The following is a 57,671-nucleotide window of genomic DNA, read 5'->3' on the forward strand; positions in this document are numbered from 1 at the left end:
CTTCCTAAAGCCTTTGGAAAATCAGGTATTTCAGTATCTCGTGCTAATCCTGATCGTGTGTATGCTGTTATTGAAGCCGAAGGTAAAAAAGGAGGCGTCTATCGTTCTGATGATGCAGGAAAAAAATGGATACAAGTTAATTCAGATCGCATCAATATTACGAGGTCTTGGTATTATATGGAAATTTTTGCAGACCCTCAGGATGAAAACCGTGTATATGTCCTTAATGCTCCAATGACTAAATCCATTGACGGAGGAAAGACGTTTACTCCACTATCAACACCTCACGGCGATAATCATCATTTATGGATTCACCCGTTTGATAATACTAAAATGATTAATTCTAATGATGGTGGTGCTAATATTTCTAATAATGGAGGTAAAAGTTGGAGCACACAGCAAAATCAGTTAACTGCTCAATTCTATCGCGTTATTACAGATAACTTAGTTCCATATAACATTTATGCTGGGCAACAAGATAATTCTACGATTAAAATTAAAAGTCGTACCAATGATGGTGGTATCGATTGGAAAGATTGGGAGCCTGTTGCAGGAGGTGAAAGCGCATTTTTAGCTTTTAATCCTAATAATCCAGAGATTGTATATGGTGGAACTTATCAAGGGAATATTAGTAAATGGAATCGTATTTCAAAAGAAGTAAAAGCGATTAAACAATACCCTGAATTAGCCTTAGGTAATGTGCCTAAGGATTTTAAATACAGATACAATTGGAATGCGCCAATTATCACATCTCCGCAAAACAGGAAAGTAATATATCACGCCGGTAATGTAGTGTTTAAAACTGAAGATGAAGGTATCACTTGGAAAGTCATTAGTCCAGATTTAACGAAAAACGAAAAAGATAAGCAAGGGCTTGGTGGCGGTCCTTATACCAATGAAGCTGCTGGTGGTGAAAATTATAATACACTTATGGCATTAGTAGCATCACCTCACGAACAAGGGGTTTTATATGCGGGAAGTGATGACGGATTAGTACATATTACCAAAGATGATGGTGCCAATTGGACCAATATTACACCTTCGGGAATTCCAGATGGTATTATTAATAGCATTGAAATCTCACCTCACGATGCAGCTACAGCTTATATTACGGTAATGCGTTATAAAATGATGGATTTGTCACCTTATATTTTTAAAACAACAGATTATGGGGCAACGTGGGCAAAAATCGTCAAAGGTATTGAAGGCGAGCATACCTTTGCTCGTGTGGTTCGTGAAGATCCTAAGCGTAAAGGCTTGCTCTATGCAGGTACTGAAACTGGGTTATTTATTTCTTTTAATGATGGTAAAAATTGGCAATCGTTTCAACTCAACTTACCTGTAGTTCCAATCAATGACTTGACGATTCAAGATAATGATTTGGTCGTTGCTACAGCAGGACGTTCCTTTTGGATATTAGATGATTTAGGTGCTATCCAGAATATTAAAGACAATCAAACTAAATTTGAGATTTTTCAACCTAAAAATACCTATCGTATTTTTGGAGGTAGTAGTGATAGAGCTGCTAATGGCAATGGTCAAAATCCAAAATTAGGTGTGACGTTTGATTATTACTTACCGCAAACCGCAGATACTTTAGATCTCAAATTGGAAGTTTTAGAAAACAATAAAGTAATTAGGACATATACCAATAAATCTGATAAAAGCTTCAAAACTTGGGGAGGTGGTCCACCAAGACCTCAAGTATTGCCATCCAAACAAGGTTATAATCGCTTTACCTGGAATTTTAATCGTGAAACCTTACCAGCAGTAGATAATGTATTTGTTTTTGGAAATTATAACGGGTCGCGTGTACCGCCAGGAGAATATACGTTGCGATTAACTCTGGAAGAAGGCGTATCGGAAACTAAGGTCATGATTTTACCAAATCCTAAAGTAAAAGCATCAACTTCAGATTTTGCTGAACAACAACGTATGTTGAATACAATTGAAGATGCTATTCGCGATATCCATGAATCCGTAAATAGTATACGTTCGGCTAAATCACAATTACAAGGTTATGCAAAATTATTAAAAGATAATACTGATGCTGAAATGCTTTTAGAAATGGGAGAAGCACTCATTGAACGTATTGAAACTTGGGAGGAAAATCTCATCCAGCCAGACCAAAAAACATTTCAAGATGTAATTAACTTTCATAATCAACTTAATGCAGAATTGATGAATTTAAAAGGATATATTGATACAGCTGACCCTAAAATCACACAAGGTGCTAGAGAACGTTTAAATGATTTAATGGCGAATTGGAAAACCTTTAAAGACGAGCGTGATGATATCATAAATTCTAAAATGTTGGATTACAATAGCCTATATAAAGATTTAGATTTACCAGCTATTATTTTAGAGGATAAGAATTAAATGTCATTTCATGTGACGAGGAATCTTATTTTTTAGTTCAAAATGATCAATTAAACAAATAATAAAATTCTTTACTTTTAATTCCAGAAAATCATTCAAAAAACAAATAAATCCTTATGAAACGTCATTCAACACTTTTAGTTTTTTTATTATCCATTAGCAATGTATTAATTGCTCAAGACGCTTATTTTCAAATTGACCCAACTTTATCTCCTAACGGGCAAACTATTGTATTTAGTTATGATGGCGATTTATGGAAAATACCATCTACTGGTGGTGAAGCCTCACGTTTAACAGCAATGCGAGGTGAAGAAACACTACCTCGTATTTCACCAGATGGAAAATGGCTTGCTTTTAGCGCCACGCAATATGGTAATAGAGATATTTATATCATGCCTATTAATGGTGGAGAAATCAAACAACTCACCTACCACGATGCTGCAGATGATGTGGATAGTTGGTCTTGGGATTCTAAAACCATCTATTTTACTTCATCACGTTATAACCGTTATAGCGGTTATGAAGTATCAGTTACAGGCAGCACACCAAAACGTTTGTTTGAACACTATTTCAATAACGTTCATAATGTAGTTGAACATCCATCGTCAGGTGAAATATTCTTCAACGAAAGTTGGGAAAGCAAAAACTTCACGCATCGTAAGCGATACAAAGGTGATTATAATCCAGATATCAAATCGTATAACCTAAAAACAAAGCAGTATAAAGAATATACTACATACAAGGGAAAAGATATGTGGGCTACTTTTGATAGTAATGGAGCTATATTCTTTGCTTCCGACGAAGCTAATGACGAGTACAATCTATATACTTTAGCAAACAATGAAAAAACAGCGTTAACGTCATTTAAAACTTCAATTGGCAGACCACAGGTCAGCGCCAATGGACAAAAAATAGTATTCACTAAAGATTATCAAATTTTCCTATACGATGTCGCTAGTAAACGTTCGAAAAAATTAGATATTACTATTTTAAAGAATAACACCTTATCTAAATCGCAAGATTTTCAGGCTAAAGACAATATTAGTTATTTTGATGTTTCACCAGATAACAAAAAGATTGCATTTGTATCTCGTGGTGAACTATTTGTTTCAGACATTAAAGGAAAGTTCGTTAAAAAAATAAATACAACTACTAATGAACGTGTTTTAGAAGTAAAATGGTTAAAAGACAATCGTACGCTTCTATATAATCAAACTGCAAACGGTTATCCTAATTTATATACCATTTCAGCAGATGGAACGGGTTCTGAAAAACGCCACACTAACGAGCCTAAAAACAATATCAATTTAAAATTAGATTCCAAGTTGGAAAATGCGGTTTACGTAAGTGGTCGTGATGAATTGCGTTTATTAGATCTTGAAACTTTTAAAAGTACTACTGTGGTTACGGATGAATTTTGGGCACTACGACCTACAACAGCGCAATTTTCACCAGATGGCAATTATCTATTATACAATGCTTTCCGAAATTTTGAACGCGATGTATTTGTGTATCATATTCCTTCAAAAAAGATTACTAATCTTACCAATACTGGTGTTAATGAACAAGATCCTGTTTGGTCGGCAGATGGTAAATATGTGTATTTTGCTTCTAATCTAACTGAACCAAGTTTCCCTAGAGGAACATCTACTGTTCAGATTTATCGTATGGCTTTAGATAAATATGAAGCACCTTTTACTTCTGATAAATTTAATGCACTTTTTAAAGAAGAAGACAAAAAAGAAAAGGGTAAAAAGAAAGATGATAAAAAAGAAATTTCTGAACCTACGCCGGTTATCATTAACGAAAATGGGTTAATGGATCGTTTACAACGTATCAGTCCTGCATTTGGAAGGCAAGCTGGTGTTTACACCATTACTAAAGACGAAACCACATATGTGTATTATGGGTCTAATCATGATGAAGGGAATTTCAACCTTTGGCGTACAATTATTAAACCTTTTGAGCGTAATAAAACTGAAAAAGTAGGTATACAACGTGTAGGTGGAGGACAATTTAAAAGTGTAAAAGACAAGCATTTTATTCTAATGAATGGTGCTATTCATTCTATAAATCTTGGTTCTAATAAATTGAATAAACTTAATATAGATGTGAAATTTCGTAAAAACTTAACTAATGAATTCAGTCAGATGTTTTATGAGGCGTGGGCTGGATTTGAATCTAACTTTTATGATGATAATTTCCATGGACAAAACTGGCAAAAATTAAGAGATAAATATGCTGCATTCTTGCCTTATATTACTAAACGTTCGCAACTAAGTTTATTGTTTAATGATATGCTTGGAGAGCTCAATACTTCGCATTTTGGATTCAATACATTTGGGAGAGAAGATGCTCAATTTTATGGTAGTCGTACTTTAGAAACTGGTATTTTATTTTCTAAAGATAATCCTTATATAGTTTCCAACATAGTAGCTAAAAGCCCTGCTGATGTTACTGGTAAAAATATAAAAATTGGCGATCAGTTAATTGCTGTAAATGGAAAAACCATAAACACTAAAGTAAATCGTGAATTTTATTTCTCTGAACCTTCTATTGATAGTGAAATGCAACTGACCTTTAAACGTAGTGGAGAAACGATCGTTGTAAATATTCACCCAATATCTTCTGGCAGATTACGAACATTACTATATGACGAATGGGTAGCAAATAATCAAGCTTACACAGATGCTAACAGTAACAACAAAATTGCTTATGTACACATGAAAAACATGGGAGCTGGTGAGTTAAATAATTTTATGAAAGAAATGGTTTCTGAAACCTATAGTAAAGAGGCTTTAATTTTAGATTTACGAAACAATACTGGTGGCAATGTGCATGATGATGTCTTACAATTTTTATCTCAAAAACCATATTCAAAATGGAAATATAGAGGTGGTAAATTAGCTCCTCAACCTAATTTTGGTCCTGGTGCAAAACCTATAATTATTCTGGTAAATGAACAAACACTTAGTGATGCAGAAGTAACTTCTGCTGGATTTAAAGAACTAGGTCTAGGCAAGGTAATTGGTACAGAAACCTATCGTTGGATTATTTTTACTTCAGGAGCTGGTTTGGTAGATGGCTCATTTTATCGTTTACCATCTTGGGGTTGCTATACTTTAAGTGGAGATAATTTAGAGAAAACTGGTGTTACTCCAGATATTTATATAAAAGAAACTTTTAAAGATCGTTTAATGGGTAAGCAACCACAACTCGATAAGGCAATTGAAGAGATTATGAAAAACTTGAAAAATTAATTAACTCTTAAAAATCCCTCTCTTGAATAAGAGAGAGGGTAAAATCTACTAAAGGCTAATGGCAGAGGGGTTCGATAGATTAAATAACCCTTAAATAAAATCCAAACTAGACTATATAATCTAAGGTTTCATTTATCTTTACATACCACAAAAAATAACTTATGAGAATTCATTTTTATCTCCTATCAATTACTTTATTAGCTTGTTTTCAAACTCAATCGCAAAACTTTGAAAACTCAGTCAAACGCTTTATTTCAGTAGATTCAGAAATTACAGCTATTACAAATGTAACAGTGATTGACGGTACAGGTGTTGCCTCAAAACCCAACCAAACAGTTATTATAGATAAAGGAATTATACGTTATGCTGGAAATGCCGTCAATGCTCCAATTCCATCAGGAGCAAGAAAAATTGATGGTACAGGTAAAACCATTATTCCTGGTTTAGTGATGCTTCATGAGCATTTATTTTATACTAAACCTTTTGAAAACTGGTTTAGTGTTGGTCAAATGACCTTTACATTTCCACGTTTGTACTTAGCTGGCGGGGTAACTACAATGCGAACAGGAGGAAGTATTCAACCACAAACAGATCTCAACGTCAAAAAATGGATTTCTGAAGGTAAAATGACAGGTCCAAAAATGGATGTTACTGGACCATTTATTGAACGTGAAGGGCCTCGTGTGCCAGAACTTGGTTTTATTGGTAATGCTGATGAAGTTGCTAAAATTGTTAATTTTTGGGCAGATAAAGGTGTGACCTCATTTAAGGTATATAATAACATTACTAAAGAAGATTTAAAAATTGCCGTAACAGAAGCACATAAAAGAGGGTTAAAAGTTACCGGACATTTATGCTCATTAACCTATGAAGAAGCATCTAACATCGGTATCGATAATTTAGAACATGGTTTTATGGCATCAAGTGATTTTTCTACTAATAAAGAAGAAAATATCTGTGATCCGTTTGAAGCTAGAAAAGGCTTAGCTAATGAACCCGTGGACGGAGAGCGCATCAATGCACTTATTGATTTATTAATAAAAAACGAAACAGCCATTACCACAACACCTAATGTATTTGAACCTTATACCGATCGTGAAATTGTTCCTGGTGGCGGTTTTGATGCTGTTGCCCCACAATTACAAGAGCGCCTAAAAGCGGCACATACAAGAAATCAAGGAAGAGATAGTGCTAGTTTGGCTTTGTTTAACAAAAACTTAGCTTGGATCAAACGTTTTCATGATAAAGGTGGTATTTTAGTAGCTGGTACAGATCCAACTGGTGCAGGGCGAACTGTAGCAGGATATTCTAACCAACGTACAGTAGAAATTTTAGTAGAAGCTGGATTTAGTGTTGTTGATGCTATTAAAATAAGTACTTATAATGGCGCTATATTCTTAAAGAAAGAAAATGAAATTGGAACCATACAATCTGGAAAAAGAGCTGATTTAATTTTAATTAATGGTGATTTGGACAAAGACATTAAAAATATCAGAAATATGGAAACTGTATTTAAAGATGGTATTGGTTTTGATTCTAAAAAATTATTTGAATCAGTTAAAGGGCAAGTAGGTTTAAATTAATTACTTTCAGCACAACAAACATCCTCTTAAAATATCTCGCAAATAAAATTATTAACGAGATTAAAAACAAAGATGAATTTAAAATAGCACGATATGAATACACTTAATGTTATAATGGTAATGGCTATTATTCTCTTTGCAAGGCTGGCAATTCGATTGATAATCAATTATAAAAAAATGAAAAGTGAAATTGAAGATGATGAAAACAATGATATTGATGAATTACCAAAGTAATGTTAAGCATCCTATATTAATTTACATAAAAGATTTATCTTTATCGTTCCACAAAAAATATACAAGATTAAACATATGAAACATATTACATTCTTATCTCTTTTATTATTAAGTGTTATTTCAATTAACGCACAATCTAATAAAAAGAAAGTTCTTAAAACTGTAGATCAAAACACCATTAAAGGACATATTTATTTTTTAGCTGACGATGCTCTTAAAGGTCGAGAGACTGGCACTCCAGAAGGAAAAATTGCAGCAGCTTATTTGGCAAACACTTTACGTAGTTATGGTGTTAAACCAAATCCTAAAACAGGAAATTATTATCAGGAAGCTACGTTAAAAACCAGAGCAAGAGGTAACAGACCGTCAGTTACTATACAATCACAAAATGTAATTGGAATTGTAGAAGGAACAGATCCAGAACTTAAAGATGAATATATTATTTATTCTGCACATTATGATCATGTAGGTACTCACCCGTCTAATGTACCTGGAGATTCTATTTTTAATGGTGCTCGTGATAATGCTGTAGGGAGTACTACCGTTTTAAGTATGGCTGAAAATTTAGCAAAATACCCAACAAAACGTTCTGCCCTATTTATTTTCTTTACTGGTGAAGAAAAAGGCCTTTTAGGAAGTCGTTATTATGTTGAAAATCCTGTACTTCCATTAAATCAAATGGTATATTGCTTTAACAGTGATAATGCAGGATACAATGATACATCTATTGCCACTATTATTGGATTGCCGCGAACTACTGCCGAGCAGCACATTAAAGATGCAGCAACAGCATTTGGACTTACAGCAGTTGATGACCCTGCCCCAGAACAAGGCCTTTTTGATAGAAGTGATAACGTGAGTTTTGCAAGAAAAGGAATTCCATCACCAACATTTTCATTAGGGTTTAGGTCTTTTTCTGGAGATGTAACAAAATATTACCATCAACCTGGAGATGAAGCCGATACTTTAGATTATGATTATCTATTAAAGTTTTTTCAAGCTTATGTTTTAGCCGGGAGATCTATTGCTGATGACAAAGAAACTCCTACCTGGGTTAAAGGTGATAAATACGAAGCTGCTGGAAAAGCTTTATACGGTAATTAAAATATAAATTATTCATATTTTAAACTGCTATATCAAATAATTTGATATAGCAGTTTTTATTTTTACAAGTCTCAAAATTTGTATATTAGGCATTTACAAAAAACCATCTTTCATGAAAAAATTGATATCTCTAAATTTTGTTTTATTAAGTTTTATTCCTTTTTTATTTGCTCAAGAGAATAAAGATCAAAATAAATGGACTCCAGAAAATATTATAAATATGGAATCTATGGGATCTGTTTCGATTTCTCCTGATAATTCTATGGTAGTTTGGACCAAACGCAAAGGTGTAAAATCTAAAGATCGTTTTGTATCTGATATTTATTTAACACGTTTAAATCGCAAAAAAGATGGTGTTTTTAGAACAGTTCAGCTTACAAACGGTGAGGATAATGATTATAGTCCTCTTTTTTCAAAAGATGGAGAATTTATTTATTTTTTATCTTCTAGAGACAAAGGCAATAAGCTATGGAAATTAAGTATTTATGGAGGAGAAGCGCAAAAAGTTAATGAATTTAAAAATGGAATTTCAAACTTAAAGTGGAAAAATACTAATACGCTCTTATTTCAATCTAACAACGGAAAAACACTTTATGAAAAAGAAGCTGAGGACAAAAAAGACAATGTAATTGTAGTTGAAGACTCTCTACATTGGAAACCAAATTATGTTTATGCTTATAGCTTAAAAGATAAATCTATTAAAAGACTAACAGATAACAAAAAACCCTTGTGGAGCTATGCAGTTTCCAATAATGGGAAATGGTTGTTTTATGGTATGCAACGTAGTAGAAGTTATGCATCTGATGCTCAACAAGACCCCTATTATTATATTAAAAATCTAGAGTCTGGAGAAGTAAAACTAATTATTACTGATAGAGATTTTCCTATTAGTGGTATTGAGTTTAGTAAAGATGGTAAGGGGTTTTATTTTGCTTCTGATTATGCTTCAGATCCTAAATGGAATGGAGCTGGAATAAGTGAGTTATATTATTATACTATCGCCAGTAACACTTACAAAAAAGTTAACCTAAAGTGGGAATTAGGCCTTGGAGGTGGTTTTACTGTTGTAGGTAATGATGTGATTGCTTCTTTAGCGAATAGGGCGACTCGTCGATTAGTTTACTATAAAAAAACCAGTAATAGTTGGTCAAAGTCTAAAATTGATTTAAATATAAAAAATGATCATACTTTTTTATATACTGTTTCTGACAATGATTCAAAGGTAATTTACAATTATTCAACTGCATCTAAATTACCTAAATTTTATATTGCCGATTTAAATGAAAATAAGTTTTCCAATGAGCAAGAATTAGTTAAATTAAATAAAAATCTAAGTAAAAAGCCACTTGCTAAAAGTGAGATAATGATATGGAAAGGGTATAACAATGAAGATGTGACTGGTATTTTATATTACCCAGAAAACTATGAAGAAGGAAAACGTTATCCATTGATGCTCTCAATACATGGTGGTCCAGCTTCTGCAGATCGAGATGTCTTTAGAGAAAGTTGGAGTTCATACCCTAATTTATTATCTCAAAAAGGAATGTTTGTATTAAAACCTAATTATCATGGATCTTCAAATCACGGACTGTCTTATGTGGAAATAATTAAAGGTAATTATTACGAACCCGAATTAGAAGATATTACTAAAGGAATAGAAGTGCTTCATCAAGAAGGAAAAATTGACAAATCACAAATGGGAACAATGGGCTGGTCTAATGGTGCTATTATAACCACAATGCTAACGGTTCGTTATCCAGAAATGTTTAAAGTAGCTGCTCCTGGGGCTGGTGACGTAAATTGGACTTCAGATTTCGGAACTTGTCGTTTTGGAGTAAGTTTTGATCAATCTTATTTTGGAGGAGCTCCTTGGGATGATTTGAATGGCAAAATTTATAATGAGAAATATCTTTTAAAATCACCACTATTTGAAATTGAAAAAATAAAAACCCCTACCATAATTTTTCACGGTAGTGAAGATCGGGCAGTACCGCGCGATCAAGGCTGGGAATATTATAGGGGCTTACAACAAGTTGGGAAAACGCCTGTGCGCTTTTTATGGTTTCCTGGGCAGCCACATGGTTTAAGAAAAATAACACATCAGCTTCGAAAAATAAAAGAGGAAATTGCCTGGATAGACACCTATCTATTTAATAAGCCATCTACTAAAAATGAGGCTTTTAAAAAAGGAAGCCCTTTAGATAAAGCTTTAAAAATAGAATCTGTAAAAAGTTCTAAAGGTTTTTTTGGAGAATTAAAAAATGGTGTTTTAATTCCAGAAACAGTACTCATAAAAAAAGATTCGACTTCTATTGGTCGTTTTGAAGTAACTAATGCTCAGTTTAAAGCTTTTAAAGCTGATTTTAATTATGATGCAGGATTAGATAATTACCCTGTTGAAGTTAGTCGTTCTGATGCTAATGCATATATTACTTGGTTATCAAAAGTTACAGGAAATAACTATCGTTTACCCAATTCCAAAGAAGGTAAAGTGTTGCACAAAAAAGCACGATCTGTTGCTTCAAAAGAAAACACATTAAACTATTGGGCGGGTTATGATATTATAAAAGAAGATGTTCCAGATTTACTTAAAAAAATAAATGGATTAAATACTGTACTCTTTAAAAAGGTAGGTAAAAACAAGCCTATTAAAATAGGTAATGCTGAAATTTATGATCTCGGTGGCAACATTGCCGAGTATTTTGACAATGGAATTTATGGCTATAGTGCTTATGATTTTTTCGATTCTTATGATGACTCTATGATTAGTAGTAAACACATTGGTATACGAGTGATTAAAGAATAACTTATGATAACTATCTTTAGAAAAATACGACAGCAATTTCTTTCTAAAAATAAATTTAGAAATTACTTACTATATGCTATTGGCGAAATAGCTCTGGTAACCATAGGTATTTTACTAGCATTGCAAGCGAACAATTGGAATGAAAAACGAGCTCAAAAAATTGAACTCAATAATGCGCTAAAAGATATTTCCAATGATATGATTATTGATACTACATCTGCATCTCGTATTATTGCTTTTTATGAGGATAATCAAAAATACAGTCAAAAAATTATAAATAAAGAACTTTCTTTAGACAATTATAAAGAATGTTTACAATGCATGGGCTTAATTACTGTATACCAACCTTTCACTATCCAAACTCGAGGATTTGAGCGTTTAAAAACCATATCTCAAAAACAATCTACACAAAACGATAGTTTAATAGCAGATATTACTGAGATTTATTCACAATTAATTCCTCTTATAAATAAAAGTAATGAGCGTATGGAAAATGAGATTCTTTCTAACTTTAATGATTTTAAGCAATTTCCTTGGTTTGTAGATTTATTTCAGGGTAAATTTAACCAAGAGATGATTGAATATTTTGTTTTAAGTGAAGATTATAGAAAGCGTGTGGCTGCTCATAGTGTTTTGGCTGCTGGAAATCATTTAAATCTTACTAAAACTTATAATATTAATGCTAAACAAATACTTATACGTATAGATGAGCATTTAAAAAAAGTTGAAAAATGACAACAAATTTTTCGTTCAGACATATTACACCAGTTTTACCTTCCCTAGATATAGAAAAAGATATTGCCTGGCATAAACAATATACAGGTTTTGAATCTATATCCCATGATAGTATGTATGCCGTTTTAAAACGAGACCATCTATTTATTCATTTACAATGGCATGCCGATACCAAAGATGATCCTTTACTTGGAGGGTCTGTGATTAAAATTTTTGTTAAAGATATCCAGTTTATTTTTGAAGAGTTTGTAAATAGAGGGACTGTAAGTAAAGACAAGCTTCGCTTAAACACACCATGGAATACTAACGAATTTGGATTTTATGATTTAAATAATAATGCGATATTTATTGTAGAATAAATTATTGTTAACCAACTCAACCAACAAATGAAAACTTTTCTTTACACTACTATTTTATTTTTTGTATCAATCACATCATATCCGCAACAATATGATTTTCCTGAAGATTACAAATTAGAAACTCCAAAAGATTATTCTACTTACGAAAAAGAGGTTGTTAAAAGTTTAAACTGGCTCGTAGCTGCTCCGACAAATAAGCATAAAGAGAAAAGAAAAAAAATAAATATTTTTTTATTAGAATGGATTTTAGGAGCTCCTAATATTTCTATTTCTATAAATAGCGAGTTTTCCGATGTTACTAATAATGATGATTTTTATATGATTTTTATAGGAGGTTGGGCAAAATATGCCATAGAAACTGGAGACACTTCTAATGAAGTTGAAGGTAATATTGCTGGTATTAAAAGCTTGATTACTTATTATAAAAAAAACAGAAAAGCTTTAGGTAAAATTAAATATCTCGAAAAGTATATTAAACTTGATGATAAAGGTAAATTAGAAAGCTATATTAATTCTAGGCTTTAAAGTTATTATTCTTTTCCGTCCACATAATCTTGTAGATAAGAAAATCGTTTTGTGAGTTTTCCATTTTCTGTAATTTTTGCACGTTGTAAAATGCCATCCTTATCATTATTAAAAAATGCTGGAATAACATGTTCTAAAAACATATCTCCAAAACCTTCACTTGCATCTTTTGGAAGTTCGCAAGGTAAATTATCAACCGCCATAACGGTAATAGCATCTTTAGTATCATACGCAACTTCAGTTTCAGTTTGCGAATTATAACCGTAAAAAGGTTCTGCAATTGTTGATGGTCTAATTGTACTGGCTATTGGTCCATCAATATCACAAGAAATATCTGCAATAAGGTTAATTTTAAAATCAGGGTGTTTAGCATCATCTTTAGTAAATAAGTATGGTGCCCCATCTCCATAAAAATGACCTGCTATAAAAAAGTTGGTTTCTTTAGCATAAGGCATAAAGTTACTTTCGTAACCACTTGGATCTTTATAAAACTCTGATGTATTACCTACTTTACCATCCACACGCTTACTATATTCCATAACATCTATTAAACAATATATAGGTTCAGTAAATCTAGATGTTAAATACAAGGCATCACTTACTTGTTTAATTTTTAAATGATCTAAAATCTCTTTTGCACCTCGGGCTACTTTTCCTGTACCTGATAATAGAATTTTAATATGAGGCAATGTTATTTTATCTAATTCTGCTTTTACTGCATCTAAATCAGGTAAGTTTTCTACTTTAGGTAAATTAAACAATCCATCTCTCAATCCTAAAGCTCTAAAACCATTATAAGCACCAACAAGTCCAGCGTAACGTCCAAAACCGATTAATCGTAATCCATTTTCTCTAACAATAGTTTCATGATCATACATCTCAATATTTTTATCAAGTACTGCTTGTAACAATTTTCTATTATAAGGTTGTTTTTTAATCGTATGTGAAAAGAAAAAATATTTCTTATTCGAAATCAAAGCTTCAATTGGCACTTCTTTCACCCCAATCATAACATCGCAATCATTAATATCTGAAGTTACTTCAAAACCTTGTGCTTTATATGCATTGTTCGAAAACACTCTAATATCACTAGGTTCAACTTTAAAAATAGCATTTGGAAACTGTGAAGCAGCTTCTTTTAATTTTTCTGGAGAAAATACCACACGGCGATCAGGTGGGTTTTTACGTTCTTTGATTATCGCAAATTTAATACTCATCTAATTATTTATAAATATTGGTATAAGATTTACACGAAAATAGTTGGATTTATAGGCTTATACAAACTTTTTAATAACTTTGCATCTGCGTTAAAAATTTAAATGATATTCTTTAGTTTATCTAAGTTACTAGAGCCTAATCTCAAATATCTTTAAAAAACGCTACGATACATACAAGGGGTCGACTGGTTTTGACAGCAGGTTGTATTAAACGGTAAGCACGTCGTGTAATGACTTTGAAACACGTAAAAGGCTAAGTCAAAATTTAAACGGCGAGAATAACTACGCTTTAGCTGCATAATCTGAATTATAGTAAGATTAGCCTCGTCCTACAAGGTAGGAATGCTAAATGTCTCTTGAAAGCCTTGGTTAACGGCGTTCTAATTAGAGACATCGTAAAAGTAAACCTAGAATAGTATATGCTTTGGATATTATTTGAAACTAAAAAAGCTAAGTTATAAATAGGCTGTTTTTTGTCAGTTTATAATCAAAAATAAATAAAAAACTAAACGTGTAGAAAGCTCTTTGGTAGCTTGTTTGGACCCGAGTTCGATTCTCGGCGACTCCACATTAATAAACCTCAACTATTTAATTATTAACATGTTGAGGTTTATTTTATTACACTTTAGACAACCAATAGTCAACAATTTAAAAATTTATAACTTTTACTAACATTTAAAGCTTAATCTAAAAACTCTGTACCTTTGATATGTCTTGCTAAAATACTCAAACATTTGAATAAAATAAAAGAAAGTGTTATGTTCTCTTTTTTTGTAATATTAAATCCAGATCGTTTAGTATATTTCTAGTTTCATCATTATCTGCATATTTAATAGCCTCTTTTACTTGATTGTGAATTTTGACCTGATACTCTATATCAAGTAACTCCCATATAAACTGTATACTATTAGAAGTCGTTTCAGCTAATATAATTTTATCTTCTAAGCTATACCTATGATGAGACTGATTTACCCTTAAAGAAGCTTCAATGATTGTAAAATAGCCATTCTGCATTTTTTCATAAGAATCTTTATAGAGATCTGATTCTTTTGAGATACTAGGGTATCTAATTGCTAAACTAACACCCTTTGTTCCTTGATCTACTATTAGTCTCTCTAGTTGAATAGCCTCATAACTGTAATATATTTGCTCTTTTGCTTTTGCCCCATAAAGAAATATCAGTTCTATAATAACGTTTCTGAATTGCCTAAATTGGTTAGTTTGAAAAGATACATTTAATGAATCTAGTACATCTATTTTAGGTATTTCTTCGATTATTTTATTATAAAGCCCTGATGATTTTTTACTATTAAATTTTGGTAATGGGAACGAATCTATCTGTTTCATTTTTTTTAGAACTTCTATAGTTTCAATTAAATCACTCGATTGCCATTCACTTTCTATATTAGGGATTCCATTGTCATAGTATTCTTCCAATGTTTTTGAATGATCTGAGTATCTTAAACATGAAACAATGACAAGGCTAGTGATTATTAAATAGAAATTCTTTCTCATAATTTAAATTTAGAGTACTTATCTAACAAACATACTATTTTAAAGCTTCTAATATCGACTATTTTATTTACACTCTCCCTTTTAAGATAATCTACCTTTAGTATAATCTTAGAATTTCGTTTATTACATTTTCTTTTCATAGAGTCAGTAATCCCTTTTCAATCTATTTATTTTATGTTCATAGTAAATCGTGAGTTTTGTGACCGTAATGTGACCGTTTTAGACTGAAGTTTTTTGAAGTAATTATTTTTGAATACTATTTAATTATAGGTTGTTTGCCTTTGGTATAACCTTGTGATTATTGCTTTAATATGTTAGATATTCTTAGGGTTAGTTTTTCTGAATGTTAAGTTTTGTTAAGTTCTAATATTCGATTTTTGGATTAATGGTTTTATAAGGTTTTAGTGTTAGCGTATAGTTTTATAAAATTTTTAGATGAAGGAGAACAATGGACTACATCTTTTAATTAAGAAAATTCTCTATTTTAGAGCATAAAATTTAGTTTTGGTATGGAAATAGAATATAAAACTATTACAGATGAAGAATTAATTAAAGTAATAGACGATCATCAGCTCTGGAGAGAACGTTATAGTAATGGAGGTAAGCGAGCAAATTTATCTTTTCACGATTTATCAAAAAACAATTTTCCTAAACGAGTTAAACTTGAAAAGGCAATCCTTGTAGGAGCAGACTTTAAGGGTATTGATCTTATAAAAGCAGATCTTTCAATGTCAAAACTTAAAGGATCAAACTTTACTAGAGCAAACCTTGAAGGAGTAGATTTTAAAGGTGCTGATCTTACAAATTCGAACCTTTCATTTTCAAATCTTACAAATGCAATATTTAGAGATGCATTTATTAAAAGTACAATTCTTAAAAATGCAGTTTTTAAAAATGCATTTCTTCCAAAATTAGATCTTGAAGATTTAGATCTAAATGGAACTAATCTTTCAAACGCAAACCTTTCAAAAGTAAACTTAACAGGAGCAAATCTTATAGGAGCAGATCTTACAAATGCAGATATTAGAGAAGCGTACTTTGGAGGCGCAAATCTTAGAGACGCGAAACTTACGGGTATTTTATATTTAAACAATGAATTGCAATTTGCATTAAACGTACCTAAGATATATTTACAAACTAAATCTAAGAACATTGAAAATGAAGCTGAAATAAAAATTAAAAGATTAGAAGAAGAACTTACTAAAAAAAATCAGCAATTAGAGGAAGCATCAATAACAGATGAAGAAATTAATAAGATTGAAATTGAAAAAGCAAAACTAAACTTAGATAAACAGAAATTTCAAAAAGAAAAGGATGACGAGGCAGAAAGAAAAACAAAGACCTCTAAAAATATTGAAGAAACAATTGAAAGCTTAAAAAAACCTAACACCTATTTGAACAGTCAAATTAAAATACAATATAGTTTATGTATTGTTTATTTGTTACTTGTAATATTCTGTATCATATTTTTTATTTACTATGTATATGATAATTATTCTGTTTTTCGATTAGAGTTAACCAAAGATACGAGCACCATACAATGGATTTTTTATGTGTCACCTATTTTAATATCTTTTACCTTGGTGATTACATTTATAAATCAAATAAATAATCGATTGAAAAATATATTTATATTTCACGAGCGTAAAAGATATGTAGATTCTATTGATGGTAGTTTAAATGCAGTTCTTAAAATAAATAATGATGATGACGCAAGAGGTAAAATTTTAAATGCAATGGATAAAATACTGGAGCATACTATTAAAAGTTCTGAAAAAATGTATGACCTTGTTAATCTAGACGAAAAAGAGATTAAGGATCCTATAGATATAGCAAAAGAGATAAAATCTAAAATATAACAAGTAAAATATTAAGTTTCAATATAAAACTTAAACAGCAACGTGCTAATAAATCGAAATATAGATTTATCAGAATAAGCTTAGAGATTGTATTATTTTTGTTAAATGGTTAATGTCACTTCGATGAACTGTTCATTTTTTTAACACTTAACACATAAACTTTTGTTAAAACCCTAAACCAAAACATACTAAATAACTGAATAGTAAGGTTTTACTGCAATCATTTAGAGGCTTTCCCGTAATATAAATTCTATTTTTATAAGTAATTTTAAATATAAATTAGTTATTGATATTACTGTAATTTAATCATTAATTTATGGATATTATTGAGATTAAGGAATTGACAATTTTGTATTAATTGGTTATTTCTATATTAACTAGTCACTCCTTAATCTCTTCTATAAATAATAACAAGCCTCCCTACTTTTGTTTTCTTTTTTAAATTACATAAATCTTTTTAAAAAATAAGCAAGCATTTTATATGTTTTGTTTAACAATATTCTCTCGCGAAGAATTGGCATATACTGTGAATGCCATTAAATGTTCACAGTTTTAAATAAATATTAAAACTTTTAATTATGAAAAATTTAAAAAAATTAGGAAAGATCTTAAACAAAAATCAACAAAAAATGGTTAATGGAGGATTCTTTGGATGTGGTGAATCAGACGAATGTTTATTAACTGGTTGTCTCGCTAATATTGAGCCTCATCGTTGGATTGGTTTTGAAGGTGGACCTTGTGGATTTGAAAGACCAGCTAATCAATCTTGTACTGGCATAGTACAGAATGGATTATGTTGTGTGATTTAATTATTTGACAAGGTTCGATTATAATAAAAGTAGTGGGCTTACTCTTCCTTCTTTTATATTTTAATTCTCTTCTATAGAGATTATATCTATCAAACAAGAAACTTATAGATGTTATATCTATAGGTTTCACAAAGATAAGGACAGCTTTAATATATTAAAGCTGTCCTCTTTTTATTATATTTTATCAAGTTAATTACTCGCTTATATCTATTATATAGACAATATATTGTCTGTATAATCTTCATCAGATCGTGAACCAAACGGATCGATAGCAATGTGTGTAGGCTGCTCATCTACAATAATCTTAAATTCCATTTGATTTTTATTTATTCTATGTGATTTTAAATACAAAACATTTTCTTTTTTCACATTACCAGGATGTGCTGCAAAAACACCTATTTGAATAGGTTCATCCATAGTAACCTCTTTAATATCTCCATTATTTTGTTGTTGAAAACGTTTGGCATCCACCTTAATACTTACTTCATATGTGCCATTATTTAGTTGTTTATATGATGATGATTCAACCGATAAATCATAGGTTATTACACGTTTAAACCAATCATCAATTAATGTATGATATGCTTGCGGAGCGACTTTGTATAATTCTTCTAAAAACTCTATAGATGTAGCATGTAACCCTATTTCTTTTTTATGTTTGTTTACCATGTTTTTAATGGCTATGTTTATTTTGTCTTCTCCTATTAAATCTCTTAAAGCTAATAACACGGTATGAGTTTTTCCATATGACAAATAACTTTGCCCGCTTACCTGATATAATGGAGGTTCATACTCAGTCTCAAAAGATCTTCCCCTAAAATATAATTCATTAGCTGTTTTGCTCAATTGCCAAATTGCTGACTTTCCATACATTTGATCCATTACAACAGCTTCTGCATATTTTGCTAAACCTTCTACAAGAATAGAGCCTCCATCAACATTTTTTGGAGATAAGATATGCCCAAACCATTGGTGTGCTACTTCATGAATGGTTCGTTTAGCTACTAAATCAAAATCAGTTACATTTCTTAAGTCTACAAGGTGTAAACGATCTTCAACCATACTTATGGTGCCTGGATGCGCAAATCCTCCAAAACCCCAATGACTTGGAATCTCTGCAATACGGATATGATCAAAAGGATAATCTCCAAAATTGGTAATACAATAATCCAATGTTTGCTTCGTACTTTCCGTAATACGCTCAAGATTAAAATTATGATCAGGATGATAGTATTGTTCTATAGTAATACCATTATGCATTGCCTTACTTTGATCGTATTTTGCTGAAAAGTATCCTATTGTAGGAATAACAGGTTCATTTGATTTATAATGAAAATAATTTCTATTTTCTGAGTTCCATTGTTTCACCAATATTCCAAGAGCAATTGCCGTCTGGTCATTTTCTGTTGAGATAAGAGCTTCGTAATTAACACGCCCTATATAACTATCTGTATTTTGGATATGAGTATCTGAAACCTCTATTTCTTTTCGAACTGGTAATCCTCTCTTTTCACGTTCTTTAGAGTTTGTAATTTCAAACCCATTCCTATATTCTAAAACAGGTTCAAACTCTGAGTACATAAGATACGTTCCGTTTTCAACTAATTCTTGTCCAGATTCATAACCTTTATATTCTTTCTCAATCACATATTCAAATTGTATACTATCTTGAGGTTGGAGCGTTTCATTAAACTGAAATAAATAAGTACCAAAAACAGTATCATGCTCTATGAGTGTCGTATTTTCAATTCGTATTGATTTTAATGGTTCCCGTTCTGTAATAAATAGTTGATTTAACCCCACTGTATTCTTATTAGTAAGTATATAATCTGCAGCTATTCTATAACTTTGGTTTTCTGGATATAAATCTATTTTAGTAGAAATATCCACAGGAAATAAGCCTTCTAAATGTTCATACTTTTTAAATTTACGCTCATAAGCTTCTCTGTAATCTAAAACATCTTGAGATGATCTGTATGTTGTTACAATATTAGTATTGTAGAAGGTCATTGTTCCGAAACTTAAAAACATAATTAATAAGCAAACACCTATTATCGTATCTCTTTTACTCCAATTCGAAATTACTTGTCTTACTTTAAAAGTAGTACTGGAAATAGTACCTCGTTTCCATAACTTAAATGATAAGAATAATAATATTGTTCCAAATGCCAGCCAATACATACTAAGATGATTGTATTGTTTTGTAATACCATTGAAACCATTCATATTGGTATAATTCAAACCAGGAAGTTTTCCAATAAGTAATAACGGATGTTCTATGCCTATTAAAGACGAAAACTGAGTTCCGAACAGAATGATAATTAATCCCGTAATTCCCATTCCTATATATTTATTACGAACAATACTTTGTACAAATAAAGCTAACAGGCTGTAAAATACAAATGTTATTCCAGGGTTGTAAAATAAAGACAAGTATTGAATCAATTCAAAATTGTAATAGTTTCTTGAAATTTGAAACCCTATAGAAACTAAAATTCCAGACAGTATTAAAAAAGCAGGCAGCAATAGTAAGGTTACAAATTTTGATAAATAGAAAGCGCTATTAGACGTTGGTGTAACATCAACTAAACCATTAAAATTAAGATTACGTTCTCTCCAAACAACTTCTCCGCTGTAAAAAATGACTAAAATGATTCCTAATACAAATAATGGTTCAGTGAGACGTTCCATTAACAGATTGGTAAATGGATATAGACTGTCGTTGTATTCTCCACCTTCAACGATTCTAGAGTAAATTTCAGTAATTACAATAACAACCCATAATATCATAACCCCTATAAAAGGCAGGCTTCTAAAGACATTTTTTAATTCTATATTTAATAAGGTTATAAAAGCTTTGATATTAGATTTTCTATTAATTGAAACCTTGACAGATTGATAAATACGTTTCTTTATGCTCTTATTTTGGATGGTTTTTACTTTTTTTACTTTCTGACGTGCTATTCTGAAAGAAAACAATTTATAAGTAGTAAATAATATTAATAAAGAAATAGATAGCCAAAGAATTCTGTTCCACATAAAATAACCCGAAAAAACTAATGATTGCGTATTTTTTTGAAAGAGTGTCCAAAATTGTGTTTGCTCAAACATAGCTGAAATCCCAAAAGGATCAAATAATGCTGCTAATGCCAAACCTTCAGCAGAGGCAGGTACAGATTGTGCCATTATTGGAGAGTTTAAGAAAATAGAACAAATAAAATACAATACATATATTACAATAGCGCTCACATAAGTAGCTACATTATTTTTAGTTAGAATACTAACCGAAAAAATAATAGAAGAGCTAATAAATATATTCGGAAGAACTATAATTAGTAATGTCCATAAATAATGGGCTATATTAAGCGGATTCACTAATTCAGGATCTAAATTTGGCAGAAGCGTTGTTATTGCAAATCCTATTAGAAAAAAACTAAAAGTCATGGTGCTTATTGCAAAGACACCCAAAAATCGACTTAAAAAATAATATCTTTTTTTGATTGATGTACTAAAAATAATAGGGTGCATATTAAATTGCTTATCTCGTAACACACCACTTATCACAAAAAACATAATAATAAATACACTTCCTAAGGTGAATATTCCTGTGATTTCACTAATAGCTTGTGAAGTATTATATATAGTAGTTCCCCTTCCATAACCTTGCCTTCCTAATTGAAAACCTAAGAATAAGAACAATGCAGAAAATAATAAAAAAGCACGTTGTTTTAATTGATATTGTGCTTCAAAACGTAATAATTGATTAAACATAATTTGTGTTTTTTGATGGTGATTAATTAGCAGCTACAGTAGCAAAATAATGATCTTCTAAATTGGAAGTGATTTGTTGAAACCCTTCTTCGGGTCTTGAATCTGCTAATACGCGTATCTGTGTTTCTCCTGAAACTAATTTTGCAGAAATCACATTAAAACTTTTTCTATAAGCATCGATATGTTCTTTTTGGATGATTTTACTCCATACTTTATTTTCGATAGTATGTACTAATTCTGAAGGGTTTCCTTTAGCTATAATTTTTCCTTTGGAAAGGATTGCCATATTCTTGCATAAATCACGTACATCTTCTACTATATGTGTAGACAGGATCACAATAACATTTTCTCCTATCTCACTTAATAAATTTAAAAATCGGTTACGTTCTTCAGGATCTAATCCGGCAGTTGGCTCGTCAACTATAATAAGCTGTGGGTTTGCCAATAACGCTTGTGCAATACCAAATCGTTGGCGCATTCCTCCGGAAAATGTATGCACTGCTTTTTTACGATGCTCAAATAAATTCGTTTGTTGCAATAGTGCTTCAACTTGATCTTTACGTGTCTTCTTATTTGTAATACCTTTTAAAACTGCCATATGGTTAAGAAGTTTTTCTGCAGAAACTTTTGGATATACTCCAAATTCTTGTGGTAAATAGCCTAGGTTTTCACGAACATATTGTGGTTTAGAGACAATGTCTTCATTATTAAATGAAATTGATCCAGAACTGGGTTCTTGCAGTGAAGCGATAGTACGCATTAAAGATGATTTGCCTGCACCGTTTGCACCTAACAAACCAAACATACCGTTAGTAATAGTCAGAGAGATATCGTTTATAGCTTTTACACCATTAGGGTATGTTTTGGTTAGATTGGTAATTTGTAGAGTATTCATATTTGCTTTCTTTTAATAATTAAACTTTGAAGCAAACCTAAATTCAAACTCAAAAACATTTTAATAAAGATGATGTATCCGGAGATTATAAAATCATACAGTTCTACAATCAATATGAAATAGTGTTCATATCAAAAAGAGGTAGATTTATGTTGATAATAATAGTGTCTGTCAAATTACTTGGTAAGCCAACATAACCTAATTACTTTTGAATCATGTTAGCATTTATAAAAAAATATAAGGCATTTATTATAGGGTTCATAATCACTTGGGTTTTGATTTTGATTTTATCGGCTAAGGGCGTTATCCTTATTGACAAAGATGACATACTTACTAACATTCTAGGTTTTCTGTTTTACTGGATATTGATCTCTATGACGATTTATAAGCTGCCTTATTTTAAAGAGAATATAAAGATTGTTTATAGGATTATAGCATTAATTGTTTTTTTAATTATTGTATTAATATTAGATGCTAATAGTGGCACCCCAGATAACCCGTTAGTCATACTCTTCTTAATAGTTTTTTATTTAAGCAGTGTTTATATTCTAACTCCAAAATTCTTTAAAAAATATCGATGGATTATATTAGGAGTTTATGCTTTCGCATTTGGTGTGTTTTTATATTATCGATTATTTTCAGGAAGTTTTGAAAATTATACAAGTCGTAAAGAAGATATCTTATTACTATTTATTATTCCTGCCCCTATATTTTTCTTTCTCTGGGTTTATGAGCAATGGAAATGGGTTAAAGGACTACAAGCAGAAAAAATTACAGCTGAATTATCGTTATTAAAAACACAGGTAAATCCGCATTTCTTTTTCAATACCTTAAATAATTTATACGCATTAACAATTAAAAACTCTAAACAAGCACCGGAAGTCATTTTAAAACTATCTGAAATGATGCGTTATACCATATATGAAGGCAAAAAAGATACAGTTCCTCTTAAAGAAGAAATCATCTATCTAGAGAACTATATTGAACTGCATAAAATAAGATATCATAAAAGCGTGATGATTCAATTTGAACATACAATTGTTGAGAATGATACTATTGCACCTTTATTATTTATTATTTTATTAGAAAATGCATTAAAACATGGTGTTGAATCTTTAACTGAAAATGCCTATGTTAAAATGAATTTAAGAAGTGATGATAAAGAAATACATTTTTCCATTGAAAATAACTTTGACCCAAAAGAAGTTAACCCAGAAAAAGGTATAGGTTTAGAAAATTTAAAACATCGATTATCTTTAATTTACCCTAAAAATCATAAATTATTAATTATAGAAAAAGAGAATACTTTTACTGTAGATTTAAAAATCACAAAGAATGATTAAATATATTATTGTAGACGATGAACCATTAGCACACGAGCTTATTGAAGAGTTTTGCGGAATGCTCCCACACTTACAATTAGAAAAGCATTGCTACAATGCACTTGAAGCTATGCAATTTTTAAATAGTAACACTATAGATTTTATGTTTCTGGATTTGAACATGCCAAAACTAAAAGGGTTTGATTTTTTAAGAACATTAACTAATCCACCAAAAGTAATTGTAACTACAGCTTATAAAGAGTTTGCTTTAGAAGGTTTTGAATTAAATGTTTCAGATTATCTACTAAAGCCTTTTAGTTTTGAACGTCTTGTAAAAGCTGTAAATACAGTTATTGGTACCCAAACACAATCAAACACAAAAGAAATTATTACCACAAAAGCAGAGAAATATCGCTTTTTCATTAAAGGTGATAAAAAATACCATCAAATTATTTCAGATGAAATCTTATTTATTGAAGCTTATGGTAATTACACTAAATTGTTTTTAAAAGATGAAATGATCGTAAGTCACGAAAAGATATCAGCTTTTGAGGAATTGTTACCTAAAGATGATTTTTTACGAGTTCACAAATCATTTATTATTGCTTTAGATAAAGTTAAGCAAATAGAAGGGAATCGTATGATAATTGAAAACCATAAAATCCCTATCGGACAAACTTATAAAAGTAGTATTAGTAAACTTTATAATTCTTGAATCATTACATTTAACAATATAAAATTTAAATTACATATTTAACGACTACAATCTATTTTAAATAATTTTCTGAAAATTTGTAATAAATAGTATACTTCTTATTTTTATTGTTTTCTTTGACTTAATTTAATAATCAAATTTACACAGACAAAAATTAAATATATGACTTTATTACTTATGGCTGCTGGAAGCGGGAGTCGTTACGGAAAATTAAAGCAGTTCGATGAACTTGGCCCTAAAGATGAGTTTTTAATGGAGTTTAGCATTTTTGATGCTATAGAAAATGGTTTCGATCATATTGTAATTATAACTAAAGCTGCCAATCAAGAATTTTTACAGAACTATTTATCTGAACGTTTACCCAAACATATAAAGTTAGATGTATTAATACAGGATGTTAACGATTTACCTAAAGGTGTAACTCTTAATACTGAGCGCATTAAACCTTGGGGAACAGCACATGCTGTTTGGACAGCAAGAAATATAATTAATACAGATTTTGTAATTATTAATGCAGATGATTATTATGGAAAACCTGCTTTTGTAGGAGCTTCTAATTTTGTGAAAAATAATAATTCTAATACTACTTATGCAATTGTAGGTTATAATTTAAAAGATACTTTATCAGAACATGGTTCTGTATCCAGAGGTGTTTGTCTTGAAAATGATGGCACTTTAGTTTCCATTGAAGAGCATACCAAAATACAAGAGGTTTCAGGAAATATATTTGATGAAGATTCTAATAAAAATCTAGATCCAGATACTATAGTATCTATGAATTTTTGGATTTGTAACCCTATGATCTTTGATTATATAGAAACTTATTTTTCTGATTTCTTAAATGTTCCTGAAAACTTGGAGAAAAGTGAAATTTATTTGCCTTTTGTTGCCCAAGAAATGATGGCAAATGGGTTAATTGACATTAATGTTATCCCCTCTAATAGTAATTGGTTTGGAGTAACTTATTATGATGATAAAAATGAAGCTGTAAAGACCTTAGCTGAACTTACTACTAATAATAAGTACCCTTCACCTCTATGGAACTCATAATTTAGTAAAAATAAAAAAACGCATAATTTTAAAATTATGCGTTTTTTTATTTTTGTTTTATTTTTTTAATTATGGTGTAGTTTCTTCTACTTCATAGCCTTTAAATTTCCATTTAGCTATACCTCCATCTAATTCATAAATTTTTATAAAACCTGCATCTTTCATTTTCTCAACACATTTAGCACTTCTCCCTCCTTTTTCGCAATATACTACTACAGGTTTAGATTTATCTAATTTCTCGATTTCTTCATCAAAAGTAGGAGATAAATAATCTATATTCTGTGCGTTTGCAATAAACCCAGATTCATATTTATTTGCAGATCTCACATCTACTAATTGTACATCTTCTAATTGAGTAATTTCTTGCATCTCTTCTGCAGAAACAACTTCTACCACACTGTTATTTGATGTGGATTGAAAACAACTAAAATTCATACTTAATAGTACAATAAAAAATAATAAAAAAAAGAAACGTTTCATGACTTATTTTTTAATTATTGGTCACTTCTCCTTCCCATTCATTAAATCCACCAATAAGGTTATATGTATTTTCAAACCCTAATTCTTCCATTATATTGCATGCTTGACCACTTCTATTTCCTGATCTGCAATATATATAGTAATTTTTAGCCTTGTCTAATTCTTCAATTTCATCTATAAACCCTTGTCCAAGGTAAATATCTATATGCTTTGCATCAGGAATAATTCCTTCCTCAACTTCTACATCTGTTCTTACATCTAAAATGATCGCATTAGTATCATTTTCTAGTTGAGTTGTCCACTCATTTTGACTTAAATCTGCCATATTTATTATATGTCTACTTTAATTATATATCACAAAATTAACATTATTTTGTGATATATACTATAGACGTAAAAAAAGTCGAAATGTTACATTTCGACTTTTGTTTTTTAAACTTTTATTGAACAACCAATAGCACGTGTTGTTTTTTCTTTTATTTCTTTTCCTATAAGCAATGACTCTACTGCTTCTTCAACATATTTTACATTAACAGCTTTAGCATCTTGATAATTATCATCTATAGTTCCTATGTATTTTACTTGATTCCCTTTTTCTGTTTTCTTTAATACATATACATGTGGTGTTTTAGTAGCCCCATATTGCGGATATATTTTTTGTCCTTCATCTATTAAATATGGAAATGTAAACCCTTTACTTTTTGCTCTAGTTTTCATAGCATTAAAGTTATCTCCTGGTTTTATATTAGGATTATTTGGCATTATTGCTATTACAGGATAACCCTTAGATTTAAACTTTTTATCAAGCGCAATAATACGATCTTCATAAGCTACAGCATAAGGACATGTATTACAAGTGAAGATTACAATAAACCCTTTTGAATCATCATAATCTGATAATGACACCATGTTTCCATCAATATTTTTTAATTTAAAATCTGTAGCTATATCTCCTATATTATAACCTTTAACTTTTGTTATTTTATCATTAATTGTAAAAGCACTTACTAATAATAGTAAAGCTACTATCGGAATAATTTTAAGTATTTTCATTTTTTTAGTTATTTATAAATTGTTTTAATTCTTCTTCTAATTGTTCATATGTAAAAGATTGTTCATAAAATTTACGCTCTTTATTATTATATATAATTGTCATAGGGATTGCTCCTGTCCATTCTTCATCTATTTTTGGAATCCACGAATTCATATCCGTATCATTTAAGGCTACAACTTTAGATTTTAGATTATGCTCTAGAATATAAGGCTTTAGTTTTTTCTCATATTGATTAGGGAAATCCAAGCTTACTAACAGTACTTCAACATTTTCAGAAAGGTATTTTTTATTTATTGCTTCAAAATAAGGTAATTCTTTAATGCATGGTAAGCACCAAGTTGCCCAAAAATTCACTATATGTGTTTTATTATCATTTTTATTTATTAATGGGCTTAAACCATCAAAATCATAAACTTCAAGTTCTAAACTTTGATTTAAAGGTGCTAACGTAGACGTAACTGTTTTTACTTCAGAAGTCTTTCCACAAGACACAAGCACAAAAAATATTATTAATTTAAATAACCTCATTATATAAAAATAAGAAATATAAATTTCCTTTTTTATTAGATTTTACATTATATCGATATTATACTTCATTTTAACAAAAAACTATAAAAAAATTAACATTACTTATATTAATTATCATAAAATATCATACGTTTGTACCTACAACAGTTGTATGCTTTATGAGCATTGAAGATGATTTAAAAACCAACAAAACACTACCACTTACTACAAAAACAGTAGTTAATTTAATGTATACTAGCGGTTTCGTTTTTAATAGCTTAACAAAAGCATTAAAACCTCACGATGTTACAACACAACAATTTAATGTGTTACGTATTTTAAGAGGTCAGAAAGGAAAAGGTGTCACTCTAGCTACCATACAAGAACGAATGGTTAATAAAATGAGTAATACAACTCGGTTAATTGATAAGTTGAAACAGAAACAGTATGTTACAAGAGTTTTAGATAAAGATAACCGACGTAAAGTTTCAATCTCAATAACTAAAGAAGGATTAAGTTTTTTATCTAGTATTGAGGAATTAATTGACAACACCGAAAAAGAAGTAACCAAAAACTTAACTTCTCAAGAGCTCATTATTTTAAATGATTTTTTAGAGAAGATAAGACAAAATAGCAATTAGTACTTTCTTATTACTCGATTAATAGCCACTCAAGTAATGAGCTAGACTTCCGTTTCGACTTGAAACGGAAGTTTTTTTTTATATAATTTGAAAATTAAAAATAGCTTCTTATCTTTGTGACCTATTTATAGGAAATAAATGAATACAATTTTAAATTATACTTGGTGGTGGAGCTCTCGAAACGTAATTTTCGTGAACTAATCCTATTGTATATTTAAAACTAAAAATATTAAGGCTTGTCATTCACGACAAGCTTTTTTTTATTCTAAACTTATTTTTTAGAATATAATTAAAAATGATACTGAAATAAATTCAGCATAAATGAAGACATTTAATTTATATACACATCACAAAAAAATACTTGCAGATACAATTACACCAGTAAGTATTTATTTAAAAATAAGAGATAAATATCCGAATAGCATTTTATTAGAAAGTAGTGATTATCATGCTAACGATAATACTTTTTCATATATCTGCTTTAATCCTATTGCTTCAATAAAAATTGATAAAGAGATAATTACGCAAACATTCCCTGATGGAAGTATCACTTCAAGCGATATAGAAACCAGTGTTGAAGTCACTGATAAAATCCATGAATTTACAAAACGTTTTGAGGCTGATTCAAATGATGATTTTAAATTTATAAACAATGGTATTTTTGGATATATGGCTTACGATGCGGTACGCTATTTTGAAGATGTTCAAATTTCTAAAAAAAGCAACTCTATAGAGATTCCAGATATTTACTATGCCGTGTACCAGAATATAATTGCTATAAACCATTTTAAAAATGAAGCTTATATTTTTGCACATTGTTATAATTCTGAAAGTAATATTGAAGATATTCATCAGCTTATAAAAGCGAAGCAATTTGCATCTTATCAATTTTCAACTAATGGAAAAATTACCTCTAATTTAACTGATGATGAATATAAAAATCATGTTGAACTAGCTAAAAAGCATTGTGCTCGTGGAGATGTTTTTCAATTAGTATTATCTAAAAAGTTCTCACAAGAGTTTAAAGGCGACGAATTTAATGTATATCGTGCGTTAAGAAGTGTTAATCCATCTCCTTACCTATTTTATTTTGACTATGGTGATTTTAAAATATTTGGAAGTTCTCCAGAAGCACAATTAATAGTTAGTGATGGACAAGCCGAAATACACCCTATTGCTGGAACATTTAAGCGTACAGGTAACGATTTAAAGGATGCCGAATTAGCAAAACAACTTGCTGTTGACGAAAAGGAAAATGCAGAACATGTTATGTTAGTAGATTTGGCTAGAAACGATTTAAGCCGTAATGGAAGTGAAGTTACAGTAGATACTTATAGAGAGGTACAGTTTTTCTCTCACGTAATACATTTAGTAAGTAAAGTTACTGGTAAAAAACACGACAACGTATCTACCATACAAGTAGTTGCAGATACGTTTCCTGCTGGTACACTAAGTGGTGCACCTAAGCACAGAGCAATGCAGCTTATAGAACAATATGAAAAAACAAGTCGTGCTTTTTATGGTGGAGCTATTGGGTTTATGGATTTTAAAGGCAACTTTAATCACGCCATTATGATCAGAACTTTTTTAAGTAAAAATCATCAATTACATTGGCAAGCTGGTGCCGGTTTAGTTTCTAAATCAAATCCAGAAAATGAATTACAAGAAGTATATAACAAGTTAGGCGCATTAACAAAGGCAATAGAACTAGCTAAAGACATTTAAAACATATGGACGTATTAGTTATAGATAATTATGATAGTTTTACTTATAATCTTGTACATTATTTAGAAGATTTAGAGTGCAATGTTATTGTAAAACGAAATGATAAATTAACATTAAAGGATGTTGAAGTATTTGATAAAATAATACTTTCTCCTGGGCCTGGAATTCCTGATGAAGCAGGTTTATTAAAAGAAATTATAAAAACTTATGCTCCAACAAAAAGCATTTTAGGAGTGTGTTTGGGTCAACAAGCCATAGGAGAAGTTTTTGGTGGTACTTTAATAAATCTAGATACTGTATATCATGGTGTATCCACTACAGTAAATATTACTGTTGATGACGAAAATCTATTTGATGGTCTTGATAAAACAATAGAAGTCGGACGCTATCACTCATGGGTAATAGATGTTGATCTACCTGAGCAATTAGAAGCAACTTCGTTTGACGAAAATGGACAAGTAATGTCTTTAAGGCATAGAACTTATGATGTTAAAGGTGTACAATATCACCCTGAATCTGTGTTAACACCAAGCGGTAAACAAATATTAAAAAATTGGATTGAGAACTAAAAAAGATATGCCTTAGCGGAAAACAAATATGAAACAGATACTAAACAGACTCATAAACCACGAAAGCATCTCTAGCGAAGAAGCAAAACAAGTTTTGGTAAACATCTCTAAAGGAGATTATAATCAAAGTCAGATCGCATCGTTTTTAACCGTGTATATGATGAGAAGTGTAACATTAGAAGAGCTTAGAGGATTTAGAGATGCTCTATTGGAGCTTTGTATTCCTGTAGATTTAAAAGAGTTTAATGCTATCGATTTATGTGGTACTGGTGGTGATGGCAAGGATACTTTTAACATTTCCACTCTATCTTCATTCGTAACAGCCGGTGCAGGAGTTAATGTTGCTAAACATGGTAATTATGGAGTATCCTCTGCATGTGGATCTTCTAATGTAATGGAGCATTTAGGTATTAAGTTTTCTAATGATAATAGTTTCCTTAAAAAAACTATAGAAGAAACAGGAATTTGTGTATTACATGCACCTTTATTTCATCCAGCAATGAAAAATGTTGCTCCAATTCGTCGTGAATTAGGTGTAAAAACATTTTTTAATATGTTAGGACCAATGGTAAATCCTTCATTTCCAAAAAACCAAATGGTAGGCGTTTTTAATTTAGAACTTTTACGTCTTTACGGTTATTTGTATCAAGACACAGATAAGAATTATACAATTGTTCACGCCTTAGATGGATATGATGAAATTTCTTTAACAGGAGGCACTAAGGTCATTACTAATAATTCTGAAACTATTCTAGATCCTGAAGATCTGGGAGTCAAACAAATAAACCAAGAATCTATTTTTGGAGGTTCTACTGTTAAAGAAGCTGCCAATATATTTTTAAATGTTATAGAAGGTAAAGGCACTCAAGCGCAAAACAATGTAGTTTGTGCTAATGCAGGGTTAGCAATTGCAACTTCTAAACAGGTTAACCATTATGAAGGTTTTGAAATGGCAAAAGAATCTCTTCTATCTGGTAAAGCTAAAAACAGTTTAAATAAGTTAATTGAATTAAGTAAATGAATATTTTAGATAAAATAGTAGCCGATAAACATAGGGAAGTTGCGTTAAAAAAAGCATTAATTCCTGTTTTACAATTAGAGCAATCTGTATTATTTGAACGCACTACTAATTCTTTAGCAAAGAAATTAAGAAATAGTAATACAGGTATTATTGCCGAACATAAGCGTAGATCTCCATCTAAATCTGTAATTAATCAAGATCTGAATGTAAACGATGTTGCAAAAGGCTATGAAGATGCTGGAGTTTGTGGAATGTCTGTATTAACTGACGGTAAATATTTTGGTGGTTCTTTGGACGATTTAACTATAGCTAGAGCTAGTTGTAATTTACCTTTACTCCGTAAAGAATTTATTATAGATGAATATCAAATTTTAGAAGCTAAAGCTTATGGTGCCGATGTTATTTTACTTATAGCTTCTATCTTAAAAAGAGAAGAAATCAAGCAGTTTTCAGAATTGGCTAAACAGTTAAATTTAGAAGTGCTTTTAGAAGTACATAATGAAGCAGAGTTATTAAAAGCAATGATGCCAAGTTTAGATATGTTAGGAGTTAATAATAGAGATTTAAAAACCTTTAATGTAAGCACAGATACAAGTAAAAAATTAAGTAAACTCATTCCTGATGATTTTGTAAAAGTATCTGAAAGTGGAATTTCTAATATTGAAACCATTAAAGATTTGAAGCCTTATGGATTTCAAGGGTTTTTAATAGGTGAAAATTTCATGAAAACAAATAATGCTGGTAATAGTGCTAAATTATTTATTAAAGATTTAGAATGATGAAATTAAAAGTTTGTGGAATGAAGTATCAGGATAACATTAGTCAAGTTGCAGAATTGCAACCAGATTATCTTGGCTTTATATTTTATGACAAATCACCAAGATTCATAGATCAGGATATTTCTAAGTTTCCTTCAAATATAAAAAAAACAGGGGTTTTTGTCAATACTTCTATTTCAGAAATCTTAGAAAAAACTAACATATATCATTTACAAGCTATACAATTACATGGAGAAGAATCGCCAGAATTCTGTTTAGAATTAAAACGTTGCTATAAAGAAGTAACCAAAAAATCTATTGAAATAATTAAAGTATTTTCAATAAAAGATAATTTTGATTTTTCGATTTTAGAGCCTTATGAAAACGTTTGTAATTATTATTTGTTTGATACTAAAGGAAAACATCCTGGTGGAAACGGATATGTATTTGATTGGAGTGTTTTAAAAGAGTATCCATCCACAAAGCCTTATTTTTTAAGTGGTGGAATAGGAGTTAATGAAATTGAACAACTTAAGGTATTTTTAAACAGCTTAGAATCAAAATATTGCTACGCTATTGATGTAAACAGTAAATTTGAAATTGAAGCAGGATTAAAAGATATAGAAAAATTAAAAGAATTTAAGCAAAATTTGTCATTCCGCACCAAACACTGAGCTTGTGAAATATGGATGCGGAATCCATTATAAATTAATTAAAATTAAACAGGTTCCTGTCTTCGCAGGAATGACAATATTATGAGTTATAACATTAATGATAAAGGGTATTATGGAGAATTTGGGGGTGCTTACATTCCTGAAATGCTCTATCCCAATGTAGAAGAGTTACGGCAAAATTATTTAAAAATAATGGCAGAGCCTTCTTTTCAAGAAGAGTTCAATCAATTATTAAAAGATTATGTAGGACGCCCTTCCCCACTCTATTATGCAAAGGGTTTATCAGAAAGATACAATACCAAGATTTATTTAAAGCGTGAAGATTTAAATCATACCGGGGCACATAAAGTAAATAATACTATTGGACAAATATTAATGGCTAAACGTCTAGGTAAGACACGCATTATTGCCGAAACTGGTGCTGGGCAGCATGGGGTAGCTACTGCTACAGTATGTGCATTAATGGGTTTAGAGTGTATTGTATATATGGGTGAAATTGATATTGCTCGACAAGCTCCAAATGTAGCCCGTATGAAAATGTTAGGAGCAACAGTAATTCCCGCAATCTCAGGAAGTAAAACATTAAAAGATGCTACTAACGAAGCTATTCGTGATTGGATTAACAATCCTGTAAATACACATTATATTATCGGTAGTGTTGTAGGTCCTCATCCTTATCCTGATATGGTAGCACGTTTTCAATCAATAGTTTCTGAAGAGATAAAATGGCAACTACAAGAAAAAGAAGGTAAAAACACACCCGATTATGTTATTGCTTGTGTAGGCGGTGGAAGTAATGCTGCTGGTGCATTTTATCATTTTTTAGATAATGACAATGTTAATCTTCTCGCTGTTGAAGCAGCTGGTAAAGGGGTTAGTTCTGGTGAAAGTGCTGCGACTTCTGTTTTAGGAAAAGAAGGAATTATTCATGGGAGTAAAACATTATTAATGCAAACTAGTGATGGTCAAATCACAGAGCCTTACTCAATATCAGCTGGGTTAGATTATCCTGGCGTTGGACCAATGCACGCACATTTATACAAATCAAAAAGAGCAGAATTTATAGCTATTACTGATGATGAAGCTATGACTGCTGGCTTAGAGTTATGTAAACTAGAAGGTATTATTCCTGCCATAGAAAGTTCACATGCACTAGCTATTTTCAACCAAAAGTCATTTCAACCAGATGATATAATCGTTATGAATTTATCTGGTCGTGGTGATAAAGATTTAGATACTTATATAAAACATTTTAAATTATAATGTCATTCCAAACGAAGTGAAGGAATCTTATCCAACTTTTTCTAAAATTCAAACAGATTCCCCACAAATTTCAATAAAAGTCTCGCAATGACAGATCAAAAATATTATGAATAGAATTAATCAAAAACTGCAAGAAGATAAAAAGTTATTATCTATATATTTTACAGCAGGTTATCCAAACCTTGATGATACTGTTTCCATTATTCAAAATTTGGAAAAAAGTGGTATTGATATGATTGAAATAGGGTTACCATTTAGTGATCCACTTGCAGACGGACCAACAATACAAGCTAGTTCTACTCAAGCACTTCATAACGGAATGACTTCTGAAATACTTTTTGAGCAACTTAAAAACATTAGAGAAACAGTTAATATTCCACTAATCATTATGGGATACTTTAATCCAATATTACAATTTGGAGTTGAAGCATTTTGTAAAAAATGCCAAGAAGTAGGCATTGATGGATTAATCATCCCTGATCTTCCAGTAGATGTTTATAATGATAATTATAAAGCTACATTTGAAAAATATGGATTGATTAATGTATTTTTAATTACTCCACAAACTTCTGTTGAACGTATTAACTTTATCGACTCTATATCAAATGGATTTATTTATATGGTAAGTAGTGCTAGTGTAACTGGAAGTCAAAGTGGTTTTGGCGCTGAACAAACTAGTTATTTTAAGCGTATTGCAGGTATGAAGCTTAAGAATCCTCAAATAATAGGGTTTGGGATCTCTAATAATGAAACATTTATACAAGCTACACGATATGCTAAAGGTGCTATTATAGGAAGCGCCTTTATTAAACATTTAACTAGTGAGGGGCTAACAACAATTGATACATTTGTAAAACAGATTTTATCTAAATTGTAAGCTTTGAATCAATAGTTTGTCTATTATATTAAGACTATGCAACGATTTCTTTTTTTACTTTTAATTATTACAACATCTTGTTCTTCTCAAGTTGAGATTGATAATATTACAGATGCTCCCAAAGTGCAAAAAAATGACGAAGTTTTTGCAAATGTTTACAAACCTTTAGATGGCACTTGGAAAGGAGTATTTTTAGTAAAAGAAGACATAAACCTAAAAGCATTAAATAATATTAATTTACAAGATGAAGAAACAATGCTTCGTTTTATTAATGCTTCAAAAACAGTAAATACTATTAACGTCAGTCAAGTTTACACTTCTGAAAGTCCATATTTTCAACACGTAACTATTACCGATTTTTATCCTGACTCTGGAAAAACAGAGCAAAGTAAGGGTGTTAACAAAATACAGGATGGTAAAATGTGGTGCGTAGTTAGAAAACCTAATGACACTGTTATTCATGAAGGAAGTACACCTAATAAAGAAACTATTATTTGGCAGAGTAATAAAACATCACCTCAGCGTATAGAATATTTTCATGAAACTGTAACCAAAGATTACTATGAAATTATTGGTTATGGATATTATGATAATGACGATACTACGCTCACACCAAAGCTTTGGTTTTATGGGAAGTATGAGCGACAAAATTAAAATCTCTATTTATAATTTTTAGAAAGGTTTTCCAATACTTCTATAGCTTTATTTTTGTCTTTTACATTTACAAAAATATGATCATGATAATACCCAGCAATTACATTACAACTTATTTGATGTTTTGTTAACTCTCTAGAAAACTCAGCGGTTAACCCAATAGCGTTTAATGATGAGTGTACAGTTAATGTAATCCATGAAGCCACAAACTCATATTTCAAATTTAACTCGTCTGCCTTTTCCTTTTGTATTATTAATGTAATACCCTCCTCTTCTTTAAATTCACAAATAATGTCAGATCTATCAATATGATCAATAGTCTTTAAAGTGGTAAAAATATATGTCCCTCTATTAAGCTTTGGTTTCATACTTTTTATCATCATTTTTAAATTAAGCTCTCTCTTCATATTCTTTTTTGTAAAATAGTTTATAAAAACTGTAATTATAAAGCTTGTATATTAACTTACAAAATAAAGCTAAGCTAAAAATAACTTGAAAATAAACAATCAAGAACAAGAGTTTACCAAAAAAGTCACAGAATCTCAAGGCATTATACATAAAGTTTGTAGAATGTATTGTAATGATGAAGAACACCGCAAAGATTTGTTTCAGGAAATATTGATACAACTGTGGAAATCCTATACTTCATTTCGAGGAGATTCTAAATTCTCTACATGGATGTATCGTGTCGCAATTAACGTAGCTATCCAAGATTTTAGAAAAACAAAAAAGAAGCAATCTTTATTTTCTTCTTCTGAAACATTCAAAGACATTTCAGAAGAAAAAACAGATACAATTTATGATGATCATTTAAAACAAATGCACATGGCAATTACTCGTCTTAATAAAATTGAGAAAGCCATTATGATGCTTCATTTAGATGAAAAATCAAATGAAGAGATTGCTGAAATTATTGGAATTACTCAAAATTACGTACGAGTAAAAATTAATCGTATTAAAGTAAAGTTAAAAAAAACATTAACGAGTTAACGATATGGAATTACAAGATTTAAAATCTATATGGACCAAGGTCGTTGATGCAGAAAGCATAAAATATGAAATCGATCGCAATGGAGTTCAAGCATTAATAAAAAAACAATCAAATATTACCATTTCCAAAATAAAAAGAGAATTACAATTTAAAAGGTGGTTCTTCGGTTTTATTGGAATCCTTACTCCTTTTCTTGCTTTGGTATTTTATTATGACAATGATTCAACTTATTTTTTAGATGATTATCTCACAAAATTTGAGGTAAGTTTATTACTATTTTTAATGGGTATAATTATATTGATTGCATTTATCAATATTATAGTAAGTTACCGTACGATTGGAAAATTTCAAAAATCATCAGATAATCTAAAAACAACATTACAAGAAGTCATTAAAATTTTAGGCCGTGTTATAAAATTTGGTATCTACTCTGATGCCATAGGGGTTCCTGTATTTGCAACTTGGATTCTATATCGTATCTTATTTAAGAGTGAAATCTTTATTTTCGATATAAGAGTATTCTATCTAGCAATAACAGCAATTATATTATTTATTATAAAATATAATATTGGTAAATTCCTTCAAAACAGAAAGTATAATCCTTATATCAAATCTCTTCAAAGATCTTTAAACGATATTGATTTAATTGAAAAAGAAGCTAAATAATTAAAAACAATATTTTCTGTCATATTTTCTTAACTTCTGTCACTAAACCAGTAGAGTTAAAAAAATAGTACGTGCAAGAGCAAAATTTTCAACAAGTACTTGAAAATAATAAAGAAAAAATCTATCGTATTTGTAGGATATATGCTATATCTCCCATCGAACCACAAGATTTATTCCAGGAAGTGGTATATCAAATCTGGAAATCACTAAAAAGTTTCCAAGGGAAATCCAATATCAATACTTGGGTGTATCGCATTGCTTTAAATGTAGGTATGCGCTCAAAATTAAAGTTAGAGAAACAAAATGGTAAAACGATTCAGTTTGAATCCATACAATTTATGGCAATCGAACATCCAATTGATGAAACACAAATTGAAAAATATAAGTTTTTAAAGGAATGTATTTCTTCTTTAAATGAAAGTGACACTTCAATTGTTATCTTGTATTTAGAAGATCTGTCTTATAAACAAATAGCAGAAGTCACTGGTTTGACCGAAAATCATATTGCTGTAAAAATGAAACGAATACGCCAACGCTTATTTGATTGTATCAATCCAAAATTGAATTAATATGGAAGAACAAGATTTAAAAGACATATGGAAACGTTCTTCTAAAAATGAAGAAATCACAATTAATAATGCTCTTCTTATAACAGATTTTAAAAATAAGATGGAACATCGCGAACGTATTGTACGTAGAAGAGATATGAAAGAGTATATTGCTGGCGCAATTGGAGTAGTTTTTTACATTTATATTTTAATAGAACTTCCATTTTCCATGTCAAAATTAGGAGCTTTTTTAATGATCCTTTCTATGATTTATTTTGTAGTTAGATTATATAATAACCGTAAAAGTAAGTTTACTCGCAACTTATTTTTACCCATTAAAGCGCAATTATTACAACAAAGAGTGTTTATGTTGCGTCAGTCAAAATTACTCAGAACCGTACATTGGATGTTCATTCCAATATTTATTAGCTTTACCATCTTTGTTTGGGGAGATGCCATTATTAAAGAGTTGAACGACCCTATTACTGAGTTTATTTTAGTTAGAAAACCGCTAGCAAAAATTATTGGCACAGTATTTCTACTGGCCTATGGCATTTATATTATAAGAATGAATAAACGTGCTGCAAAAGTAAATTGGGAACCACTCATTAAAGATATTGATGCTATTATTGAAACTTTGGATAAAGAAAAGTAAAGTATACTGTCATATTTCAAAAACTCTTGTCACTAAAATAATAGAACTACAAACAAGAGTAGCTATGATAAAGAAACCAAAAACAAGGAGTATTATTTTTAAAATTACAGGAACATTAATAATGCTAAGTGCATTTTTAACTTTTCCAAATTCAGAGCCTTGGTATTATGAAGTTTTAATATTCGATTTAGGGTTATTGCTAATTTTAATTTCCAAAATACCTAAGTTAAAAATAAAAATTAAAGAAAAAGTGTAATTCTGTCCATATAAATTTAACTCACTATTTAGTGGATTAAATCAAATTCTATTAAAAATGAAAATAATAAAACAACTTAAATTTAGTCAAAAATTAGCAGTATTATTCATTGTTATCGCAAGTATAATTACCATAGGTCGCATATTAAACCTTATAAATAATGAGAATAAGTTAGTAGAAGATATTGCTGCATTTATATCATTAATTGGGTTTACATTTTATTTATATCCAACTTTTTTCAAAAAATTCAAGAATCATAAATTAAACAAAAACTTATTAATAGCTTTAATATTTTTTTCAACATTACAATTAAACGCTCAAGATTATTCCAAACAAATTGAAGCATTTACAAAGAGTTTTGCTGATAAAAACACTAAAGCTTTAGAGCCTTATATGAGTACTGAATTAAAATTTGGTCAAATTCCAGCAGCAAATACACCTGCAATCATGAGCAATATAGTAACAAACTTACCAAAACTTAATAGCATGTCTATTATTGAAAGTGTACAAGGCAAGGCTAAAGTAAAATATGATTTTGTGGGGCTAGGTATTCGTGAATCTTACCTCTTTTTTGATACCATAGGTAAAATCACTAAAATAGAGTTGGTTGAAAATTTAATTAAACAAGAAGCAGAAGCTCGACGCCAACAACAACAGAGTGTACAACTACCAAATCCAGGAGAGTTAGGAAATAAATATACTCCTGAAGAGGTAGAGTTTAATGCTACAGATGGATTAACTATTAATGGGAATTTATATGAGGTTGACAAAAAAAAACCCATTATATTATTGACTCATCAGGCTGGGTATAATAGAATTGAATATGCAGATATTGCTCCCAAACTAAACAAATTAGGGTACAATTGTCTTGCTATAGATTTACGTTCTGGCGGAAACTTTGGAGGTAAGTCAAATAATACAAATCAGCGTGCTATTGAAAAAGAATTAAAACCTGAAATGATTGATGCGCAGCAAGATATTGCTTCAGCTATTGATTATCTTAATAAAAAGTACAAACAAAAGATAATTTTATGGGGAAGTTCGTTTTCATCTAGTTTAGCGCTCCTTGAAGGCACAAACAACCATAAAGTAAAAGCTATTATTGGTTTTAGTCCAGGTGATTATTTTGGAAATGTTGCACCATCATTAATGTCTGTGTTTTCTAAAATTGAAAAACCATTTTTGGTAACTTCTTCAAAACAAGAAGCAGCAACCTTAGGCGCCTTGATTGGTAAATCTGAATTAAAAACTAATCAACAGCAATTCATTCCAACATCTACTGGTTTTCATGGTTCTCGTGCGCTTTGGACTGGGCAAAAAGGAGCTGAAGAATATTGGGAAGCTGTAACGCAATTCTTAAGTCAACTTAAATAAATTTATGAAGAAAGAAAATACAAAAAATAAATGGTTACTATTTGGGGTCATTTGTATCATTTTAGGAATTTGCTCTTTTAGTAATCATCCTAATTGGGGGAATTGGGTTACTGGATTTGGTGTTGCTATAGTAATCATTTCGTTTTTAAAAAAGTCAAAAAAAGCTGTTGATTAATTCTTAAATAAAGTTTCAAAAATTAAGCATTAAGATTTATTTCTTTTTCTGAGCATTTCTAAATACATTTTTTCTACTTTAGTTCTTGCCCAAGGTGTTCGGCGTAAAAATTTTAAGCTAGATTTTACTGAAGGATCATGAGTAAAACAACGAATATTTATCGTATATCCCATAAATTCCCAACCATAATATGATACTAAGTCTGTAATAATCTGCTCTAGTTTTATTCCGTGTAATGGATTATTAGGTTGTTGATTCAAAATATCTGTTTTTAATTCCTTCTCTTGTTAGAGTCTCTATTGTTACGTTTAGACCGTCGTCTATTCCTATTTTTATTAGAGTTTGTATTTGACCTTAGACTTGAATTACGAGATTGCCTTCTTCCTCCCTGTTTTACAGGTTCTGTAGATGCATTTGGATCGGGTTCAAATCCTTCAATAATCTCTTTTGATAGCTTCAACCCTACTAACTTTTCAATATCTCTCAGGTACTGTGTTTCATCTGCACTCACTAAAGACAGAGCTTCACCACTAGCTCCTGCTCTTCCTGTTCTACCTATTCTATGTACATAATCTTCAGGAATATTTGGCAATTCAAAATTTACTACGTGTGGTAATAAAGGGATATCTATGCCACGTGCTGCTATGTCTGTTGCTACCAAGACACATACAGATCCACTTTTAAAACCAGATAAAGCTTTTGTTCGAGCTCCTTGGCTTTTATTTCCGTGTATTGCTGCTGCTGTAATATTATTTTTAATCATCTTTTTGCAAAGATTATTAGCTCCGTGTTTTGTTCTAGTAAACACCAATACTTGTTTCCAATTACCTTCAGAAATCAATTTAATTATTAAGCCTGCTTTTTTTGCTTTAGCTACACGATACACTTTTTGATTAATTGTATCTACTGTTGAATTTTCTGGTGTAACTTCTACCTGAATGGGGTGATGTAAAATACCATTTGCTAACTTTTTAATCTCTTTTGAAAATGTTGCCGAAAACATTAAGTTTTGTCGCTTAACTGGCATCATTTTTATAATACGTTCAATATCTCTTAAAAAACCCATATCCAGCATTCTATCAGCTTCATCTAAGATTAATATCTCAACTTTTGAAAGTGACACTAATTTTTGGTTGTGCAAATCTATCAATCTTCCTGGTGTAGCTACCAATACATCTACCCCTTGGCGTAAATGAGCAGCTTGTGGTTTTTGATTGACTCCTCCAAAAACAACAGCTGAACGCAATTCTAAAAACTCACTATAATCTTTAACATTTTTATATACTTGTGCTGCCAATTCTCGAGTTGGTGTAAGTACTAAAGCTCGTACAGGTCGATGCCGCAAAGGTGATTTTTGAGACAACAATTGTAATGTTGGTAATGTAAAACCTGCTGTTTTACCTGTACCAGTTTGAGCTGATGCTAATATATCTTTCCCTTCTAAAATTAAAGGAATTGCTTTTTCTTGTATAGGAGATGGCTTTGTATATCCTTGTTTACTAATTGCTTTTAATAAAGTATTAGATAAGCCTAGTGAATTAAATGACATTTAAATGATTTAAAAAATAGCGCATTATGTATGCCATTTTGAAATAGTGTACAAAGATACACCTTATTTATTCGGTATTTTTTTTATTATATTTCGAAAGAAAAATTGATTATCATTTGACAATAAATCTCTAATATTAATATACTCTCATTTAAACATTATGAATAGAAAATTTAAATACTTTGCATTTATAATTGTGCTTTTTAATTTTAATAACCTAATAGCTCAAGATGCTTTAGATTCAAGAATGCTTTCTTTAGATAGAATATACAATTCGAGAGAGTTTAACCAACAAAGAGAAAGAACAATACAATGGATAGAAAACGGAGATGCTTTTATTACAATTGAAAAATCTGTTAATTCTCCCAATGCAGATGAATTAATTTATTATAAAAGTGCCTCTCAAGAGCGAACATCTTTTCTATCAGCAGAATCCTTAAAAGTAAATGGAAAATCTTTACCTATAGAAAGTTTTACACTTTCCTCTGATGAATCAAAAATATTAATTTTCACTAATTCAAGTCGTGTTTGGAGATCAAATACAAAGGGAGATTATTGGGTATATGATTTGACTACTAAAAAATTAAAGCAGTTAGGAAAATCTCTCGAATCGTCATCATTGATGTTTGCAAAATTTTCTTCTAACAACAATTTTGTTTCTTATGTACATAAGTTTAATATTTATAAAGAAGATTTTCAATCTGGAGATATTACACAATTAACTTTTGATGGAAATGGAAAAATAATTAATGGCACATTTGATTGGGTATACGAGGAAGAATTCGGAAAAAGAGATGGGTATAACTTAAGTCCTAATTCTGAACATATCGCTTTTTGGCAATTAGATGCTTCAAAAATTGGTACTTTTTATATGATTAATAATACTGATTCTATTTATTCTAAACCTATTCCTTTACAATACCCTAAAGTTGGCCAAGATCCATCATCAGCCAAAATAGGTGTTATAAATTTATCTAACAAAAAAATAGTTTGGGTTCCATTAGAAGGTGGAGCTAAAGAAAATTATATTCCTGGAATTCAATGGGTAAACGATGATTTATTATTGATTCAACAAATGAATCGTCATCAAAATCAATTAATTGTATGGTCTTATAAGCCTTCGACAAAAGCGCTTACAAAAATTTATACTGAGAAAGAAGATACATGGGTAGATTTAGGGTACCCAGATATATCTGCTAACAATTGGGGGAATAATGATTTACCCCTTGTAGAAAATAAAACTTCTTTTTTACGGATGACAGAGAATGATAAATGGCGACATATTTATAAAATAGAAATTTCAACAGGAATTAAAACACTTATTACACCGTTTGATTATGATGTTGCTTCAATGCGAGTTTCTACTAACAAAAATGTATACTTTATTGCATCTCCAAATAATAGTACACAACGTTATTTATATAGTACTGATTTAAAAGGCAAAGGAAAAGTAAAACGTTTAACACCTGATTCTTTTAAAGGCATTAATGATTATAATATCTCACCTAATGGTATTTACGGTGTACATTCTCATGAAAGCTCGAAGGAAGTTAGAACAGTAAGGTTTATAAGTTTACCAGACCATAAAACATTAAAAAAATTAATTGATAATAAGGCTTATAAAGAAAAACTTACTTCTCTTGAGTTACCTGAAATAAAATTCTCTAAAGTAACTACTGAAGAAGGAATAGAAATTGATGTAAGAATGGTTTTACCTATAAATTTTAATCCTTCCAAAAAATACCCTGTACTATTTCATGTCTATGGTGAGCCTTGGTCTCAAGTAGCTACAGATACTCAAGTGGGTTTATGGAATATAATGATGGCTCAAAAAGGGTATGTTATTATTGATATGGATAATAGAGGGACTCCTTGCTTAAAAGGAAGTGCATGGCGTAAAAGTATTTACAGAAAAATTGGTGTATTAAATACAAGAGATCAAGCTTTAGCTGCTAAAGAAATCCTTAAGTTGGATTACTTAGATAACGAACGCACTGCTGTTTGGGGCTGGAGTGGTGGTGGCTCAATGACCTTAAACCTCATGTTTCAGTTTCCTAAAATCTATAAAACAGGGGTAGCTGTAGCAGCAGTTTCTAACCAATTAATTTATGATAATATTTATCAAGAGCGTTATATGGGATTACCACAAGAAAACAAAGAGGATTTTATAAATGGATCGCCTTTAACATATGCGAAAAACTTACAAGGAAACCTTCTTGTTATACACGGCACAGGAGATGACAATGTACATTATCAAAGTGCAGAATTTTTAATAAATGAATTAATCAGGCAAAATAAACAGTTTCAATTTATGCCATATCCAAATCGTTCTCATGGAATTTATGAAGGAAGAAATACGCGTAGGCATTTATATACCTTATTAACAAACTATATATTAAAAAATACACCTCCAAATTAATTTACTTATATTTAGAGTAATACAAATTATATTTTTCATTAATCTCTAGATTATCAATACAATGGAAGAAAAAAGACACTATGCAGTAATCGATCCTTATAACAGGAAGTTGACCTTAAAGTATAAAGGGAATATATTAGCAGAAACTACCGACGCTTTAATCTTAAAAGAAGTTGGAAAAGGTGTTTATAATCCTGTATTATATTTCCCAAAAGATGCTCTAAAAATGGAATTGGAATTAGAATCTTCACGTCAAAGTCATTGCCCAATTAAAGGCGATGCTACTTATTGGAATATTAAAGATGATTATACTAATAATTATTTTGCTTGGAGTTATGAAGAAGAAGGTGTATTACCTCGTGCTAAAAAAATAAAGGGATATATTGCTTTTAATATGGAATATGTTACACTTATTTCGGAGCCAATTTAAACTAAAAAAACTCTCGATATTGCATTACTCTAAAATCAAACGTGTTAAACTTTGGGTTTTTAGCTTTTAACTGTTTGTACAATGGCATACTTCCTATAGAAACATTTGCTGCACCTGAACCTGAGGTTAGAGATACGGTTTTAACAGTTCGTACATTTTGTACAGACCCCTTCACTTCGTTTGGAATGACAAATTGATGAATCCGTGGTACTTCATTACTGACTAATTCCAGTTTAATATTATAATCTTTTATATGCTTTCTAAAAAAATATTCTGGTCCATTTTTACTATTACCTCCAGTGAATAGCAAAGTATCAACATTAGGGTATTGCTTTAAGTAACCTATAATATCTCTAAGTTTAATATTTTTCATCCCAAGATCGGAAGCATCAATCTTTTCTCGTTCAGCGCTTTCAACAATATCACACACTCCTATTTTATGTTTTATTAAAAATGCTTTTCGTTCTTGTACAGCTTCTTGAGAATTGTCATATCGTAAATTTAGATTATGAATTTTATCAATTTTTAACCATAATGAATTATAACAACTACCATAACAAAAATCAACATCTTTTTCTAATAAATCTCCTGTAGAAAACCGTGGAGGTGGTAGCGTACCCACAATTAATTTAGTAGTATCGTTTTGTATAAAAGGTGGGTATGGGTGTCTATGAAAAAACATTATAGTGTATTTAAAAGTTGTTCGACTTCTATAATTGTCGCTCTATATGTTTGCCTATTTAACTTTGTCATATGTTCAGATTCTGTATAAATTTCTTCCAAAATTTCTTTAGCATCTGCTTGCTTATTTCTACTTATTAAAAATTTGGCAAGAATTAAACGTTCTTGATAAAATGAATAACGTTGATCTATTTTTCGCAATTCGATTTCAGCTTTATCTAATTGTTTTAGTTTTTCAAGTGTTAATCCGTATAAGAATTGAATTTTAGATTTTTGAAACTCTCTCTTATCTTTTATTTTATTTACATAAAAAACAACATTCTTATAATCTTCAATTTCAAAAAATGAAGTTATTAATTGCGTTATCACATAATAATCATCTTGAAAACTTGAAGATAATGTTTCTTTATAATGATGAATTGCTTTTTGATAATCTTTAACACCAAAGAGTGCATCTGCAAAATTCACTCTATTTTGAAATGTATCTGAAAATTGAAGTTGCTTTTCTAAATCACTAACTCTCTTTCCTGGATTAATAATTGTTGTGACCTCCTTTTGTATGCTTTCAACATCCTGCCTATTAAATACCTTTAAAAACAAATAGATAAGGCTTCCTAAAAGAGGTAGAAAAAGAATTAAAAACACCCAGTAATATTCATTTCTGTTTTTATATAAGTGATATATACAAAACACTTGCAATGCAACAATAAAATAATAATACATTCAGTTTTTGTTTAACTACGAAAGTAAGTAAAATAACAATCTTTAAAAAAATCACTATCTTATAACATATTTTTTTAAACTTAAAATATTATGTAATGGGAAAAGGTGATAAAAAAACTAGACGCGGAAAAATTAGTTTAGGTACTTTTGGAGTTAGACGGCCGAGAAAAAAAGCTAAACCTATAATTGTCGAAAAACCTAAAAAGAAAACCACTACTAAAAAAACAGCGGCAAAAAAATAATATTTATAAATTACAATTTATCTTATAAAAACTAAGTCGGTATCGGTAGACATTGTTTCACTAAAACCATAGCCTTCATAATTAAAGTTTTTAATGTCATCAATACTATTTGCATTAGTATCAACAACATATCGTGCCATATAACCTCTTGCTTGCTTTGCAAACGTCATAATCATTTTATATTCTCCATTTTTAAGGTCTTTAAAATGCGCTGTAACTACAGGTACTTTTAACGCTTTAGTATCAATAGCTTTAAAATATTCATTACTCGCTAAGTTTAAAAATAATTCGTTATCATCTAACTCTTCATTTAACTTAGTGGTAATTTTCTTTTTCCAGAATTCGTATAAATTCTTTTTTACTCCTACTGGAAATTTTGTTCCCATTTCTAAACGATACGGTTGGATTAAATCCATAGGTTTTAACAAACCATATAACCCAGAAAGAATTCTAACAGAATTCTGAAGTGTTTCAATTTTATTTTCAGGAATACTATAAGCATCTAAACCACGATATACATCTCCGCTAAACGCATAAACGGCTTGTCTAGCATTATCATTTGTAAATGGCAAAGACCATTCTTGGTTACGAGTATAATTAAGTTGCCCCAATGCATCAGAAATACTCATTAATTTAGATAAACTTCTAGCCGATTTTTTTTTCAGTAATTTATTTAAACGCTCAGATTCGGTTAAAAAAGAAGATTCGGTTATGATTTGTGATGGTAATTCACGTTCGAAATCTAAAGATTTTGCTGGAGATATAACTAATTTCATTGAAAAGGTATTTTTCATTTCCACAAAAGTGGAAATCTATTTTTTAAACATTCAAATTTACAATTAAGCCTTTAGTTTTGAAACCTTAAGCTACACTTATTCATAATAGTCGTATAGGCATATTCAATACTTTCCTAATTATCCATCTAAATGTTTTGTGTACATCTTCCACTTCTCGATACATTGTTTCATATCTTCAGGAAGCTCTTGAGAAAAAGATAACTTATTTCCGGTTTTTGGATGTATAAATCCTAAGGTTTTTGCATGTAATGCTTGTCTTGGTAGCACTTTAAAGCAATTTTCAACAAACTGTTTGTATTTAGTAAATGTTGTTCCTTTTAAAATACGTTCGCCTCCATAGCGTTCATCGTTAAACAATGTATGCCCTATATGTTTCATATGTACACGTATTTGATGTGTACGACCTGTTTCAAGCTTACAGGATACTAAAGTAACGTATCCTAAACGTTCTAAAACTTTATAATGTGTAATTGCTGGCTTCCCTCTTTCATCTGCGTCATCTCCATCAAATACTGTATTTTGCAATCTATTTTTTGGATGACGACCAATATGCCCCTCGACTGTACCTTCATCATTTTCAACGTTACCCCAAACAAGAGCAATATACTCACGTTCACTGCTTTTATCAAAAAATTGCTTTGCCAAATGTGTCATTGCATATTCAGTTTTAGCAACTACTAATAAACCACTGGTGTCTTTATCTATTCGATGTACTAAGCCTGGTCGCTCATCGGAGTTTTTAGGCAAATTTTCGAAATGAAAAGTCAACGCATTAATTAAGGTTCCTGAATAATTACCATGTCCAGGATGTACTACCATCCCTGCAGGTTTATTAACTACAAGTAACTCATCATCTTCATATATAATATCTAAAGGAATATTCTCAGGTGTTAGTAAATACTCATAAGGTGGATGTGAAAATAGCACCTTTATCTCATCAAAAGGTTTTACCTTATAATTAGATTTAACAGGTTCTCCATTTACATAAATACTACCCTCCTTTGCTGCAGCTTGTATTTTAGTTCGGGTAGCATTCTCAATAAAATTCATTAGATATTTATCTATGCGTAATGGTTGCTGCCCTTTTTCAGCTACAAAAGAATGGTGTTCGTAAAGGTCGTTATTATCTTCAGGCAGCGTATTATTATCCATAATAATAAGGGTTATTGGCGTTTCCCGTTTCCGAGAACCAAATCTATTTTAGAAGTTTTCTCTAACATAGTTCCCTCTTTTATAGAACTCCCTTTGTGCTTCATTTGTATCACTTCGTCTTTACCAATATCATTAACATAAGTAATATTTCCTATAGTAAACCCTAGAGCTTCTAAAGTTGGTTTTGCTTGACGAATAGTACGTCTTACAATATTTGGCACTGCTACTTTTTTATATCCAGATGGGTTAAGTGTAAGGTAAATTTTTCGATTTTCTTTTACTAAAGATCCACCATCTGGCTGTTGGTCAATCACAGAATATTTAGGATATTTTGGATTGTAATTTGCTGAATCTTGCACTACCATTTCAAGATCATTATCATTCAATTCAATCTCTACGATATCTAAAGTCTTTCCCTTTAATAAAGGTACTTCAACAAACTCACCATGATTGGTATAAGATTTTAACCAAAACAATACAAGGAAACATAAAACTATAATTGCTACAATTGCGATTGCTAATTGCTTTAAAAATACTTTACTGGTAAGGAATTTAATAATTTGCATCGTCTGGTTGAATATTAAACAAAACTAAACAATTTTCTGATTTTAAACCGTTGTTTAAATGTTGTTTTTAAGCTTAGTTTTTGAGTGATTTTAAATTAGTTATATAATAGTAATTGTTTTTACATCTTATATACGTACAAAAAATATAAAAAGGTCATCTGAGTATTTAATTTTTATGGCGTTCGTTTCTTTTAGATGAAATAAATGATATTTTTACAAAACGATTAATCTCGTTGTTTATTGAGTTTTAAAATCACTTCAGTTTAAATGAAAAAAAACATCGCCATTATTATGGGTGGATATTCTAGCGAATATGAGATTTCCTTAAAAAGCGGAAATATAGTTTACGACACATTAGATAAGAAAAAATACAACGCATATCGCATTCATATTTTTAAAGACAAATGGGTATATGTTGATGCTAATAATGGAGAATTCCCTGTAAATAAAGATAATTTCTCCGTACGAGTAGCAAATCAAGTTATTCGCTTTGATTGTGTGTTTAATGCAATCCATGGATCGCCTGGTGAAGATGGTTATATGCAAGGGTATTTTGAATTATTAAATATCCCACATACCTCATGTGGAATGTATCAAGCTGCATTAACATTTAATAAACGTGATTGCTTAAGTGTCTTAAAGCCTTATTGTATTAAAACTGCTGACTCTTATTATTTAAATCTTGGAGATGTTTTAGATGAAGATACTATTATCGCTAAAGTTGGCTTGCCTTGTTTTGTAAAGGCAAATAAAGCAGGAAGTAGTTTTGGTATAACTAAAGTATATAAAAAAGAAGATTTAAAAAGAGCAGTTAAAACTGCTTTTGATGAAGATGATGAAGTTATTATCGAATCTTTTTTGGATGGCACTGAAGTTTCTGTTGGTGTAATCACATACAAAGGAAAAACTAAAGTATTACCAATTACTGAGATTGTAAGTGAAAATGATTTTTTCGATTATAAAGCTAAATATTTAGGCGAATCACAAGAAATCACTCCTGCTAGAATTTCTGATGAAATGGCAAAAAAAGTAACTGTTGTAGCAAAGCAGGTATATGAAATTTTAAAGATGAAAGGCTTTAGCAGAAGTGAATTTATTTTTAAAGATGGAGAGCCTCATTTATTAGAAGTAAATACAGTACCTGGATTAACTAAAGAAAGTATTTTACCTCAGCAAGCTGCAGCTGCAGGAATATCTTTAGAAGATTTATTTGGTAATGCCATTGAAGAAGCTTTAAAAAGTTAAATTCAAAAAATCTAAGCTCTTACAACAACTAGTAATAATCTTAATTTCAAATTAAAATATTATATTAGTTCTCTAATAAAAATTATCCTAAGCTTACATAAGAGACATATATGAAGAAAGCTATTTTTCCAGGATCTTTTGATCCTTTAACACTAGGTCACTACGATATTATTAAACGTGGTGTAAAGCTTTTTGATGAAGTTACTGTAGCTATAGGAGTAAATGCTTCTAAAAAATATATGTTTACTTTAGAAGAACGTATGGAGTTCATTAGGCAAGCATTTGTAAACGAACCAAAAGTAAAAGTCACTTCTTACAAAGGTTTAACAGTTGATTATTGCAAGGAAATTGGTATAAAATTTATTTTACGTGGGCTCCGTAATCCTGCAGATTTTGAATTCGAAAAAGCAATAGCTCACACAAATAGAGATTTAGCACCTATAGAAACCGTTTTTTTACTTACTGCAGCAAAAACATCATATATTGCTTCATCTATTGTTCGTGATGTAATTAGAAATAATGGCGATTACACTAAACTTGTTCCTAAAAGTGTGCGTATTAAACAATCTTAAATTTTCTAAACCTATTAATATTATATGGAAACTTCCAAATTTCACCAATTGTGCAAAGCATACGATAATGCACAAACTAATTTTGAAAATTACAAAACCGATTGTCATACGTTTTCAATTGAGTTCGTAAAAGAGATCAAAACATATTACGAAGTGCCCGATAGTCAGTTTTCGTTATACCGTATTGATCCTCAACAAGGGTTTGATTTAGTACAATCTGCACTCATACATGCCATTCGTTTAGAACAAGATCATTTTTGGCATTTCGGAATTGGACTTACTGTTTGTAAAGCTCCAGAAACTTTACCAGAAGAGTTAATTTTAGCTCATTTAATGTTTAGAAAAAATAGTAATGGTAACTTCTCTGTGAAATCTGCACATATGAAAAAAGAGTTTGAAGTCATAAAAGGAGATTCTAAATCTTATACTCCGTTTCTTGATGCTTTGTTTGAAAGTATTATAACTTCTTATAACAATCAACTACAACAGTTTTTAAAAGCAAAAACAACACGTAAGTTAGGGTTTCAGAGGTAATATTATTCTTTCACTAATTTTTTTGTTATTCTACCTCTATCGCCAGTAATAATTAAAAGGTAATTACCTGTGTTTAATGATGAAACATCCAATAGCGTTTCCCTATTTAAGTTTTTAATATCATATGTTTGAATTAAACGTCCCGTAATATCATAAATATCTACTTTCTCTAATATTAAATTCTGTTCATTACGAAGTATTATTTCATCTTGTACTGGATTAGGATAAAACAATAATCTGTTGTTAAGCACATTATCGCCTATACTTAACGTTGTATTAAACTCATAAGCACCTCCATCTACTCTATTTAAACCCCCTATTTGTACGATGCGTTGTGCGCCTGTAATATCTATAGGAAGTCGTTCTGTTGTGTCTCCATCATTGTCTATGTCAAAGGTGTCTAGCGGTAATTCCAAATTGGCTCCTCCATCTATAAGTGGGCTGTTTTCTGCAGGAAACAAACCGTCATCAAGGGTGCCAAATACATCATCAGGACCATCAGGGTCGTTACTATTAATAAAAGGATCACTAGTTAAGGTAGTAAAGCCTGTGCCTTCAAAATTTTGAGCAAAATTGTTTCTTCCTGTTATAGCACTAGTACTTGAAACAAAAATTTCATCATTGCCATTCGGATCTCCCCAAAAAACATTATTATTAAATTCATGGTCAAAGTTACCACCTACTACGAAATTGCTATTATCATTAATACCATTTGCAAAAAAAGTAGAGTTAGTTATTGTACTTGTAAAAGAACCAGTACCTCCATTACCCGTACCACCAACAGCTATCGTACTAAAAGCGCCGCTTAAAAAAACAGTGCGATTTTCTATAAACACGTTATTTATAATATTATATGGTTGATTAAAATGAAATATAGCTCCAGCTATTTCGTCAGCGATATTATTATAAAAAATATTATTGATATAGGTTGTAAGACGTGCACTTGATGGTGATGATCCTAAATCTGAACCAAATACCGCTCCACCCCAAAACGCAGTATTTCCAATAAATACATTCCCAATCATAGTTGGATTACCACCATCCTGAATACGTATAGCTCCTCCGGTTGCATCCTCATCTATAGCAGAAATAGGACTTGCGCTATTGTTTAAAAACATGCAGTTTTTTACGATGAAGGTCTCACTAGCGCTGGTGGATATTGCACCTCCAGATCTAGCATCATTATCTTCAAACAATACATTGGTAACAGTAGTTCCAGATGCTAATGTTAAAAATGAAGTACTCATTGCTCCACCACTTGCTAAAGTCCTGTTACCTCTAAATATAGAATTCTCAACAACATTATCACCATTGGCACCTAAAATACCCAAACCACCAGCTGTAGAATCTGCTTGGTTTTGAGTAAAAACGGCATTGCTCACTGTAAAACGAATATCTAATAACGCTTCGTAAAATAAGCCACCACCTAGATCTCGACATGAATTACCAAAAAAAATCATATCGCTAACATTAGGTGAAGAACGTTGATGATACATACCGCCACCACTATCACGACGAAAACTTTGACTACTGTATGTAAGGTCTCCACTTCCTGATGCATTACCACCTTGTACAGTAAAGCCATTTATAGTAGTTGCATCAGTAAGATTAGCTGTAATAAGAACATGAAACGGATTTTCAGCATTACCAGTGATGTTTAGACTCTCACCAAGACCTGTAACCACATCATCTGTATTAAAATCGCCACTTAAAATACTAGGATTACTTAAATCTTGTGTATTGGTAGCTGGGTTAAAACTCCCTAATAAAGTAATATTTCGATTAAAATGAAATGCTCTATCTCTTGATTCAGTAACATTCCCGTCAGGGGATTCTGTAGGGAAATAAGTGCCAGAAGCCACGCGTATTTCATCACCTACTACTGCAGCATCTAATGCTGGTTGTAGGTTTCTTGTTGCTGTGGCCCACGAAGTTCCATCTCCAGAATCGTCAGGTTGGGAAGCATCTACAAAATAGGTAGTTTGGCTAAACGAAAGGTTTACAGCAACCATTATAATAACTACTGTAAATAGAATGTGTAATTTTCTTTTCATATTATAATTTTTTAAATGTGTGCTTTTAACTCTTTTCTTATAATAACCTAAGTAGACAACGAGTAATAGCTAGATTAAAATAGTTTTAGGAAAAATTGATAAAACCTATCTATTTATTAGGTTGTGGCGTCATCCTTAGATATGGTTTTATCTCAGTATGACCTTTAGGGAATAATTCGGGAATCTGATCATTAGCTACAGAAGGCACAATAACGCAATCGTCTCCGTTATTCCAATTAGCAGGTGTCGCTACTTTTTGGTATGCTGTAAGTTGCAGAGAATCTATGACGCGTAGCAATTCATCAAAATTACGCCCTGTTGATGCTGGATAGGTTAACGTGAGTTTTACTTTTTTATCATTTCCTATTACAAAAACTGAACGCACAGTTAAATTGTTATCAGCATTTGGATGAATCATATCATATAAGGTCGATACTTTTTTATCCTCGTCAGCAATAATGGGAAAGTTTACTGTGGTCTTTTGGGTTTCATTAATATCTTTAATCCAGCCATGGTGTGAATCAATGTCATCTACACTAAGTGCTACTACTTTTACATTACGCTGCGCAAAAGCATCTTTATATTTGGCAACTGTACCTAATTCTGTAGTACATACTGGTGTATAATCTGCTGGGTGCGAAAATAAAACGCCCCAACCTTCGCCAAGCCATTCGTGAAAATTAATTTCTCCTTCTGTTGAATTTGCTGTAAAATTTGGTGCTTCATCACCTAATCGAATTGTTTTCATATACTCTTTATTTATATTTATTGAATAGATTTATTATCCTTATTGTTTTTAATGAAACAAATGTAGGATACTGTGCTATGTCAACAAATACGTAGAATGACACAATATTACGTAGGGTACGTATATGAGAAGTTATAAAGAGTCTACAATAATTTTATGCTCATTAGCCCATTTAGCAATGATATTGGCATCTTGTTGTAGACCTAATTTAGAAATAATATTGCTACGATGTTTTTCTACGGTTCGAGTAGCCATTGATAGCTGAACACTTATTTCTTGAGAAGATTTTCCTTTTGAAACTAACCGGACGACGACACGTTCTGTAGGTGTGAGTAATTTTATTTTTTTAAATTCCTGCTCTACAGATTTAATAATAGTTTCAGAAAATGACGTGCTAATATAAATATGGTCTTCCAATACCTGACTAATACAATTATTTATCTCAGGAATACCATCTTCTTTTAGTAAGTAACCATTAACACCAATAGAAATAGCTTGTAGTAAATACCCTTTACTTTTATGGTAGGTCATCGTAATAAACTTTGTATTTGGGCATGATTCTCTAGCTTTTTTAATAACCTCAAAAGCATTCAACAAAGGCATTTCAATATCCAATAATGCAATTTTAGGTCGTTTTTCTACTAATTGGGTCAATGCTTTTGCTCCGTCTTCTACACTTGCCAAAATAGTATATCCCTCTTTTTGAAGTAGCTTTAACGTTCCATTGCGCATTATAGGATGATCGTCTGCTAAAATTATTGTAATGTTTTCTTTAAGCATGATGTTTTAATTCAACGGGGTTAATCTAATAATCGTTTTTGTTCCTTTATTTTTATGCGATTCTATTTTACAAGTCGCATTAATAATAGAACAACGTTCATATATAGATTGCATTCCTAGGCTTTTTCCTTTTTTTAGAACTGTTTCAACTTCGAAACCTACGCCATTATCTTCTAATTCAACACGAATTTCTGTAGCTGTTTTTGAAACAGTAAAAAAAGCATTCTTTGCTCTTGAGTGTTTTACCACATTACTTAACAACTCTTGAATAGTGCGGTATAAATATAAAGCTTGTTGACTATTAACCTCTTGATCTACATTTTCTGTTTTTATACTAAATATAATATCTGTATGTGTCTTTACTTCTTCCAATAATTCTTCTAAAGCGGTAGTAAATCCCAATTTTTCTATAGTTGACGGATGTAATGTTCTTGAAATAGCACGTAAACTCTCTAAGGTCTGAGAAGCTAGTTCTTGCAGTTCTTGATCATCTTTACTTTTTACTTCGCGAGTTAAATACATTAATTTTTGCCCTACGCTATCGTGTAAATCCAAAGCTATTTTTGCTTTTTCATCTTCTTGTGCTTTTACCAGGTTTTTAGAAAAATCGGCTTGTAATCGTTGTTTTCTTACAGCAAAATTCCTAGAACGCAATAAGAATACAAACCCAAAAACTGAAAATAATACCAATCCGCCAATCAGTATCCATTGATTTTTTATTTTATTTTTTTCATTCAGTAAAGCAATATCAGTTTGTTGTTTCTCAATCTGTAAATCACGCTTTTCTGTTTCATATAGCGTTTGATAATAGGCTAGTGATTTGATATTTTGAGCATTTACTATAGAATCTTTAAGTGTGGTAGATGCTACCAAATGTTCATAAGCCTTTTCTTTTTTATCTAATTTTAAATAGGTTTTATTTAAAAACTGATGCGCCCAAACGGTTTCTTCAAATCTTTTTTGTTTTTGGAAAATTTTTAAATGAGCTTTACCAGCTTCTAGTGCTTTTTGGTAAGCACCTTTACTATATAAAAGCTGTTTTTTTGCGTTTAGATAAGAAATCTCTTTTAAAAAATAATCATCACTCACATTTAGAGCTTCTGCTTCATTAAAATACATTTCAGCTTTTGCTCTATTCCCTAAATCTATATGTGTAACTGCCAAATCACACAACAATACATATCGAGTGCTTATGTCTTTTATTTTTGAGTTTTCAAGTAAAGCTGCTTCAATACTTTCTAAACGAAGTTGATGCTTTTTTTGTTTTCTATAATCTATACTGGCATTACTATATAAGCTTACCAAATGCGGGTAATCTTCAGTTTCTTCAGATAGAAATACCGCTTCTTTCCGTTCTTGTGCTGCCTCAGTAAAGAAAGAGTTTCGACTGTAAAGATTTGCTAATGTATTTTTAGCCGAAACAATGTTAAACGTGTCTTTTACTTCTTGAAAACGCTTTGCTGCTTCTTTTAAACTTTGGGATGCATCTGCAAAAAGCCCTAATTTTTCCTCAGCATAACCTCTATATAAATTTACAAAACCAATTAAAGAAATGTTCTGAGATGCTAAAGCGTGTTTTTTGGCTATATTATAAACTGAGATTGACTTTTCAATTTCTCCCAAAAAATAATGACTATCAGCAACATTAAGATATACACGTCCTATAGATCTTTCATCGGTTAATTTATCTAAATAAGGTTGGAAATCAGTAAAAAGTTTTAACCCTTCTTGTGGCTTTTCTAAAATACTATTTTGATGATAAATAAAACTTGCCGTATGCCATCCTGCTAAATTAAACGAATCTACAGCTATAGCATGTTCTATTGTCGCTTTTACAATAGAATCGTATTTGAGTTCGGGTTTATATTTTACTAAATTGGTAAGGCTGTCTAAAAGTTTAAGTTTTTCAGCTTTTTCAGAGTTCTCAATCGCTTTTTTTAAAGTCTTTAGTCTTTTAGGTTTAGCATCTTGTGTATATCCGTTCCAAATGCAAAAACACAATCCTAAGCAAATTACAAGTTTTATATACCTATTCTTTAAAATGGTTTTGGTCATCTAAATATTCTACTTTAAAACAATTTTAGTACTCTCTATAGTTTCAAAGATAAAATAATAATGCTGATCATATTCATTTAGAATAAGTTAGCATATAA

54 protein-coding genes and 1 other RNA gene (1 of these 55 only partly in view) are annotated in these 57,671 nt (G+C 30.6%); 35 read left to right on the forward strand and 20 right to left on the reverse strand.

Annotation, left to right across the window (positions count from 1 at the left end; translation table 11 throughout):
• The 8 genes from D1817_13265 to D1817_13300 form a co-directional block, all read left to right on the forward strand.
• Positions 1–2,379: the 3' portion of a glycosyl hydrolase gene (locus D1817_13265; GenBank protein AXT20810.1), read on the forward strand. The gene continues 774 nt to the left of window position 1, outside the view; the window shows 2,379 of its 3,153 coding nt (coding positions 775–3,153); the start codon falls outside the window, past its left edge; the stop codon is at positions 2,377–2,379.
• 116 nt (positions 2,380–2,495) lie between these two features.
• Entirely contained in the window at positions 2,496–5,639 is a 3,144-nt protein-coding gene (locus D1817_13270) for a PDZ domain-containing protein (protein ID AXT20811.1), read from the forward strand.
• A gap of 161 nt (positions 5,640–5,800) precedes the next feature.
• Positions 5,801–7,222, forward strand: a complete 1,422-nt coding sequence (locus D1817_13275) for an amidohydrolase (protein ID AXT20812.1) — start codon at positions 5,801–5,803, stop codon at positions 7,220–7,222.
• Between the two features lie 309 nt (positions 7,223–7,531).
• Positions 7,532–8,560 (forward strand): hypothetical protein, encoded by a 1,029-nt coding sequence (locus D1817_13280; protein AXT20813.1) that lies wholly within the window; start codon positions 7,532–7,534, stop codon positions 8,558–8,560.
• A 112-nt stretch (positions 8,561–8,672) separates the two neighbouring features.
• Complete coding sequence (locus tag D1817_13285) at positions 8,673–11,366, forward strand: peptidase S9 (GenBank protein AXT20814.1); 2,694 nt, start codon at positions 8,673–8,675, stop codon at positions 11,364–11,366.
• Between the two features lie 3 nt (positions 11,367–11,369).
• On the forward strand, positions 11,370–12,101 hold the full coding sequence (locus tag D1817_13290) for a hypothetical protein (protein AXT20815.1): 732 nt from the start codon (positions 11,370–11,372) through the stop codon (positions 12,099–12,101).
• Positions 12,098–12,460, forward strand: a complete 363-nt coding sequence (locus tag D1817_13295; GenBank protein ID AXT20816.1) for a glyoxalase/bleomycin resistance/extradiol dioxygenase family protein — start codon at positions 12,098–12,100, stop codon at positions 12,458–12,460. Before D1817_13290 ends, D1817_13295 begins: the two co-directional genes overlap by 4 nt.
• A gap of 27 nt (positions 12,461–12,487) precedes the next feature.
• On the forward strand, positions 12,488–12,985 hold the full coding sequence (locus tag D1817_13300; protein ID AXT20817.1) for a hypothetical protein: 498 nt from the start codon (positions 12,488–12,490) through the stop codon (positions 12,983–12,985).
• A gap of 5 nt (positions 12,986–12,990) precedes the next feature.
• Here D1817_13300 and D1817_13305 read toward each other — a convergent pair whose 3' ends face one another.
• Positions 12,991–14,196, reverse strand: a complete 1,206-nt coding sequence (locus tag D1817_13305; protein AXT21289.1) for an alanine dehydrogenase — start codon at positions 14,194–14,196, stop codon at positions 12,991–12,993.
• Positions 14,197–14,379: 183 nt separating this feature from the next.
• On the opposite strand from D1817_13305, the gene ssrA reads away from it, so the two are divergent.
• Positions 14,380–14,773: a transfer-messenger RNA gene (gene ssrA, locus D1817_13310) on the forward strand.
• Positions 14,774–14,958: 185 nt separating this feature from the next.
• Here the strand turns inward: ssrA and D1817_13315 are convergent.
• Positions 14,959–15,717 (reverse strand): hypothetical protein, encoded by a 759-nt coding sequence (locus tag D1817_13315; protein AXT20818.1) that lies wholly within the window; start codon positions 15,715–15,717, stop codon positions 14,959–14,961.
• Positions 15,718–16,226: 509 nt separating this feature from the next.
• Between D1817_13315 and D1817_13320 the strand changes: the two genes are divergently transcribed.
• Entirely contained in the window at positions 16,227–17,576 is a 1,350-nt protein-coding gene (locus D1817_13320) for a hypothetical protein (GenBank protein AXT20819.1), read from the forward strand.
• Positions 17,577–18,154: 578 nt separating this feature from the next.
• Positions 18,155–18,385 (forward strand): hypothetical protein, encoded by a 231-nt coding sequence (locus D1817_13325; protein AXT20820.1) that lies wholly within the window; start codon positions 18,155–18,157, stop codon positions 18,383–18,385.
• Positions 18,386–18,595: 210 nt separating this feature from the next.
• Here D1817_13325 and D1817_13330 read toward each other — a convergent pair whose 3' ends face one another.
• Positions 18,596–22,156, reverse strand: coding sequence for a hypothetical protein (locus D1817_13330; protein ID AXT20821.1), 3,561 nt, complete (start codon positions 22,154–22,156; stop codon positions 18,596–18,598).
• A 22-nt stretch (positions 22,157–22,178) separates the two neighbouring features.
• A complete protein-coding gene (locus tag D1817_13335) occupies positions 22,179–23,051 on the reverse strand; it encodes an ABC transporter ATP-binding protein (protein AXT20822.1) in 873 nt (290 codons plus the stop codon).
• A 215-nt stretch (positions 23,052–23,266) separates the two neighbouring features.
• Here D1817_13335 and D1817_13340 point away from each other — a divergent pair, with 215 nt between their 5' ends.
• From D1817_13340 to D1817_13350, 3 genes are all read left to right on the forward strand, one after another.
• Positions 23,267–24,394, forward strand: coding sequence for a GHKL domain-containing protein (locus tag D1817_13340; protein ID AXT20823.1), 1,128 nt, complete (start codon positions 23,267–23,269; stop codon positions 24,392–24,394).
• Positions 24,387–25,088: a DNA-binding response regulator gene (locus tag D1817_13345; protein ID AXT20824.1), complete on the forward strand. Its 702-nt coding sequence runs from the start codon at positions 24,387–24,389 to the stop codon at positions 25,086–25,088. The genes D1817_13340 and D1817_13345 overlap by 8 nt, the downstream gene beginning before the upstream one ends.
• A 177-nt stretch (positions 25,089–25,265) precedes the next feature.
• Positions 25,266–26,138 carry a UTP--glucose-1-phosphate uridylyltransferase gene (locus tag D1817_13350; GenBank protein AXT21290.1) on the forward strand — a complete coding sequence of 291 codons (873 nt, stop codon included), beginning with the start codon at positions 25,266–25,268 and terminating at the stop codon, positions 26,136–26,138.
• A 69-nt stretch (positions 26,139–26,207) separates the two neighbouring features.
• Here D1817_13350 and D1817_13355 read toward each other — a convergent pair whose 3' ends face one another.
• The 4 genes from D1817_13355 to D1817_13370 form a co-directional block, all read right to left on the reverse strand.
• Positions 26,208–26,618: a rhodanese-like domain-containing protein gene (locus D1817_13355; GenBank protein AXT20825.1), complete on the reverse strand. Its 411-nt coding sequence runs from the start codon at positions 26,616–26,618 to the stop codon at positions 26,208–26,210.
• 10 nt (positions 26,619–26,628) lie between these two features.
• The gene (locus D1817_13360; protein AXT20826.1) at positions 26,629–26,943 is read right to left on the reverse strand and encodes a rhodanese-like domain-containing protein; all 315 of its coding nucleotides are present in this window, start codon (positions 26,941–26,943) and stop codon (positions 26,629–26,631) included.
• Between the two features lie 107 nt (positions 26,944–27,050).
• Positions 27,051–27,671, reverse strand: a complete 621-nt coding sequence (locus tag D1817_13365; protein ID AXT20827.1) for a thioredoxin family protein — start codon at positions 27,669–27,671, stop codon at positions 27,051–27,053.
• A 4-nt stretch (positions 27,672–27,675) separates the two neighbouring features.
• A complete protein-coding gene (locus tag D1817_13370) occupies positions 27,676–28,200 on the reverse strand; it encodes a TlpA family protein disulfide reductase (protein AXT20828.1) in 525 nt (174 codons plus the stop codon).
• A gap of 158 nt (positions 28,201–28,358) precedes the next feature.
• Here D1817_13370 and D1817_13375 point away from each other — a divergent pair, with 158 nt between their 5' ends.
• From D1817_13375 to D1817_13415, 9 genes are all read left to right on the forward strand, one after another.
• Positions 28,359–28,820 (forward strand): MarR family transcriptional regulator, encoded by a 462-nt coding sequence (locus tag D1817_13375; GenBank protein AXT20829.1) that lies wholly within the window; start codon positions 28,359–28,361, stop codon positions 28,818–28,820.
• Between the two features lie 321 nt (positions 28,821–29,141).
• Positions 29,142–30,545 carry an anthranilate synthase component I family protein gene (locus tag D1817_13380; GenBank protein AXT20830.1) on the forward strand — a complete coding sequence of 468 codons (1,404 nt, stop codon included), beginning with the start codon at positions 29,142–29,144 and terminating at the stop codon, positions 30,543–30,545.
• A 5-nt stretch (positions 30,546–30,550) separates the two neighbouring features.
• Positions 30,551–31,114 (forward strand): aminodeoxychorismate/anthranilate synthase component II, encoded by a 564-nt coding sequence (locus D1817_13385; protein AXT20831.1) that lies wholly within the window; start codon positions 30,551–30,553, stop codon positions 31,112–31,114.
• A 28-nt stretch (positions 31,115–31,142) separates the two neighbouring features.
• Positions 31,143–32,135 carry an anthranilate phosphoribosyltransferase gene (trpD, locus tag D1817_13390; protein ID AXT20832.1) on the forward strand — a complete coding sequence of 331 codons (993 nt, stop codon included), beginning with the start codon at positions 31,143–31,145 and terminating at the stop codon, positions 32,133–32,135.
• Complete coding sequence (gene trpC / locus D1817_13395) at positions 32,132–32,914, forward strand: indole-3-glycerol phosphate synthase TrpC (protein AXT20833.1); 783 nt, start codon at positions 32,132–32,134, stop codon at positions 32,912–32,914. Before trpD ends, trpC begins: the two co-directional genes overlap by 4 nt.
• On the forward strand, positions 32,914–33,567 hold the full coding sequence (locus D1817_13400) for a phosphoribosylanthranilate isomerase (protein ID AXT20834.1): 654 nt from the start codon (positions 32,914–32,916) through the stop codon (positions 33,565–33,567). Before trpC ends, D1817_13400 begins: the two co-directional genes overlap by 1 nt.
• An 81-nt stretch (positions 33,568–33,648) precedes the next feature.
• Complete coding sequence (gene trpB, locus D1817_13405; GenBank protein ID AXT20835.1) at positions 33,649–34,830, forward strand: tryptophan synthase subunit beta; 1,182 nt, start codon at positions 33,649–33,651, stop codon at positions 34,828–34,830.
• Positions 34,831–34,936: 106 nt separating this feature from the next.
• Positions 34,937–35,707 (forward strand): tryptophan synthase subunit alpha, encoded by a 771-nt coding sequence (locus D1817_13410; protein AXT20836.1) that lies wholly within the window; start codon positions 34,937–34,939, stop codon positions 35,705–35,707.
• A 36-nt stretch (positions 35,708–35,743) separates the two neighbouring features.
• Positions 35,744–36,361, forward strand: a complete 618-nt coding sequence (locus tag D1817_13415; GenBank protein AXT20837.1) for a hypothetical protein — start codon at positions 35,744–35,746, stop codon at positions 36,359–36,361.
• 5 nt (positions 36,362–36,366) lie between these two features.
• Here the strand turns inward: D1817_13415 and D1817_13420 are convergent, their stop codons facing one another.
• Positions 36,367–36,768, reverse strand: a complete 402-nt coding sequence (locus tag D1817_13420; GenBank protein ID AXT20838.1) for an ACT domain-containing protein — start codon at positions 36,766–36,768, stop codon at positions 36,367–36,369.
• Positions 36,769–36,859: 91 nt separating this feature from the next.
• On the opposite strand from D1817_13420, the gene D1817_13425 reads away from it, so the two are divergent.
• From D1817_13425 to D1817_13450, 6 genes are all read left to right on the forward strand, one after another.
• Positions 36,860–37,351, forward strand: a complete 492-nt coding sequence (locus D1817_13425) for a sigma-70 family RNA polymerase sigma factor (protein ID AXT21291.1) — start codon at positions 36,860–36,862, stop codon at positions 37,349–37,351.
• Between the two features lie 4 nt (positions 37,352–37,355).
• The gene (locus tag D1817_13430; GenBank protein ID AXT20839.1) at positions 37,356–38,018 is read left to right on the forward strand and encodes a hypothetical protein; all 663 of its coding nucleotides are present in this window, start codon (positions 37,356–37,358) and stop codon (positions 38,016–38,018) included.
• 71 nt (positions 38,019–38,089) lie between these two features.
• Positions 38,090–38,587, forward strand: coding sequence for a sigma-70 family RNA polymerase sigma factor (locus D1817_13435; GenBank protein ID AXT20840.1), 498 nt, complete (start codon positions 38,090–38,092; stop codon positions 38,585–38,587).
• Between the two features lies 1 nt (position 38,588).
• Positions 38,589–39,221 (forward strand): hypothetical protein, encoded by a 633-nt coding sequence (locus D1817_13440; GenBank protein AXT20841.1) that lies wholly within the window; start codon positions 38,589–38,591, stop codon positions 39,219–39,221.
• The gene (locus tag D1817_13445) at positions 39,187–39,477 is read left to right on the forward strand and encodes a hypothetical protein (GenBank protein AXT20842.1); all 291 of its coding nucleotides are present in this window, start codon (positions 39,187–39,189) and stop codon (positions 39,475–39,477) included. Before D1817_13440 ends, D1817_13445 begins: the two co-directional genes overlap by 35 nt.
• 57 nt (positions 39,478–39,534) lie before the next feature.
• Entirely contained in the window at positions 39,535–40,851 is a 1,317-nt protein-coding gene (locus tag D1817_13450) for a hypothetical protein (protein AXT20843.1), read from the forward strand.
• A 204-nt stretch (positions 40,852–41,055) separates the two neighbouring features.
• On the opposite strand, the gene D1817_13455 is transcribed toward D1817_13450, so the two are convergent.
• Positions 41,056–41,286, reverse strand: a complete 231-nt coding sequence (locus D1817_13455) for a DUF2132 domain-containing protein (protein ID AXT20844.1) — start codon at positions 41,284–41,286, stop codon at positions 41,056–41,058.
• Between the two features lie 11 nt (positions 41,287–41,297).
• Positions 41,298–42,575 (reverse strand): ATP-dependent RNA helicase RhlE, encoded by a 1,278-nt coding sequence (locus tag D1817_13460; GenBank protein ID AXT20845.1) that lies wholly within the window; start codon positions 42,573–42,575, stop codon positions 41,298–41,300.
• 160 nt (positions 42,576–42,735) lie between these two features.
• Here D1817_13460 and D1817_13465 point away from each other — a divergent pair, with 160 nt between their 5' ends.
• Both D1817_13465 and D1817_13470 read left to right on the forward strand, forming a co-directional pair.
• The gene (locus tag D1817_13465; protein AXT20846.1) at positions 42,736–44,994 is read left to right on the forward strand and encodes a S9 family peptidase; all 2,259 of its coding nucleotides are present in this window, start codon (positions 42,736–42,738) and stop codon (positions 44,992–44,994) included.
• A gap of 61 nt (positions 44,995–45,055) precedes the next feature.
• Positions 45,056–45,424, forward strand: coding sequence for a DUF427 domain-containing protein (locus tag D1817_13470; protein ID AXT20847.1), 369 nt, complete (start codon positions 45,056–45,058; stop codon positions 45,422–45,424).
• Between the two features lies 1 nt (position 45,425).
• On the opposite strand, the gene D1817_13475 is transcribed toward D1817_13470, so the two are convergent.
• Together D1817_13475 and D1817_13480 are read right to left on the reverse strand one after the other, a co-directional pair.
• Positions 45,426–46,106: a uracil-DNA glycosylase family protein gene (locus tag D1817_13475; GenBank protein ID AXT20848.1), complete on the reverse strand. Its 681-nt coding sequence runs from the start codon at positions 46,104–46,106 to the stop codon at positions 45,426–45,428.
• The gene (locus D1817_13480; protein AXT20849.1) at positions 46,106–46,828 is read right to left on the reverse strand and encodes a hypothetical protein; all 723 of its coding nucleotides are present in this window, start codon (positions 46,826–46,828) and stop codon (positions 46,106–46,108) included. The genes D1817_13475 and D1817_13480 overlap by 1 nt, the downstream gene beginning before the upstream one ends.
• Positions 46,829–46,923: 95 nt before the next feature.
• On the opposite strand from D1817_13480, the gene D1817_13485 reads away from it, so the two are divergent.
• Positions 46,924–47,070 (forward strand): 30S ribosomal protein THX, encoded by a 147-nt coding sequence (locus D1817_13485; protein ID AXT20850.1) that lies wholly within the window; start codon positions 46,924–46,926, stop codon positions 47,068–47,070.
• A 17-nt stretch (positions 47,071–47,087) separates the two neighbouring features.
• On the opposite strand, the gene yaaA is transcribed toward D1817_13485, so the two are convergent.
• From yaaA to D1817_13500, 3 genes are all read right to left on the reverse strand, one after another.
• Positions 47,088–47,846 (reverse strand): peroxide stress protein YaaA, encoded by a 759-nt coding sequence (gene yaaA / locus D1817_13490; GenBank protein AXT20851.1) that lies wholly within the window; start codon positions 47,844–47,846, stop codon positions 47,088–47,090.
• 138 nt (positions 47,847–47,984) lie between these two features.
• Positions 47,985–49,019, reverse strand: coding sequence for an RluA family pseudouridine synthase (locus tag D1817_13495; protein AXT20852.1), 1,035 nt, complete (start codon positions 49,017–49,019; stop codon positions 47,985–47,987).
• A gap of 11 nt (positions 49,020–49,030) precedes the next feature.
• Positions 49,031–49,585: a PASTA domain-containing protein gene (locus tag D1817_13500; protein ID AXT20853.1), complete on the reverse strand. Its 555-nt coding sequence runs from the start codon at positions 49,583–49,585 to the stop codon at positions 49,031–49,033.
• Between the two features lie 267 nt (positions 49,586–49,852).
• Between D1817_13500 and D1817_13505 the strand changes: the two genes are divergently transcribed.
• The 3 genes from D1817_13505 (at position 49,853) to D1817_13515 (ending at position 51,936) form a co-directional block, all read left to right on the forward strand.
• Positions 49,853–50,830 (forward strand): D-alanine--D-alanine ligase, encoded by a 978-nt coding sequence (locus D1817_13505; protein ID AXT20854.1) that lies wholly within the window; start codon positions 49,853–49,855, stop codon positions 50,828–50,830.
• A gap of 110 nt (positions 50,831–50,940) precedes the next feature.
• Positions 50,941–51,402, forward strand: a complete 462-nt coding sequence (locus D1817_13510; GenBank protein AXT20855.1) for a pantetheine-phosphate adenylyltransferase — start codon at positions 50,941–50,943, stop codon at positions 51,400–51,402.
• Between the two features lie 24 nt (positions 51,403–51,426).
• A complete protein-coding gene (locus tag D1817_13515; protein AXT20856.1) occupies positions 51,427–51,936 on the forward strand; it encodes a hypothetical protein in 510 nt (169 codons plus the stop codon).
• 2 nt (positions 51,937–51,938) lie between these two features.
• On the opposite strand, the gene D1817_13520 is transcribed toward D1817_13515, so the two are convergent.
• The 4 genes from D1817_13520 to D1817_13535 form a co-directional block, all read right to left on the reverse strand.
• A complete protein-coding gene (locus D1817_13520) occupies positions 51,939–53,990 on the reverse strand; it encodes a T9SS C-terminal target domain-containing protein (protein AXT20857.1) in 2,052 nt (683 codons plus the stop codon).
• Positions 53,991–54,099: 109 nt separating this feature from the next.
• Positions 54,100–54,738 (reverse strand): peroxiredoxin, encoded by a 639-nt coding sequence (locus D1817_13525; protein AXT20858.1) that lies wholly within the window; start codon positions 54,736–54,738, stop codon positions 54,100–54,102.
• 132 nt (positions 54,739–54,870) lie between these two features.
• Positions 54,871–55,518 carry a DNA-binding response regulator gene (locus D1817_13530; GenBank protein AXT20859.1) on the reverse strand — a complete coding sequence of 216 codons (648 nt, stop codon included), beginning with the start codon at positions 55,516–55,518 and terminating at the stop codon, positions 54,871–54,873.
• A 6-nt stretch (positions 55,519–55,524) separates the two neighbouring features.
• A complete protein-coding gene (locus D1817_13535; protein AXT20860.1) occupies positions 55,525–57,573 on the reverse strand; it encodes a hypothetical protein in 2,049 nt (682 codons plus the stop codon).
• Between the last annotated feature and the right edge of the window lie 98 nt (positions 57,574–57,671).

This window comes from Flavobacteriaceae bacterium, assembly GCA_003443635.1.
Classification (GTDB): domain Bacteria; phylum Bacteroidota; class Bacteroidia; order Flavobacteriales; family Flavobacteriaceae; genus AU392.

Excerpts from the sequence above, each read along its gene's own strand:
- D1817_13500 (AXT20853.1), bottom strand. The coding sequence starts at position 49,585 with ATGCAAATTATTAAATTCCTTACCAGTAAAGTATTTTTAAAGCAATTA.
- trpD (AXT20832.1), top strand. The coding sequence starts at position 31,143 with ATGAAACAGATACTAAACAGACTCATAAACCACGAAAGCATCTCTAGC.
- D1817_13400 (AXT20834.1), top strand. The coding sequence starts at position 32,914 with ATGAAATTAAAAGTTTGTGGAATGAAGTATCAGGATAACATTAGTCAA.
- D1817_13510 (AXT20855.1), top strand. The coding sequence starts at position 50,941 with ATGAAGAAAGCTATTTTTCCAGGATCTTTTGATCCTTTAACACTAGGT.
- D1817_13320 (AXT20819.1), top strand. The coding sequence starts at position 16,227 with ATGGAAATAGAATATAAAACTATTACAGATGAAGAATTAATTAAAGTA.
- D1817_13325 (AXT20820.1), top strand. The coding sequence starts at position 18,155 with ATGAAAAATTTAAAAAAATTAGGAAAGATCTTAAACAAAAATCAACAA.
- D1817_13290 (AXT20815.1), top strand. The coding sequence starts at position 11,370 with ATGATAACTATCTTTAGAAAAATACGACAGCAATTTCTTTCTAAAAAT.
- D1817_13410 (AXT20836.1), top strand. The coding sequence starts at position 34,937 with ATGAATAGAATTAATCAAAAACTGCAAGAAGATAAAAAGTTATTATCT.
- D1817_13360 (AXT20826.1), bottom strand. The coding sequence starts at position 26,943 with ATGGCAGATTTAAGTCAAAATGAGTGGACAACTCAACTAGAAAATGAT.
- D1817_13365 (AXT20827.1), bottom strand. The coding sequence starts at position 27,671 with ATGAAAATACTTAAAATTATTCCGATAGTAGCTTTACTATTATTAGTA.
- D1817_13465 (AXT20846.1), top strand. The coding sequence starts at position 42,736 with ATGAATAGAAAATTTAAATACTTTGCATTTATAATTGTGCTTTTTAAT.
- D1817_13350 (AXT21290.1), top strand. The coding sequence starts at position 25,266 with ATGGCTGCTGGAAGCGGGAGTCGTTACGGAAAATTAAAGCAGTTCGAT.
- D1817_13445 (AXT20842.1), top strand. The coding sequence starts at position 39,187 with ATGCTATTATTGAAACTTTGGATAAAGAAAAGTAAAGTATACTGTCAT.
- D1817_13275 (AXT20812.1), top strand. The coding sequence starts at position 5,801 with ATGAGAATTCATTTTTATCTCCTATCAATTACTTTATTAGCTTGTTTT.
- yaaA (AXT20851.1), bottom strand. The coding sequence starts at position 47,846 with ATGAAATTAGTTATATCTCCAGCAAAATCTTTAGATTTCGAACGTGAA.
- D1817_13280 (AXT20813.1), top strand. The coding sequence starts at position 7,532 with ATGAAACATATTACATTCTTATCTCTTTTATTATTAAGTGTTATTTCA.
- D1817_13270 (AXT20811.1), top strand. The coding sequence starts at position 2,496 with ATGAAACGTCATTCAACACTTTTAGTTTTTTTATTATCCATTAGCAAT.
- D1817_13415 (AXT20837.1), top strand. The coding sequence starts at position 35,744 with ATGCAACGATTTCTTTTTTTACTTTTAATTATTACAACATCTTGTTCT.
- D1817_13505 (AXT20854.1), top strand. The coding sequence starts at position 49,853 with ATGAAAAAAAACATCGCCATTATTATGGGTGGATATTCTAGCGAATAT.
- D1817_13285 (AXT20814.1), top strand. The coding sequence starts at position 8,673 with ATGAAAAAATTGATATCTCTAAATTTTGTTTTATTAAGTTTTATTCCT.
- trpC (AXT20833.1), top strand. The coding sequence starts at position 32,132 with ATGAATATTTTAGATAAAATAGTAGCCGATAAACATAGGGAAGTTGCG.
- D1817_13480 (AXT20849.1), bottom strand. The coding sequence starts at position 46,828 with ATGTATTATTATTTTATTGTTGCATTGCAAGTGTTTTGTATATATCAC.
- D1817_13440 (AXT20841.1), top strand. The coding sequence starts at position 38,589 with ATGGAAGAACAAGATTTAAAAGACATATGGAAACGTTCTTCTAAAAAT.
- D1817_13420 (AXT20838.1), bottom strand. The coding sequence starts at position 36,768 with ATGAAGAGAGAGCTTAATTTAAAAATGATGATAAAAAGTATGAAACCA.
- D1817_13430 (AXT20839.1), top strand. The coding sequence starts at position 37,356 with ATGGAATTACAAGATTTAAAATCTATATGGACCAAGGTCGTTGATGCA.
- D1817_13355 (AXT20825.1), bottom strand. The coding sequence starts at position 26,618 with ATGAAACGTTTCTTTTTTTTATTATTTTTTATTGTACTATTAAGTATG.
- D1817_13335 (AXT20822.1), bottom strand. The coding sequence starts at position 23,051 with ATGAATACTCTACAAATTACCAATCTAACCAAAACATACCCTAATGGT.
- D1817_13345 (AXT20824.1), top strand. The coding sequence starts at position 24,387 with ATGATTAAATATATTATTGTAGACGATGAACCATTAGCACACGAGCTT.
- D1817_13475 (AXT20848.1), bottom strand. The coding sequence starts at position 46,106 with ATGTTTTTTCATAGACACCCATACCCACCTTTTATACAAAACGATACT.
- D1817_13525 (AXT20858.1), bottom strand. The coding sequence starts at position 54,738 with ATGAAAACAATTCGATTAGGTGATGAAGCACCAAATTTTACAGCAAAT.
- D1817_13295 (AXT20816.1), top strand. The coding sequence starts at position 12,098 with ATGACAACAAATTTTTCGTTCAGACATATTACACCAGTTTTACCTTCC.
- D1817_13375 (AXT20829.1), top strand. The coding sequence starts at position 28,359 with ATGAGCATTGAAGATGATTTAAAAACCAACAAAACACTACCACTTACT.
- D1817_13300 (AXT20817.1), top strand. The coding sequence starts at position 12,488 with ATGAAAACTTTTCTTTACACTACTATTTTATTTTTTGTATCAATCACA.
- D1817_13470 (AXT20847.1), top strand. The coding sequence starts at position 45,056 with ATGGAAGAAAAAAGACACTATGCAGTAATCGATCCTTATAACAGGAAG.
- D1817_13385 (AXT20831.1), top strand. The coding sequence starts at position 30,551 with ATGGACGTATTAGTTATAGATAATTATGATAGTTTTACTTATAATCTT.
- D1817_13520 (AXT20857.1), bottom strand. The coding sequence starts at position 53,990 with ATGAAAAGAAAATTACACATTCTATTTACAGTAGTTATTATAATGGTT.
- D1817_13315 (AXT20818.1), bottom strand. The coding sequence starts at position 15,717 with ATGAGAAAGAATTTCTATTTAATAATCACTAGCCTTGTCATTGTTTCA.
- D1817_13485 (AXT20850.1), top strand. The coding sequence starts at position 46,924 with ATGGGAAAAGGTGATAAAAAAACTAGACGCGGAAAAATTAGTTTAGGT.
- D1817_13380 (AXT20830.1), top strand. The coding sequence starts at position 29,142 with ATGAAGACATTTAATTTATATACACATCACAAAAAAATACTTGCAGAT.
- trpB (AXT20835.1), top strand. The coding sequence starts at position 33,649 with ATGAGTTATAACATTAATGATAAAGGGTATTATGGAGAATTTGGGGGT.
- D1817_13515 (AXT20856.1), top strand. The coding sequence starts at position 51,427 with ATGGAAACTTCCAAATTTCACCAATTGTGCAAAGCATACGATAATGCA.
- D1817_13460 (AXT20845.1), bottom strand. The coding sequence starts at position 42,575 with ATGTCATTTAATTCACTAGGCTTATCTAATACTTTATTAAAAGCAATT.
- D1817_13370 (AXT20828.1), bottom strand. The coding sequence starts at position 28,200 with ATGAGGTTATTTAAATTAATAATATTTTTTGTGCTTGTGTCTTGTGGA.
- D1817_13340 (AXT20823.1), top strand. The coding sequence starts at position 23,267 with ATGTTAGCATTTATAAAAAAATATAAGGCATTTATTATAGGGTTCATA.
- D1817_13495 (AXT20852.1), bottom strand. The coding sequence starts at position 49,019 with ATGGATAATAATACGCTGCCTGAAGATAATAACGACCTTTACGAACAC.
- D1817_13330 (AXT20821.1), bottom strand. The coding sequence starts at position 22,156 with ATGTTTAATCAATTATTACGTTTTGAAGCACAATATCAATTAAAACAA.
- D1817_13535 (AXT20860.1), bottom strand. The coding sequence starts at position 57,573 with ATGACCAAAACCATTTTAAAGAATAGGTATATAAAACTTGTAATTTGC.
- D1817_13450 (AXT20843.1), top strand. The coding sequence starts at position 39,535 with ATGAAAATAATAAAACAACTTAAATTTAGTCAAAAATTAGCAGTATTA.
- D1817_13530 (AXT20859.1), bottom strand. The coding sequence starts at position 55,518 with ATGCTTAAAGAAAACATTACAATAATTTTAGCAGACGATCATCCTATA.